The sequence below is a fragment of the Paenibacillus salivarius genome (assembly GCF_051307165.1).
Lineage (GTDB): Bacteria > Bacillota > Bacilli > Paenibacillales > Paenibacillaceae > Fontibacillus.
Window position 1 is genome coordinate 85,001 of record NZ_CP195592.1, and the last position, 57,671, is coordinate 142,671.

The 57,671-nt window shown below is 51.9% G+C and carries 52 protein-coding genes, 1 tRNA gene, 2 rRNA genes and 2 riboswitches (2 of these 57 running past the window's edge); of the genes, 39 read left to right on the plus strand and 16 right to left on the minus strand.

What is annotated here, in order from left to right:
- The 14 genes from ACSFXJ_RS00400 to ACSFXJ_RS00465 form a co-directional block, all read left to right on the plus strand.
- Positions 1 to 399 (plus strand): 23S ribosomal RNA (locus ACSFXJ_RS00400); it begins 2,532 nt to the left of the window's first position.
- A 60-nt stretch (positions 400 to 459) separates the two neighbouring features.
- A 5S ribosomal RNA gene (rrf, locus tag ACSFXJ_RS00405) occupies positions 460 to 576 on the plus strand.
- A gap of 259 nt (positions 577 to 835) precedes the next feature.
- The gene (locus ACSFXJ_RS00410) at positions 836 to 1,645 is read left to right on the plus strand and encodes an RNA polymerase sigma factor (protein ID WP_435923289.1); all 810 of its coding nucleotides are present in this window, start codon (positions 836 to 838) and stop codon (positions 1,643 to 1,645) included.
- A 19-nt stretch (positions 1,646 to 1,664) separates the two neighbouring features.
- Positions 1,665 to 2,264: an ATP-dependent Clp endopeptidase proteolytic subunit ClpP gene (gene clpP, locus ACSFXJ_RS00415; RefSeq protein ID WP_435923290.1), complete on the plus strand. Its 600-nt coding sequence runs from the start codon at positions 1,665 to 1,667 to the stop codon at positions 2,262 to 2,264.
- A gap of 245 nt (positions 2,265 to 2,509) precedes the next feature.
- Entirely contained in the window at positions 2,510 to 3,967 is a 1,458-nt protein-coding gene (gene guaB, locus ACSFXJ_RS00420; protein ID WP_435923291.1) for an IMP dehydrogenase, read from the plus strand.
- Positions 3,968 to 4,193: 226 nt separating this feature from the next.
- Positions 4,194 to 5,531 (plus strand): D-alanyl-D-alanine carboxypeptidase family protein, encoded by a 1,338-nt coding sequence (locus ACSFXJ_RS00425; protein WP_435925645.1) that lies wholly within the window; start codon positions 4,194 to 4,196, stop codon positions 5,529 to 5,531.
- 95 nt (positions 5,532 to 5,626) lie between these two features.
- On the plus strand, positions 5,627 to 6,508 hold the full coding sequence (pdxS, locus tag ACSFXJ_RS00430; RefSeq protein ID WP_435923292.1) for a pyridoxal 5'-phosphate synthase lyase subunit PdxS: 882 nt from the start codon (positions 5,627 to 5,629) through the stop codon (positions 6,506 to 6,508).
- 75 nt (positions 6,509 to 6,583) lie between these two features.
- Entirely contained in the window at positions 6,584 to 7,165 is a 582-nt protein-coding gene (gene pdxT, locus ACSFXJ_RS00435) for a pyridoxal 5'-phosphate synthase glutaminase subunit PdxT (protein ID WP_435923293.1), read from the plus strand.
- A gap of 18 nt (positions 7,166 to 7,183) precedes the next feature.
- The gene (serS, locus tag ACSFXJ_RS00440; RefSeq protein WP_435923294.1) at positions 7,184 to 8,467 is read left to right on the plus strand and encodes a serine--tRNA ligase; all 1,284 of its coding nucleotides are present in this window, start codon (positions 7,184 to 7,186) and stop codon (positions 8,465 to 8,467) included.
- A 59-nt stretch (positions 8,468 to 8,526) separates the two neighbouring features.
- Positions 8,527 to 8,615: transfer RNA gene (locus tag ACSFXJ_RS00445), tRNA-Ser, on the plus strand.
- 221 nt (positions 8,616 to 8,836) lie between these two features.
- Positions 8,837 to 9,238, plus strand: a complete 402-nt coding sequence (locus ACSFXJ_RS00450) for a tetratricopeptide repeat protein (RefSeq protein ID WP_435923295.1) — start codon at positions 8,837 to 8,839, stop codon at positions 9,236 to 9,238.
- Positions 9,235 to 9,741, plus strand: coding sequence for a hypothetical protein (locus ACSFXJ_RS00455; RefSeq protein ID WP_435923296.1), 507 nt, complete (start codon positions 9,235 to 9,237; stop codon positions 9,739 to 9,741). The genes ACSFXJ_RS00450 and ACSFXJ_RS00455 overlap by 4 nt, the downstream gene beginning before the upstream one ends.
- Positions 9,742 to 9,878: 137 nt before the next feature.
- Positions 9,879 to 10,016: a small acid-soluble spore protein P gene (locus tag ACSFXJ_RS00460; RefSeq protein WP_435925646.1), complete on the plus strand. Its 138-nt coding sequence runs from the start codon at positions 9,879 to 9,881 to the stop codon at positions 10,014 to 10,016.
- A gap of 208 nt (positions 10,017 to 10,224) precedes the next feature.
- Positions 10,225 to 11,136 carry a YitT family protein gene (locus tag ACSFXJ_RS00465; RefSeq protein WP_435925647.1) on the plus strand — a complete coding sequence of 304 codons (912 nt, stop codon included), beginning with the start codon at positions 10,225 to 10,227 and terminating at the stop codon, positions 11,134 to 11,136.
- Positions 11,137 to 11,223: 87 nt separating this feature from the next.
- Here the strand turns inward: ACSFXJ_RS00465 and tadA are convergent, their stop codons facing one another.
- Positions 11,224 to 11,718: a tRNA adenosine(34) deaminase TadA gene (tadA, locus tag ACSFXJ_RS00470; protein WP_435923297.1), complete on the minus strand. Its 495-nt coding sequence runs from the start codon at positions 11,716 to 11,718 to the stop codon at positions 11,224 to 11,226.
- A gap of 337 nt (positions 11,719 to 12,055) precedes the next feature.
- Here tadA and ACSFXJ_RS00475 point away from each other — a divergent pair, with 337 nt between their 5' ends.
- The gene (locus tag ACSFXJ_RS00475) at positions 12,056 to 13,951 is read left to right on the plus strand and encodes a PAS domain S-box protein (protein ID WP_435923298.1); all 1,896 of its coding nucleotides are present in this window, start codon (positions 12,056 to 12,058) and stop codon (positions 13,949 to 13,951) included.
- Between the two features lie 16 nt (positions 13,952 to 13,967).
- Positions 13,968 to 14,672 (plus strand): 23S rRNA pseudouridine(2604) synthase RluF, encoded by a 705-nt coding sequence (gene rluF / locus ACSFXJ_RS00480; RefSeq protein WP_435923299.1) that lies wholly within the window; start codon positions 13,968 to 13,970, stop codon positions 14,670 to 14,672.
- Between the two features lie 111 nt (positions 14,673 to 14,783).
- Here the strand turns inward: rluF and ACSFXJ_RS00485 are convergent, their stop codons facing one another.
- The 3 genes from ACSFXJ_RS00485 to motA form a co-directional block, all read right to left on the minus strand.
- On the minus strand, positions 14,784 to 16,343 hold the full coding sequence (locus ACSFXJ_RS00485) for an IS1182 family transposase (RefSeq protein WP_435922573.1): 1,560 nt from the start codon (positions 16,341 to 16,343) through the stop codon (positions 14,784 to 14,786).
- Positions 16,344 to 16,489: 146 nt separating this feature from the next.
- Positions 16,490 to 17,290 carry a flagellar motor protein MotB gene (gene motB, locus ACSFXJ_RS00490; protein WP_435923300.1) on the minus strand — a complete coding sequence of 267 codons (801 nt, stop codon included), beginning with the start codon at positions 17,288 to 17,290 and terminating at the stop codon, positions 16,490 to 16,492.
- Positions 17,274 to 18,077, minus strand: coding sequence for a flagellar motor stator protein MotA (motA, locus tag ACSFXJ_RS00495; protein ID WP_435923301.1), 804 nt, complete (start codon positions 18,075 to 18,077; stop codon positions 17,274 to 17,276). Before motA ends, motB begins: the two co-directional genes overlap by 17 nt.
- A gap of 187 nt (positions 18,078 to 18,264) precedes the next feature.
- Here motA and ACSFXJ_RS00500 point away from each other — a divergent pair, with 187 nt between their 5' ends.
- Positions 18,265 to 18,558, plus strand: coding sequence for a hypothetical protein (locus ACSFXJ_RS00500; protein WP_435923302.1), 294 nt, complete (start codon positions 18,265 to 18,267; stop codon positions 18,556 to 18,558).
- A gap of 189 nt (positions 18,559 to 18,747) precedes the next feature.
- On the plus strand, positions 18,748 to 19,047 hold the full coding sequence (locus ACSFXJ_RS00505) for a 4a-hydroxytetrahydrobiopterin dehydratase (RefSeq protein WP_435923303.1): 300 nt from the start codon (positions 18,748 to 18,750) through the stop codon (positions 19,045 to 19,047).
- A gap of 68 nt (positions 19,048 to 19,115) precedes the next feature.
- Here the strand turns inward: ACSFXJ_RS00505 and ACSFXJ_RS00510 are convergent, their stop codons facing one another.
- From ACSFXJ_RS00510 to ACSFXJ_RS00535, 6 genes are all read right to left on the minus strand, one after another.
- Entirely contained in the window at positions 19,116 to 19,478 is a 363-nt protein-coding gene (locus ACSFXJ_RS00510; protein WP_435923304.1) for a c-type cytochrome, read from the minus strand.
- A 152-nt stretch (positions 19,479 to 19,630) separates the two neighbouring features.
- Positions 19,631 to 20,131 (minus strand): GNAT family N-acetyltransferase, encoded by a 501-nt coding sequence (locus ACSFXJ_RS00515; protein ID WP_435923305.1) that lies wholly within the window; start codon positions 20,129 to 20,131, stop codon positions 19,631 to 19,633.
- 355 nt (positions 20,132 to 20,486) lie between these two features.
- Positions 20,487 to 20,933, minus strand: coding sequence for a C40 family peptidase (locus tag ACSFXJ_RS00520; RefSeq protein ID WP_435923306.1), 447 nt, complete (start codon positions 20,931 to 20,933; stop codon positions 20,487 to 20,489).
- Between the two features lie 4 nt (positions 20,934 to 20,937).
- Positions 20,938 to 21,096: riboswitch (cyclic di-AMP (ydaO/yuaA leader) on the minus strand.
- 156 nt (positions 21,097 to 21,252) lie between these two features.
- Positions 21,253 to 21,744 (minus strand): C40 family peptidase, encoded by a 492-nt coding sequence (locus tag ACSFXJ_RS00525; protein WP_435923307.1) that lies wholly within the window; start codon positions 21,742 to 21,744, stop codon positions 21,253 to 21,255.
- A 2-nt stretch (positions 21,745 to 21,746) separates the two neighbouring features.
- Positions 21,747 to 21,879, minus strand: a riboswitch (cyclic di-AMP (ydaO/yuaA leader).
- A gap of 186 nt (positions 21,880 to 22,065) precedes the next feature.
- Positions 22,066 to 22,896: a hypothetical protein gene (locus ACSFXJ_RS00530; protein WP_435923308.1), complete on the minus strand. Its 831-nt coding sequence runs from the start codon at positions 22,894 to 22,896 to the stop codon at positions 22,066 to 22,068.
- Positions 22,897 to 22,941: 45 nt separating this feature from the next.
- Positions 22,942 to 24,942, minus strand: coding sequence for a M1 family metallopeptidase (locus tag ACSFXJ_RS00535; protein ID WP_435923309.1), 2,001 nt, complete (start codon positions 24,940 to 24,942; stop codon positions 22,942 to 22,944).
- A 104-nt stretch (positions 24,943 to 25,046) separates the two neighbouring features.
- On the opposite strand from ACSFXJ_RS00535, the gene ACSFXJ_RS00540 reads away from it, so the two are divergent.
- Positions 25,047 to 25,577 (plus strand): YwhD family protein, encoded by a 531-nt coding sequence (locus ACSFXJ_RS00540; protein WP_435923310.1) that lies wholly within the window; start codon positions 25,047 to 25,049, stop codon positions 25,575 to 25,577.
- Between the two features lie 326 nt (positions 25,578 to 25,903).
- Here the strand turns inward: ACSFXJ_RS00540 and ACSFXJ_RS00545 are convergent, their stop codons facing one another.
- The 3 genes from ACSFXJ_RS00545 to ACSFXJ_RS00555 all read right to left on the minus strand — a co-directional run bounded on the left by ACSFXJ_RS00545 (position 25,904) and on the right by ACSFXJ_RS00555 (position 29,844).
- Positions 25,904 to 27,058, minus strand: a complete 1,155-nt coding sequence (locus ACSFXJ_RS00545) for a copper amine oxidase N-terminal domain-containing protein (RefSeq protein ID WP_435923311.1) — start codon at positions 27,056 to 27,058, stop codon at positions 25,904 to 25,906.
- Positions 27,059 to 27,122: 64 nt separating this feature from the next.
- Positions 27,123 to 29,423, minus strand: a complete 2,301-nt coding sequence (locus tag ACSFXJ_RS00550; protein ID WP_435923312.1) for a heavy metal translocating P-type ATPase — start codon at positions 29,421 to 29,423, stop codon at positions 27,123 to 27,125.
- On the minus strand, positions 29,416 to 29,844 hold the full coding sequence (locus ACSFXJ_RS00555) for an ArsR/SmtB family transcription factor (RefSeq protein ID WP_435923313.1): 429 nt from the start codon (positions 29,842 to 29,844) through the stop codon (positions 29,416 to 29,418). The genes ACSFXJ_RS00550 and ACSFXJ_RS00555 overlap by 8 nt, the downstream gene beginning before the upstream one ends.
- Before the next feature lie 186 nt (positions 29,845 to 30,030).
- Here ACSFXJ_RS00555 and ACSFXJ_RS00560 point away from each other — a divergent pair, with 186 nt between their 5' ends.
- The 10 genes from ACSFXJ_RS00560 (at position 30,031) to ACSFXJ_RS00605 (ending at position 40,620) form a co-directional block, all read left to right on the plus strand.
- Positions 30,031 to 32,835 (plus strand): PAS domain-containing sensor histidine kinase, encoded by a 2,805-nt coding sequence (locus tag ACSFXJ_RS00560; protein ID WP_435925648.1) that lies wholly within the window; start codon positions 30,031 to 30,033, stop codon positions 32,833 to 32,835.
- On the plus strand, positions 32,810 to 33,478 hold the full coding sequence (locus ACSFXJ_RS00565; RefSeq protein ID WP_435923314.1) for a response regulator transcription factor: 669 nt from the start codon (positions 32,810 to 32,812) through the stop codon (positions 33,476 to 33,478). The genes ACSFXJ_RS00560 and ACSFXJ_RS00565 overlap by 26 nt, the downstream gene beginning before the upstream one ends.
- A 199-nt stretch (positions 33,479 to 33,677) precedes the next feature.
- Positions 33,678 to 34,130 carry a chemotaxis protein CheX gene (locus ACSFXJ_RS00570; RefSeq protein WP_435923315.1) on the plus strand — a complete coding sequence of 151 codons (453 nt, stop codon included), beginning with the start codon at positions 33,678 to 33,680 and terminating at the stop codon, positions 34,128 to 34,130.
- An 11-nt stretch (positions 34,131 to 34,141) separates the two neighbouring features.
- Positions 34,142 to 34,504, plus strand: coding sequence for a response regulator (locus ACSFXJ_RS00575; protein WP_435923316.1), 363 nt, complete (start codon positions 34,142 to 34,144; stop codon positions 34,502 to 34,504).
- 21 nt (positions 34,505 to 34,525) lie between these two features.
- A complete protein-coding gene (locus tag ACSFXJ_RS00580; RefSeq protein WP_435923317.1) occupies positions 34,526 to 34,648 on the plus strand; it encodes a hypothetical protein in 123 nt (40 codons plus the stop codon).
- Between the two features lie 2 nt (positions 34,649 to 34,650).
- Positions 34,651 to 36,243, plus strand: a complete 1,593-nt coding sequence (locus ACSFXJ_RS00585) for a methyl-accepting chemotaxis protein (RefSeq protein WP_435923318.1) — start codon at positions 34,651 to 34,653, stop codon at positions 36,241 to 36,243.
- Between the two features lie 16 nt (positions 36,244 to 36,259).
- On the plus strand, positions 36,260 to 36,688 hold the full coding sequence (locus ACSFXJ_RS00590) for a chemotaxis protein CheW (protein ID WP_435923319.1): 429 nt from the start codon (positions 36,260 to 36,262) through the stop codon (positions 36,686 to 36,688).
- 14 nt (positions 36,689 to 36,702) lie between these two features.
- Positions 36,703 to 38,790, plus strand: a complete 2,088-nt coding sequence (locus tag ACSFXJ_RS00595) for a chemotaxis protein CheW (RefSeq protein WP_435923320.1) — start codon at positions 36,703 to 36,705, stop codon at positions 38,788 to 38,790.
- Between the two features lie 29 nt (positions 38,791 to 38,819).
- Positions 38,820 to 39,608, plus strand: coding sequence for a CheR family methyltransferase (locus tag ACSFXJ_RS00600; protein WP_435923321.1), 789 nt, complete (start codon positions 38,820 to 38,822; stop codon positions 39,606 to 39,608).
- Between the two features lie 16 nt (positions 39,609 to 39,624).
- Positions 39,625 to 40,620 (plus strand): protein-glutamate methylesterase/protein-glutamine glutaminase, encoded by a 996-nt coding sequence (locus ACSFXJ_RS00605; RefSeq protein ID WP_435923322.1) that lies wholly within the window; start codon positions 39,625 to 39,627, stop codon positions 40,618 to 40,620.
- Positions 40,621 to 40,708: 88 nt separating this feature from the next.
- On the opposite strand, the gene ACSFXJ_RS00610 is transcribed toward ACSFXJ_RS00605, so the two are convergent.
- Positions 40,709 to 41,431, minus strand: coding sequence for a DNA-3-methyladenine glycosylase (locus ACSFXJ_RS00610; protein WP_435923323.1), 723 nt, complete (start codon positions 41,429 to 41,431; stop codon positions 40,709 to 40,711).
- Positions 41,432 to 42,901: 1,470 nt separating this feature from the next.
- Positions 42,902 to 44,974 carry a transglycosylase domain-containing protein gene (locus tag ACSFXJ_RS00615; protein WP_435923324.1) on the minus strand — a complete coding sequence of 691 codons (2,073 nt, stop codon included), beginning with the start codon at positions 44,972 to 44,974 and terminating at the stop codon, positions 42,902 to 42,904.
- A 262-nt stretch (positions 44,975 to 45,236) separates the two neighbouring features.
- On the opposite strand from ACSFXJ_RS00615, the gene speE reads away from it, so the two are divergent.
- From speE to argS, 4 genes are all read left to right on the plus strand, one after another.
- Positions 45,237 to 46,064 carry a polyamine aminopropyltransferase gene (gene speE, locus ACSFXJ_RS00620; RefSeq protein ID WP_435923325.1) on the plus strand — a complete coding sequence of 276 codons (828 nt, stop codon included), beginning with the start codon at positions 45,237 to 45,239 and terminating at the stop codon, positions 46,062 to 46,064.
- Between the two features lie 62 nt (positions 46,065 to 46,126).
- Positions 46,127 to 46,996 carry an agmatinase gene (speB, locus tag ACSFXJ_RS00625; RefSeq protein ID WP_435923326.1) on the plus strand — a complete coding sequence of 290 codons (870 nt, stop codon included), beginning with the start codon at positions 46,127 to 46,129 and terminating at the stop codon, positions 46,994 to 46,996.
- 164 nt (positions 46,997 to 47,160) lie between these two features.
- Positions 47,161 to 47,586 carry a DUF1934 domain-containing protein gene (locus ACSFXJ_RS00630; RefSeq protein WP_435923327.1) on the plus strand — a complete coding sequence of 142 codons (426 nt, stop codon included), beginning with the start codon at positions 47,161 to 47,163 and terminating at the stop codon, positions 47,584 to 47,586.
- Between the two features lie 2 nt (positions 47,587 to 47,588).
- Positions 47,589 to 49,274 (plus strand): arginine--tRNA ligase, encoded by a 1,686-nt coding sequence (gene argS / locus ACSFXJ_RS00635; protein WP_435923328.1) that lies wholly within the window; start codon positions 47,589 to 47,591, stop codon positions 49,272 to 49,274.
- Positions 49,275 to 49,316: 42 nt separating this feature from the next.
- Here argS and ACSFXJ_RS00640 read toward each other — a convergent pair whose 3' ends face one another.
- Entirely contained in the window at positions 49,317 to 50,507 is a 1,191-nt protein-coding gene (locus tag ACSFXJ_RS00640; protein ID WP_435923329.1) for a S8 family peptidase, read from the minus strand.
- A 450-nt stretch (positions 50,508 to 50,957) separates the two neighbouring features.
- Between ACSFXJ_RS00640 and rpoE the strand changes: the two genes are divergently transcribed.
- The 6 genes from rpoE to rho form a co-directional block, all read left to right on the plus strand.
- Positions 50,958 to 51,521: a DNA-directed RNA polymerase subunit delta gene (gene rpoE / locus ACSFXJ_RS00645; RefSeq protein ID WP_435923330.1), complete on the plus strand. Its 564-nt coding sequence runs from the start codon at positions 50,958 to 50,960 to the stop codon at positions 51,519 to 51,521.
- Positions 51,522 to 51,781: 260 nt separating this feature from the next.
- Positions 51,782 to 53,383, plus strand: coding sequence for a CTP synthase (locus tag ACSFXJ_RS00650; RefSeq protein ID WP_435923331.1), 1,602 nt, complete (start codon positions 51,782 to 51,784; stop codon positions 53,381 to 53,383).
- Between the two features lie 158 nt (positions 53,384 to 53,541).
- Positions 53,542 to 53,919 carry a response regulator gene (locus ACSFXJ_RS00655; RefSeq protein WP_435923332.1) on the plus strand — a complete coding sequence of 126 codons (378 nt, stop codon included), beginning with the start codon at positions 53,542 to 53,544 and terminating at the stop codon, positions 53,917 to 53,919.
- A 221-nt stretch (positions 53,920 to 54,140) separates the two neighbouring features.
- On the plus strand, positions 54,141 to 54,995 hold the full coding sequence (fba, locus tag ACSFXJ_RS00660; protein ID WP_435923333.1) for a class II fructose-1,6-bisphosphate aldolase: 855 nt from the start codon (positions 54,141 to 54,143) through the stop codon (positions 54,993 to 54,995).
- Between the two features lie 184 nt (positions 54,996 to 55,179).
- Positions 55,180 to 56,433, plus strand: a complete 1,254-nt coding sequence (locus ACSFXJ_RS00665) for a UDP-N-acetylglucosamine 1-carboxyvinyltransferase (RefSeq protein WP_435923334.1) — start codon at positions 55,180 to 55,182, stop codon at positions 56,431 to 56,433.
- 128 nt (positions 56,434 to 56,561) lie between these two features.
- A protein-coding gene (rho, locus tag ACSFXJ_RS00670) for a transcription termination factor Rho (RefSeq protein ID WP_435923335.1) crosses the window boundary here: on the plus strand, positions 56,562 to 57,671 show its 5' portion. The gene runs 228 nt beyond the window's last position; the window shows 1,110 of its 1,338 coding nt (coding positions 1-1,110); it begins with the start codon at positions 56,562 to 56,564; the stop codon falls past the right edge of the window.

A 57,671-nucleotide genomic window follows, 5' to 3' on the forward strand; every position in this document is an offset into this window, starting at 1 on the left:
TGGCACCTCGATGTCGGCTCATCGCATCCTGGGGCTGAAGTAGGTCCCAAGGGTTGGGCTGTTCGCCCATTAAAGCGGTACGCGAGCTGGGTTCAGAACGTCGTGAGACAGTTCGGTCCCTATCTGTCGTGGGCGTAGGAAATTTGAGAGGAGCTGTCCTTAGTACGAGAGGACCGGGATGGACGCACCGCTGGTGCACCAGTTGTTCCGCCAGGAGCACAGCTGGGTAGCTAAGTGCGGACGGGATAAGCGCTGAAAGCATCTAAGCGTGAAGCCCCCCTCAAGATGAGATTTCCCAACTAGTAAGACCCCTTGAAGACGACGAGGTTGATAGGCTGGGGGTGGAAGCACAGCAATGTGTGGAGCTGACCAGTACTAATCGGTCGAGGGCTTATCCAAAAAGCTAAACACGCAAATGAAGTTTCGTATCCAGTTTTCAGGCGATCAACGCTTGAACCGTTTGGTGGCGATGGCGGAGGGGTTCCACGCGTACCCATCCCGAACACGACCGTTAAGCCCTCCAGCGCCGATGGTACTTGGACCGAAGGGTCCTGGGAGAGTAGGACGCCGCCAAGCAAAGATAAAGAGCACTACCGAGTTTTGTCGGTGGTGCTCTTTTTTGTATTTTAACTGTATATATACACAAGATGCTTTTACTTTCCGGTACCCATCGATTGAGGCGCGGTGGAAGAGGAGAGGGAGCAATCCGTAAATTGAACGGCAAAGCGAAGGCACCAAAATAATTTGCAAAAAAATAATGGGTATCGTACCGTATCTGCTAAGGAGATTTTTTCGTTTATAACAGTGAGATCGAAACCGAGGAAGGTTTGATCTTATGGAGGTGCAGAGCGTGCAGAATGAGCGGATGGGCAGCGGACAGAAGGAAGTGGAAGCGGAGAAGCCGGTTAGGATGACGGAATGGGTTGGGGAACATCATCAGGTGTTAAGAAAGTATTGCCGCGCGTTGGCCGGATCCATTTGGGAAGGCGATGATTTGGCGCAAGATACATGGCTTAAGGTCTGGTCGGCCATGCTCGGCAAATCGCATGAGGGTGGCGATGATCTTAATCGCACATACCTGTACCGCGTCGCACGAAATGCATGGATCGATCGTAGCCGGAAAAAGCGGGTACCTACCGTCCACGCTCAAATCCTGGAGGAGTTACGGCAGCCCGAGAGCAGCGCGATTGAAGTTTGGTCGGCCATGGAAACGCTGGTAAGCCAGTTATCTCCGGTGCAGCGCACATCGCTGCTGCTGGTTGATGTTTTGAAATATACGGCTGCAGAGGCGGCCCAACTCACCCGAACGACGGAAGGGGCTGTAAAGGCGGCGCTTCATAGAGCCCGGACGAAGCTTAAGGGAATCATGGCAGAGGCGGAGTCCCATGATAAGGATCATGCCGATCGACCGTCAAACGGAACTAGCGTAACGGATAAAACGGACGACTTGCTGCTCCACGCTTATATGGAAGCTTTTCGTAAGCAGAATACGGAAGCTATGGTTATGTTGATGAACGACGGAGTCGCCGAAGGAGCGATCGTTTCCATACTGAACGCGCAAGTGCGGAAACAAACGAAACTTCCCAAGTCCAAGGCGCAATTCATGCTTCATTCGCATAGCCCGCTTATGCAACTGGCCGCATAAAAACGATGGAGGTGTTGTGATGAGTACGGTAATTCCATATGTCATCGAGCAGACAGGACGAGGGGAACGCTCCTATGACATCTACTCCCGTCTTTTAAAGGACAGAATCGTATTTCTCGGATCCGCGATCGATGATCAGGTTGCGAATAGCATCATTGCTCAGATGCTGTTTTTGGCTGCTGAGGATCCGGAAAAGGATATTTATTTTTACATTAACAGTCCTGGAGGGTCCACGACGGCCGGCTTTGCAATTTACGATACGATGCAATATGTGAAGCCTGATGTCCAAACGATCTGCTCAGGGATGGCTGCCTCGTTTGCCGCCATATTGCTGATGTCGGGAGCCAAAGGCAAGCGGTTTGCGCTGCCGAACAGCGAGATCATGATCCATCAACCGCATGGCGGTGTCCAAGGGCAGGCCAGCGACATTGAAATCAGTGCCAGACGAATCATCCAGACACGGCAGCGGCTGAATGAAATTGCAGCGGAACGTACGGGGCAAAGTATCGAACGAATCGCCCGGGATATGGACCGGGATTATTTCATGACGGCGGAAGAGGCAAAGGCCTATGGGATTTTGGACCAAGTCATCCATAGCGACAAGGCCGGCAACCAATAAAATGCATATCTATAAACCGTTGCCTTAAAGCAGCGGTTTTTTTATATCTTTGCGGTATATTGTCCACAATAGGGAGACAGCCGTATGCCCTGAAAAGCCATGCAAACTTTCCAACGACAATTTCTTGACAGCCTATATGGCCTTTGCTAAGATGGCAATAATATATTTTCGTAAGTACGAATTCGGCCTTGATTTATAAGGAAAATCGACCGGACCCGATCAAAAAACAAGGAGGAAAACCTAACGTGTGGGAAAGTAAATTTGACAAGGAAGGCCTTACATTTGACGATGTATTGCTTGTTCCACGCAAATCCGAAGTATTGCCAAAAGAGGTGGACGTTTCCACGAAATTAAGCGACAAGGTGAAGCTGAATATTCCGTTGATCAGCGCGGGAATGGACACGGTGACGGAATCGGCGCTGGCGATCGCCATGGCACGTGAGGGCGGTATCGGGATTATCCACAAAAATATGCCGATCGAAAAGCAGGCGGAGGAAGTGGACCGCGTTAAACGTTCCGAAAGCGGCGTAATCACGAATCCGTTCTCGTTGACGGCAGATCATCTTGTATCCGACGCGGAATCGGTCATGGGCAAATTCCGGATTTCCGGCGTGCCGATCGTGGATGATGAGCATAAGCTGATCGGGATTTTGACCAACCGGGACTTGCGCTTCGTGCATGATTACAGCATTAAGATCAGCGAAGTCATGACCCGCGAAAATTTGGTGACGGCTCCGGTAGGTACGACACTGCAGGAAGCCGAAGTTATTTTGCAAAAACATAAGATCGAAAAGCTCCCGCTGGTGGATGAAAACAATGTGCTAAAAGGTCTTATTACCATTAAAGATATCGAAAAAGCGATCCAGTTCCCGAACGCGGCGAAGGATGCCCAAGGCAGACTGCTGGTCGGTGCGGCTGTCGGGATTTCGAAGGATACATTTGAACGGACGGATGCCTTGGTCAAAGCCGGTGTTGACGTCATTACCGTCGATTCGGCGCACGGTCATCACATCAACATCATTGAGGCCGTAGCCGAGCTGCGCAAGCGGTATCCGGAACTCACGATTATCGCGGGTAACGTGGCGACGGGAGAAGCGACGCGCGCGCTGATTGAGGCCGGCGCATCCGTAGTCAAAGTCGGCATCGGACCGGGTTCGATTTGTACGACCCGCGTTATTGCCGGTATCGGCGTGCCGCAAATCACCGCCGTGTATGATTGTGCGACGGTTGCCCGCGAGTACGGCGTGCCGATTATTGCGGACGGCGGCATCAAATATTCGGGCGAAATCACGAAGGCGATTTCGGCTGGCGCTCATGCGGTCATGCTTGGCAGCTTGTTTGCCGGCACCGAAGAAAGCCCTGGGGATTCGGAAATTTATCAAGGACGCCGATATAAAGTGTACAGAGGCATGGGCTCCATGGGAGCGATGAAGCAAGGCAGTAAGGACCGCTACTTCCAGGATGACGACAAGAAGCTTGTACCCGAAGGCATTGAAGGACGCGTCGCTTACAAAGGTCCATTGGCGGACACGATTCACCAACTGATCGGCGGTCTTCGTTCCGGTATGGGTTATTGCGGTACCAAAACATTGGACGAGCTTCGCAATGATACGCAGTTTGTACGGATTACGGGCGCGGGTCTCCGCGAAAGCCATCCGCATGATGTGCAAATTACGAAGGAAGCGCCGAACTATTCTCTGTAAAGAGAACAAGAAGAATATACCATTAGGCAAGCATGGCGATTTCCGCCTTGCTTGTCTTTTTTTGCATTAGGGGCTGTGATAGAATAGATAGAGCAATTGAACGAGAATTTGGAGAGGAGCTTTAAGAAAATTGACGCAGAAGAAAGAAAATGAAAATAAACTCGTAACTTCGAATTCCGGACGGAATGTTCTCCGCAAAAGCGTGGCTTCCGTTCTTTTATTGAATATGCTTTGTCTTTCAACGCTTCCGGCGCTTGCGCTGGCTGAAGGGGAGAATTCAACGGCAACCTCCACGACGACCACGAATGAAACCAATTCGACAAAGCCCGCGGCCTCGAAAAACGCAGTCACTGCCATTCCCAGTGTCGATTCCTTGGATTTAAAGGTTAAGTCGGCGATTCTCATCGAGCCGGTCTCCGGCCAAGTCCTGTTGAATATCAACGGTGACGAAGCGCTTCCGCCGGCGAGCATGACCAAGATGATGACGGAGTATATCGTCGCCGACCTGGTCAAGCAAGGCAAATACAGTTGGGACGACGTCGTGACGGTACAGGACAATGCATCGAAAACGGTCGGGTCCCGGATTTTTCTTGCAAAAGGAGATCAGCATACGATCCGAGAATTGTATATCGCCATGGCGGTTGGTTCCGCAAATGATGCAACCGTTGCATTGGCCGAGTATGTCGCAGGATCGGAGCAGGCCTTCGTCAAAATGATGAATGATGAAGCGAAGCGGATGGGGATGACTAACACGTACTTTGCCAACTCTACAGGTTTGGATATCGCGGATATGCCGGAAGGATTCCGTCCGCAGGACGACAGGGAAACGGTGATGTCGGCGATGGATGCTGCAATCTTGGCGAAATACATCGTTACCGATCACCCGGATTTTGCCGAATTTACGTCTCTGCAAACCTATCAATTCCGCGAGCGCGATGCAAAGCCGATCGTTAACTATAACTGGATGCTGGAAGCGAACAAGAATGTAACGAACTTTAAACAGTACGCGTACGAAGGTCTCGACGGCCTGAAAACGGGTCATACGACCAATGCGGGCAACTGTTTCACCGGAACCGCGGAGCGTAACGGCATGCGGCTGATCAGCGTCGTGATGGGGACTTCGTCGGAAAAGGCACGCTTCACCGAAACGCGTAAAGTGCTTGACTTCGGCTTCAATAATTTCGAAACGAAGCAAGTGATCCCTCCGAAATCGACGGTAGCCGGCACGGAAACGGTGACCGTGAAGAAGGCGAAAAACACTTCGATCCCTGTCGTCAGCGATCAAGGGGTTAGCTTTGTGATTCCTAAGGGCGCGGATATCAGCACGGTACAAGCCAAAGTGACAATGAACAATGAAACGTTGACGGCACCTCTGAAGCAAGGAACCGCAGTAGGCAAGGTAACTTATTCTTTCAAGCCTGCCGGAATGGATCAGACGCTGGAAAAGACGGTAAATCTGATCACGGCCCAGGACGCGGAGAAAGCCGGCTGGTTCAAGCTGTTGATGCGTGCTATCGGCGACTTCTTCAAGGATCTTTTCAACGGGATCAAAAACTTGTTCTAACAGCTATTAGCGAGTATATTCCCGAGTAAGCGGGTTGTATATTTAAGGCGATTATTGTAAAATATCAAGTTAGATTATTAACGGGGGGCGTGGACATGGAAACAGGAACATCGCGGGTAAAAAGAGGTATGGCAGAGATGCAAAAAGGCGGCGTCATTATGGACGTCATGAACGCCGAGCAAGCTAAAATCGCCGAAGCGGCAGGGGCAACCGCCGTAATGGCATTGGAGCGGGTCCCTTCGGATATCCGCGCTGCCGGCGGCGTAGCCCGCATGGCGGACCCTACCATTATCGAAGAAGTCATGAAAGTCGTATCTATTCCGGTCATGGCCAAAGCGCGGATCGGGCATTATGTCGAAGCGAAAGTTCTGGAATCGCTCGGGGTAGACTACTTGGATGAAAGCGAAGTATTGACACCTGCCGATGAAGTGTTCCATATCGATAAGCGTGATTTTACCGTGCCTTTTGTATGCGGAGCGAAAGACCTTGGCGAAGCGTTGCGCCGGATCAGTGAAGGCGCGTCCATGATCCGTACCAAGGGAGAACCCGGAACGGGCAATATCGTTGAAGCGGTTCGCCACATGCGTCTGATCAACAGCCAGATTCGCAAAGTACAGAACATGTCGAAAGATGAGCTGTATGCGGAAGCCAAAAATCTTGGCGTTGCCTACGATTTGCTGTTCGAAGTGCATGAGAACGGCAAGTTGCCGGTTGTTAACTTTGCGGCCGGCGGCGTAGCGACTCCTGCGGATGCCGCACTGATGATGCATTTGGGAGCGGACGGGGTGTTTGTCGGATCCGGCATTTTCAAGTCGGACAGTCCGGAGAAGTTTGCCCGCGCCATTGTGGAAGCGACAACTCATTATACCGATTATAAATTGATCGCCGAAGTGTCCAAGAACTTGGGCACCCCGATGAAAGGGATCGAAATCTCGAAGCTGAGTGCGGCAGAACGGATGTCCGATCGCGGCTGGTAAGAGGATAGCCCCTCGTTTTACCCGATACGTAAGCGGGGGGACAGCAAGGCTAGGCATGGGAAAGAAGGGTAAGCCATGAAGGTAGGCGTATTAGCGCTGCAGGGGGCAGTTGCAGAGCATATTCGAAGTATAGAATTGGCGGGCGCGGAAGGTGTCCCTGTGAAGCATCCCGAGCAGCTGGATGAGCTAGGAGGCTTAATTATCCCCGGAGGAGAAAGTACGACCATCGGCAAGCTGATGCGGAAATACGGCTTTATGGATGCGATTCGTTCTTTTGCGGAGCAAGGCAAGCCTGTGTTCGGAACCTGTGCCGGTTTGATCGTTATGGCTAAGGAGATCGAAGGCGGGGAAGAAGCCCATCTTGGTTTAATGAACATCAAGGTTTCGCGGAACGCTTTTGGCCGTCAACGGGAAAGCTTTGAAACGGACTTGGAAGTCAAGGGATTGAGCGAGCCGCTGCGGGCGGTATTCATTCGTGCGCCGCTCATCACGGAAGTGGGCACAGGCGTAGAGATCCTTTCGACGTATAAGGAGGAAATCGTCACCGCAAGGCAGGACAATCTGCTCGTCTCCTCCTTCCACCCGGAACTGACCGATGATTTCTCGCTGCACGCGTACTTTTTGGAGATGATCAAGATGAATGAGGCGGCCGGATGATTTTAGGAGGGACAATCGATGTTAGATGTTAAAATATTGCGAAACGACTACGCGCGCGTGGAAGAGGCGCTCAAAAACCGCGGAAAATCGCAGGATTTGATCGCGGATTTCCCAAAGCTCGACGAGAAGCGCCGCGAATTGCTGCAAGAGACCGAAGCGCTTAAAAATCGCCGTAACACCGTATCGGCTGAAGTGGCCCAACGCAAGAAAAACAAGGAAGATGCCGAAGAGCTGATCGTCGAAATGCGCGAGGTGGGCGACCGCATCAAGCAGCTTGACGAGGAAATCCGCGAGCTCGAAGGCAAAATCGACGAATTGACGATGAATATTCCGAATATTCCTCACAGCAGCGTGCCTATCGGCGTTTCGGAGGAAGAAAATGTGGAAGTTCGCCGTTGGAACGAACCGAGAAGCTTTGACTTTACGCCTAAAGCGCATTGGGATATCGCTACCGAGCTTGGAATCCTTGATTTTGAAGCGGGCGCCAAGGTAACCGGCTCCCGGTTCACCTTTTATAAAGGCCTGGGTGCACGATTGGAGCGCGCGCTGATCAGCTTTATGATGGATCTTCACAGCAATGAACACGGATACGAGGAAATGCTGCCTCCGTACATCGTCAATCGCGACAGCCTCTACGGAACCGGTCAATTGCCTAAGTTTGAAGAAGACCTCTTCAAGCTGACCGAGAGCGAATATTACCTGATTCCGACGGCGGAAGTGCCGGTGACGAACTATCATCGCGACGAAATCCTGAACGCGGAGGATCTGCCCCGGAATTATGTGGCATACAGCTCCTGCTTCCGTTCCGAAGCCGGTGCGGCGGGTCGCGATACGCGCGGACTCATTCGCCAGCATCAATTCAACAAGGTGGAAATGATCAAAATCGTCCATCCGGATACCTCGTATGATGAGCTTGAGAAAATGACCGCCAACGCGGAAAAGGTGCTACAGCTTCTTAACCTCCCTTATCGGGTATTGGCGCTGTGTACCGGAGATATGAGCTTTACGTCGGCCAAAACGTACGACCTGGAGGTTTGGTTGCCGGAAAGCGGGATGTATCGTGAGATCTCTTCCTGCTCGAACGTAGAAGATTTTCAAGCCCGCCGGGCGAATATTCGTTTCCGTCCGGAGCCGAAATCCAAACCGGAATTTGTTCACACGTTGAACGGTTCGGGACTGGCTGTAGGACGTACGGTAGCCGCGATTCTGGAGAATTATCAGCAGGAAGACGGCAGCGTCATCATTCCGGAAGTACTGCGTCCGTATATGGGCAATCTGGAGGCAATTACTAAGCGGAAATAGCTTGATCATGAGCCTTTTCTGTGTTAGAATCTGATTTGTTACGCGAATCAGATTCATTTGGAGAGGTACCGAAGCGGTCATAACGGGGCGGTCTTGAAAACCGTTAGGGTGCAAGCCCACATGGGTTCGAATCCCATCCTCTCCGCCAGTTACATACAAATTAACGCCGCATACATAAGGCATTGCGGTGATTATGACGTAAACGCACTTGACTGTTGAACAGCGGTCGGGTGCGTTTTTTTGTGTTCGTGACAGAGTATATTTTTTACCGACGATAGTCCTACATGTGGCTTGATGGTATAATTTTCTTAGTCCATTTTTACTAAAACGGGCTTTCATCAGGATTATACTTAGGGGGATTAGCAGTTTATGGTTGAAAAAAGTACTCGGAAAAACAAACTCTATATTTTTATCATCTCGGCAATAGTCTTAACTGGTCTAATTGTGCTTTATGTAGTTACACTCCCATACCAGCAATATAGCCATGCGAAGTCGTTAATGAAAAGTAAGCAATATGAATTGGCAATTTCCGCATTTACTGATCTTGCTGATTACAAAGATGCGATTGAACTTTTAATTGAAACTCGTTATTTGTATGCAAAGCAGTTGTTGGAGAAAAAAGAATATGTGAAAGCAAAAGAAGCATTTGTTGAAATCGTTTCTTATAAAGATAGTAAATCAATGATTCCAGAAATTGATTATCAATCAGGGCTTCAACATCTCAGCAACAAAGACAAGGCGACTATTTCTTATCAAGAGAGTACTTCATGAGTATAGGAAAGGTATATAAAGATTCGAAATCGTATCTAAGCATCCTTCCGCAGTTGGCGGAATTACAAGGAACATGGGAAGCTGAAGACGGCTTACAACAAATTATCTTTTCTGGAAACAAAGTGACTAATGTGTATTTTCCCGACTCACATAAAACCAAAGTTTATACATGGGATTTAACCCTTAATAACAACACTATTATGAATGAAACCGGTGATATTTACTCTATAAAAAATAACAAACTTCATGTGAAAACTACTTATTCCGTTGGTGGAAGTGATGTGAGCATTTACTCAAAAACCAGTATTTCAACAAGCATTCCCGAAGAAAAGCCCTCACCAAGCATAGGGATGACCGCTGATGAAGTAAAAGCATCGAATTGGGGAAGTCCATCTGACATAAATAAGACTACATCTGCATATGGCGTGAGCGAACAATGGGTTTATGATGATTACAAGTATATTTACTTAGAAGATGGTATCGTAACATCAATTCAGGAATAAAGGTAAACAGTTTCGGAACCGGATATGCATAAAGCCGACTTTCCCGAAGCAAGATAAGGAAGGGCATCATCAATGCCATGCAAAGACCAGTCTTGCGCCTGAAAGGAGAGAGCTTCGTGACCAAACCGCAAACGTACATGACTTCCGGAACCCATCCGGAGCAGCAGCGTCTCAATGAACGCAGAGAACGCGGACATCAGGGACAGGAACCGCTATCCGGTTCCAAAAAGGTAAAAAACCGCAATCATGTGAGTCATAACAACCCTGAAGGATGATCCGAAATCGATACAGCAATGAGCCCGGCCCGGCATGCGTGCCGGGTATTTTTGTTATCCTCAATTTTTGAATAAAGCGGGACACGAAGCTCATAAAATGTCATAATAAAGATAGGGGCATAGAATATGAACCGATGTATAGATGGAATGGAGAGATGGGGAAAAAGAAACGATACTTTATTTTGAAAGGATAGTGATGCGTTTGAACATGGTAGATAACAACATTACCTCTTTGGAATCAAGAATCAAATCTGCACCTCAGCAGCACAAGCAGAGAAGCCTGGGGAGTTTGGTGCTCAGGTTCGCCTTTATCATCATCGGAGCGATTTTGGTTTCCGTAGCTTTGGAGTTGTTTCTTGTTCCGAACAAGATCACGGATGGTGGAATCACCGGTATTTCAGTCATGTCCTCTTATTTGTCCCATTGGCCGCTCGGTATTTTCCTGTTTCTCTTCAACCTACCTTTTTTGATCATCGGTTATAAACAAATCGGCAAAACGTTTGCCATATCCACATTGGTCGGCATCACAGTGATGTCGGTCGGGACCGCCCTTCTCCATCCTGTAGACCCTTTTGTGACCGACACGCTGCTTGCTTTCGTTTTCGGCGGTGTTCTGCTCGGCGTGGGCACAGGCATCGTCATCCGCTTTGGAGGTTCCCTTGATGGTACCGAAATCGTGGCTATCCTTATTTCGCGCAAGTCCCCTTTTTCCGTCGGTGAAGTCATTATGTTCTTTAACTTCTTTATTTTGTTAAGTGCCGGTTTTGTGTTCGGCTGGGAACGTGCGTTGTTCTCCCTTTTGGCCTACTATATCGCCTACAAGACCATTGATATTGTCGTTGACGGTTTGAATGAATCGAAGTCGGTATGGATTATCAGCGATCAGATTGATGAGATCGGATCAGCTATCGTAAATCGATTAGGCCGCAGCGTCACTTATTTATCGGGCGAAGGTGGATTTTCCGGAGATCCGAAGAAGGTTATCTTTTGTGTCGTTACCCGCTTGGAAGAGGCCAAGCTCAAGGAAATTGTAAATCATTTTGATGAAAGTGCATTTATGGCTGTAGGAAATATTCATGACGTGAAAGGCGGACGTTTCAAGAAAAATGCGATTCACTAGCTTGTCTTGAAATCGTAATGCTATCAAGTCATGGTTCATAAAAAAGAAAAAAACCGTGCGACTAAGCACGGTTTTTGCTGTTTTTTGCTAGATTTTTTGGCGCAGTTTGCGGAAAAATGCCGTAAGCATCGCGGCGCATTCTTCTTGAAGCACGCCGGGAAACACCTCCGTCCGGTGATTGAACCTCGGCTCCTGCAAAAGATTCATCAGCGTCCCTGCGCAACCGGCCTTTGGATCCGACGCTCCATAGATAACTTGCGGCACACGGCATTGGACGATAGCTCCGGCGCACATCGGACATGGCTCAAGGGTAACGTACAACCGGCAGTGCAACAAACGCCAGGCCCCGATCGTTTCACTGGCGTTACGGATGGCGATCATTTCGGCATGGGCCGTGCCGTCTTTTGCAATCTCTCTTAAATTATGGCCCCGGCCGACGATTTCATCTCCCCGAACGACGATCGCGCCGATCGGCACTTCGCCAAGGGCTTCCGCTTTCCGGGCTTCCCGGATAGCTTCTTCCATCCAGAATTCGTCGGATTTTGTGGATGGGGGAGGCTCCGGTATAAATGGTAATGGCATAAGCTGCTCTTCAGCTCCTCTTGGTGATTTCGGCAGGGTTTGTCCAACGAACAAATATTCGTTCTTAACATGTTGGGGATAAATCTGTTGATAACCCCACACTTATCCCCAGTCTTATACACATATTCAACTTTCGTGTTGTTAATATGTTATTAGATTGTGAATATCTTTTTGCGCACACTGACTTAGGTGGCAATAAATTAGGTATATTTTCTTATTGTAGGGAATGGAACTGGGAATTTCAACGTCTTTGCAAAACTTGTCGTTGCGGGTATGATGAGGTTAGTGTCGAATCGTCCCATATATCCCCAAAAACATGACAAGGGGGGAGTGCCATTTGTCGATAAAAGCCAAGTTATCCGTCATTATGACTGCATTTGCGGTTATGCTTCTTACTATAAATTTGTTGCTGAGCTACTTTACAACCCGGGACAATTTACGCAAGGACAACGAAGCGAATGTGTTGATGACCGCCAAGCAAATCGCTTTGGCCGTCGAACAGAGCCGTTCGGTGTATGAATATATAAAAAACGGGAACGACCCGGCAAAAAACCAAACTTTCATGGAGGATATCCTCCAGATGACGAGCCCGGAACAAATTGCAAAGGAAACCATGCAGGCCAACAGCGGACTGCTCGAAATAACGGGATTTAATCCGGAAACGTTTGAATCGGGAGAACATCTTATATTCGGTACATACGAGTATCAAAATGACCGGATGGTCGCCGATTCCGCGAGAAAGGCGCTCCAAGGCAATGTAACGCTATTGTTCGAGACGAAAATCAACGGAAAAAAAATATTAGACAGTTATATCCCGATTCGGCCCCAATATCAAGAGCCGTATGTGATTCGAATCATATCCAGTTATGAGCCGATATCTGCAGCCATTTCCAAGCATATGCTAAGCCAGCTATCCATTTCGATCGTCATGCTGCAAATTGTTATTTTCGTCAGTTACATTTTGGCGGGAGAACTGGTACGGCCGATTCAGGATATTTTGACCAAGGTCAGCCGCCTCTCTTTAGGGGACTTCGATGCCCGCGCGCATGTCGGCCGTAAAGATGAATTGGGACGGTTGGCGGGGCAAATCAATGAAATGGCGGATAGCATAAGTCATTATATGGATAGGCTGAACCGGCAAAGCGAAGAAAACCGGCTGATGAAGGAGCATCTGGAATCCATCATCAACCAGACGGCGGATGCGATTCATGTTACCGACCTGGACGGCACGATTTTGAGAGTGAATTCGGCCTTTGAGAAGTTGTTCGGCTGGACCAGCGAAGAAATTGTCGGCTCCAAGCTGAATTTTGTTCCTTCATCCCTAGAGGGCCAACATGAGAAGTGTGCCGAGAAAATTGCGAAGGGCCGGGCGCTTGTGCTGACGGAAACCGTACGCCTGCGCAAAGACGGCAGCGAGGTTCATGTCAGTATCAGCGAATCCCCGGTGTACGATGAGGACGGCCTGATCGTCGCTTTTATCAGCATTGCTCGGGATATGACCGAGCATAATAAGATGGAGGAACTGCTGCGGCGTTCGGAGAAATTGACGACCGTCGGGCAATTGGCTGCCGGAGTCGCCCATGAGATCCGTAATCCGCTAACCACGCTTCGGGGCTTTCTGCAAATGCAGCAGCGGACCAAATCGGTGAATCAGCAGCATACGGACCTCATGCTATCCGAACTGGACCGGATTAATTTGATCGTAAGCGAATTTCTGATTTTGGCCAAGCCGCAAGCCGTTCATTTTGAGGTAAAAGATGTTCGGTTTACGCTTGGGGATGTGATTTCGTTGCTGGATAGCGAGGCGCATTTACATAACATTGAATTCGAGACCCATTTCTCGCCGGTCCCGATTCTGGTACACTGTGAAGAGAATCAATTGAAGCAAGTGTTCATCAATATTTTGAAAAATGCCATGGAGGCCATGCCCCGCGGCGGTACGATCACGCTGGACCTCGGCGAGGGGGAGGATCGGAACGTGATCATCCGGGTCATCGATCAGGGCGAGGGCATTCCCAGGGAACGGCTGGAGAAGCTCGGGGAACCTTTTTATACGAACAAGGAAAAGGGGACGGGCCTCGGTCTCATGGTCACACAGCGTATTATCGAAAGCCACAGGGGCATGATTTGGTTTGACAGCGAGATCGGCGTCGGCACGGTAGTTACAATTTCATTGCCGAGAGCGGCGGCTGAGACTCCTGAGAATACGAACGAAAAGAAGAGCTTAGCATGAAGGGTGACATCAATCGGTGAGAATTAATAAATTTATTAGCGAAACAGGGTTTTGCTCCAGACGCGAGGCGGACAAACTGATTGAGTCCGGCAAAGTAACGATTAACGGCGTTACTGCCGTTCTGGGCAGTCAGGCGGAAGATGGGGACGATGTCCGGATCAACGGACAGCCGCTCAAGGCGAAGCTGGAACGGCATGTATACATTGCGTTAAACAAGCCTGTAGGGATTACGAGCACGACCGAACACCATGTCCGGGGCAACATCGTTGACTTCGTAGGCCATGACAAACGGATTTTCCCGATCGGCCGGTTGGATAAAGATTCGGAAGGCTTGATTTTGCTGACGAGCGACGGGGATATCGTGAACAAGATTTTACGCTCGGAAGGCAAGCATGAAAAGGAATATATCGTCACCGTGGACAAGCCGATCACGCCTTCTTTTCTTAAGGCGATGAGCGAGGGCGTAAAAATTTTGGGTGAAATGACACTGCCTTGCCGGGTAACAAGGATGACGGACCGGATGTTCCGAATCATTCTCACCGAGGGGAAGAACCGGCAAATCCGCAGAATGTGCAGTGCCCTGGGGTACGAGGTCAGGAAGCTGCAGCGGATCCGGATTATGAATATCCATCTGGGTCATCAAAAAGTCGGAACCTGGCGCGAGCTTACCGAGCAAGAAAAACAGGAGCTGGGAGAGGCGCTGAATTACAAATTATCATAAATAAAATAAGATGAGAAAAGGGGCTGTCCCAAAAGGTAGTTAATTAAACTACTCGAAAGATGAGTCCTCGTAAAAAACTCTTTTCTCGAAAAAATAGTCGATCAGGACGGTTTATACCTGGTCGACTATTTTTCTTTGTTGGCTTAGTTGCCCGACTTTCAGTAGATTGTGCGCAAGGGAAAGCCACCCGATTTCAAGGCTTACTTTTCGTAGGCCTCGAAGCAGGAAGCGACGGAATCCTCGGTTATTCTTTACTTGCCCAAACACACTTTCTGTTTCATGCATGCGCTGAACCGACAGAGCGTAGCCCTCTTCGCTGGTCAGCCGATCCCGAGCCTGCTTTTTATAGTGCAAATATTTCATACTTACTTGGATTTCCCGGTTTCCGCTGGCTTTGGTACATGTTGCTTTGAGCGGGCACTCCTCACATGAGTTACTTCTGTAGTGCCGCTTTCGGATCTCATATCCGCTTTCGGTTTTCTCAGTGCTCTCCCGGATGAAAGTCAGTTTCTGTCCCGCTGAACAGGTCCATGTATCCTCGGCTTGGTCATACTGCCAGTTGTCGAGTTTGCTTATATCCTTTTTCCAAGCTTTTGTTTTCTCTTTGTGGTAGGTGTTATATTTGACGATTGCTTTCACGTCTTCGTCTTCCAGGTAGGCGTAGTTTTCCTCACTTCCATATCCAGCATCGGCAATAACGGTGCCAGGCAATCGGCCCAGTTGTGCCTTTACCTTCTCTAGATGTGGCTTTAGCGTTCGCGTATCGGTTGGTCGTTGATGTAGGCTGTAGCCAACGATGAATTGGTTCTCTGTTCCAATTTGTACATTGTAACCGGGCTTGAGCTGCCCGTTCTGCATATGGTCTTCTTTCATACGCATGAATGTGGCATCCGGATCGGTTTTGCTGTAGCTGTTGCGCTCGCCGAGGATTTCTTGTTGCTGTTCGTATTTTTGCAAACGAGGGAGCAGATCTTTACGTAGAGCGCGTACGGTCTTCTTGAGCGGTTTATCCTTAGGTGTCTCCTGCAGTTTGGCTTCCAGTTGCCGAGTGATCTGCTCCAGCTTTTGACTGGTCAGGCTACTGACCTCTCCCAACTCTGGCAGGTCTCTACCTTGCTGCTCTTGTTCTTCCTGCTGCTCAGCCCGTTCGATGGTCTCAAATAGCGTATGTACTTTTACTTGCAGCTTCGCCTTGTGCTTGACGACTGCCTTGCCCCAAACGAAGGTATACCGATTGGCATTCGCCTCGATCTTGGTCCCGTCCATGAAGTAATGATCCAGTTGCACATACTTGGCATCTACAAGCATCTGAAGCACTTCAGTGAACACCAGTTCCAATACGTCTTTCATGCGTTCTGAGCGAAAACGGTTGATGGTGCGGAAGTCCGGACGTTGACGACCAGAGAGCCACATGAACATGATATTTTCTCTGACGGCTTTGGCGATTTGCCGGGAGGAGTAAATGCGCTGAGTGTATGCGTAGATAAGGACTTTGGTGAGCATCTTAGGGTGATAGCTGTTACGGCCGCCGCCGGGGTAAGCTGTTGCAAAGATTTTGTCGTCCAAGTGATTAACAGCTGCATTGACGACTCGAACGAGGTGATTTTCTGGAATATCTTCTTCCAAGTCCATTGGCAAGCAAAGTTGGTCCATGGTATATTGAATGTACAAAAGAAACCTCTCCTTTTGGTTTGTGGTGGTGTGGTACTTCCATTTTACCAAAGAGTGGTTTCTTTTTGTTTAACAAAATGGAAAGGGGGTGTCCCTCAGTCATCTACGATGACTTTTGGGACAGCCTCTTTTCGTCATGCTAAATGCTAATGCGTTGCCGGCATTCCGATTTGTTGATCCCCATCCTGGTACTTACGGATGATGGATACTTCAACGCGGCGGTTTTTGGCCCGCCCTACGTTGTTGTCGTTCGTATCGACCGGATGATACTCGCCGTAGCCGATGGCACTGAACTTTTTGGGATCCAGCTTGTCGTTCAGCAGCAGGATTTTCATAAAGTTAAGCGCCCGTACGGAGCTGAGGTCCCAGTTGGACGCAAATTCGTGGTTCGAAATCGGCACATTATCGGTATGTCCGGAGACGATGATCTCATAATCCGGGAACTCCTGGAGCATATTCGAAATGGCCTTGGCGAGAATTCTCGCGTCCGGTTTCACTTCAGCCTCACCGGAAGGGAATAAGGCATTGTCGCTAATGGTGATCATCAGTTGGGATTGATTCAGCTTCGTTTCCAACTGATCGGTCAGACCGTTGTTTTTGATGTAATTATCGAGCTGTTTCTTGAGTGCTTCGAGGTTTTGTTGCTCCTGACGCTTCAGCTCGTTCTTCTTACTCATGCCGTCGGAAGACGGTTTGGGAAGTTCGCTCTCGCTCATGGAGTTTTTGGTGTTGCTGGTCATCGCGTTCTGATCAAGAACGCCAACGCCGCCTGTCAGCACACTGCTGAATGCCTCGCTCATTTCCTGGAATTTCTGCGCGTCTATAGTACTCATGCCGAACAGAACTATAAACAGGGCCAGAAGAAGGGTCATCAAGTCGGAATAGGGAAGCAGCCAGCTCTCGTCCGCGTGCTCCTCATGTTCCTGGTGCTTATGCTTTTTGCTCACCTTCATTCGCCCCCTTTTCTAAAAATTCTTTTCGTTCGGCAGGGGTTAAAAATACGGCCAGTTTTTGCTGAATGGCAATCGTGGAAACGCCGGATTGGATCGAAAGCAAGCCCTCCACCATCATCAGGCGGATTTCCATCTCTTTCTTGGAAAGACGCTTCAATTTATTTGCGATCGGGTGCCACATCACATAACCGGTAAAAATACCGAACACCGTTGCGATGAAGGCGCCGGAAATAGCGTGGGACAATTTTTCGATATCACTCATGTCGGACAGTGCGGCAATCAAACCGACGACGGCGCCGAGTACCCCGAGGGTAGGAGCATACATCCCCGCCTGGGAGAAAATTTGCGCGCCCGCCTTGTGGCGTTCTTCGGTAGCGGCGATATCTTCGGTCAGTACGTCTTGTACAAACTCTTGATCGTTACCGTCGATAATCATCCGCATGCCGCCGCGCAGGAAGTCGTCCTCGATCTCTTCGACTTTGGCCTCCAGGGCAAGCAAGCCTTCGCGGCGCGTTATGGTGGCCCATTCCATAAACATGGAAATCAGTTCGCCCTTAGTAATCATTTTAGGCTTGACTACCGTCATTTTGATCAGCTTAGGGAACTTCTTAATTTCGGAAAGCGGAAAGCCTACGAAGAGCGTTGCCGCCGTCCCCACGAAAATAATAACAAAGGCAGCGGGGTTGGATACCAGGCTTTCTATAGGTGCCCCTTTCAGAACCATCCCTACAATAAGTGCCACAAACCCGAGAATTAGACCGATAATTGTTGAAATTTCCATTGCACACCTCGTCCTTGAGATAATTGATTCCATTTTTCTGTCGCCCGCATCCTTGCTGGGACAATGAATCTGCCCGAAAAACGGTTTATCTCTTTTATCGACAGAATCCCCTTTTTTTTTAAGGTGTTTTTTCCGGTATAATAAGAATACATGCCGTCAAGGCAATGATGAAGGGAGCTGTTCTCAGGTGGGAGTAAAGCACGGCAGGGATTATGAATTTATTTTGGCAGATTTAACGGCGGCGGTAGGCCGTATTCCCGATAGCTACATATTTTTTGAAATGGAAACTTCCGAATGGGAGAATCTTTCTTCCGAAGAACGGGGCGAGGTGCTTGAAGCGCTGGCGGAGGACTTGTTCTTTGCCCTCGGCACAGAACCGGTGATCGAGGTGGGAAGCGCCGTGGTCGTTTATGACCGGGAAGCGCACAGGATCAACGTATTGATTGGAGAAGAAGAACTGACGAGCGTCAAACTGGTCTAGTCATTTGGATTCTGAAGATAAAGCGTGGTAAAATTTATTTTTGGAATAAGAATGCATTGATTCACCCGAATATTGTAGTTTGTATCCCCCTAGCCGAATAATTGTCCGCGACAGGAATACAATATAGGGACGCGGGGTTAGAAGGTAATACGTGAGACCTGGAAGTTTTGAAGAACGGGAGGAAGAAAGATGCCGTTTACACCGCAAGAAGTAGAGGCGCATTTGGAAAAGCTGGAGGGTTGGGAACTTGAGGAGGGCAGGTGGATCACCCGCAAATATACCTTCTCCAACTTTATGAAAGGGATTGCTTTTGTCGATGAAGTGGCTGCCATATCGGAGGCATTTAACCATCACCCTTTTATTACCATTGACCATAAAACCGTGACGCTTCGCTTGACATCTTGGGATGATGGCGGGATAACGGCCGTCGATATAAAGGAAGCCCAGCAGTATAATGAAGCGTTCGAAAAAGCGCGCTCTGCCGGCTAATCATACGTCTGCGGAAAAACGCCCGCCAGGATGCACATGCATCCAGGCGGGCGTTTTGTGTTGAATTTTTATTTCTTTTCTGAAAGCCACATGGCGACGTTGGCGATTTCGTCTTCCTTCAATTTATCCTTGAAAGAAGGCATCATGCCGCCGCCTTTCCCTTTGGTGATAATGCCGTACAACTGATCCGCCGATAGTTCGGAGCCGACTTTATTCAGAGCCGGACCGGCGCCGCCTTGCAATTGATCCCCGTGACAAGTAATGCAATTTGCTTTGACCGTAGCCTCGGCCTGTTCGGCATTTAATGTGATTTCAGGCATTTGCGGTTTCTCTTCCTGGGCCACCTGCTCCCTGCCGGGCAATGTAAACATTAACACAGCTGCGAAGGCGCACGCCACGACCAAAAGTCCGCTCATGATCCACTTCTGCATTTCCATCGTCCCTCCTATGTAAGCTACCCCTTCCATTATAGCGGAACATGCCTGACGATCATAGCTTTTGTGTCAAAAAAAGTAACGATTTACCGTTAGTATATGAAGAAAACATAAAGTTCATGTGCTGTACATCACAGACAAGTGTTTTATTACTCTGTCGGAGCTCCTTTGAACACCATGCAGTAATAAGGTTTGGATATGCCGCCGGGCGTCATTTTTTCGTAAAGATCGGTAATGACAAAGCCCGATTTTTGATATGCCCGGATGGCCCGGGTGTTCCAGGTCAATACCTCCAGGTCGATCACGTCGCGCGGTTTGCGTCTGGCCGCTTCCTCCACAATGGTAAGCACAAAACTTTTACCCAGCCCCCGGCCGCATAAATCAGGCCTCATCCCGATCCCCAGACGGGTTACGCCTTCCATCGGAAAGTACTGGGCGAAGCCGGCCAACTCGCCTTGCTGATCGAGTAAAGAGACGTACTGCTGGGCTCTCAGGGCGGGGTTGCCGAATTCCACGTCAAGCGCCTTCATTTGTTCCCAAGGGAGCCAGCTGTAAATATCGTAGGGAGAATCGTAACGCCACGTGCAAATATCCGCGCCATGGCTTTCTTCCATAGGTACGATTCGGAATGGTGTAATCGAATTTTCCATTATTAGCGCCTCCTTCAACGATAGGGATGCAATCGCGATTGCAGGGTTCATGTTCTTTTTACACTCACTCTAACGGGATTTTTTCGGGTTGTAAAGGTTTTCGCGCGGAAGATTGAATTTTCCTGTTTAGCCTTTCGCGAAAAGGGTAAATCTTGGATATAACGGGGATTGGAGACGGGAGTGAAGAGGACGGAACGGAAACAAAAAAAATTGCCTGACAGGCTTTAAAGAAGAAACCTTTTACTCTGGTCCTTCGTTATATGAGTAGCAACCAAGAAAAAGACCGCGGACGATTCCGGCAAGAATCGCTCGCGGTTACGCAATGCATTTATATTTCGGAAGCATATTTGGAAAATCAGGTTGTGCTGAGAATGCGCTTTGCGCCGACGTACCGGGTTTTATAGTAACTGTTGCTTAACTTGTCTGTCCGAATGCCTTTTGACGACGAGGCATGGGCAAACGTTCCGTCACCAAGGTAAATACCGACGTGGGATACTTTCCCGTTACCCAAGGTATTGAAGAAGACCAGGTCTCCGGCCTTTAATTGGCTTTTGGCCACGGAAATTCCTTTCTTGTATTGATCGGAGGATACGCGAGGCAAAGTAACGCCTAATTTTTTGTATACGTATCTTGTAAAGCCCGAGCAATCAAAACCGTTGATTGTGGTCCCGCCGTATTTATAAGGGGTACCGTATACGGATTTGACGACGTTGTTCAAAGTGGACTCTGCATGTACGTTTCCCGTCCCCATGGTGAACAGGATGGCTAAACTCGTAGCTGCTGCGGCGATAGTCTTTCTCAAGATGTCATACTCCTTCCAAGGCCTGCGAGGTTAGCTTGCGGATTCGGTTGAAGGTTCCCTATGATCCTTAAAAGAGGAAGTTTAAAAAGTCGACTTTCGGATCAATTCACCCCAAAATGGTTCCCCCGTTTCCCGGATGCAGGGAATTCGGCTGTTCTTAGTTGTGTGCATCCAAAACAACGACGACGATCATTACAATACAAATTACAAAATTGTTACCATTTACGCAGACTATTTTAGCAAAACTCGCCTCAAATGGCAAGTTGATGAAAAGACCCGCAGGATTCATCCTAGAATCTCTGCGGGCCAGACGGAACAATTATTCTACTGCATCGTGATCCTGGATGTCGCTCGTAACTTCCTCGTACTTATCGGAACTCATAATGCGTTTAGCGCCAACGTAACGCTCGACGTAATATTTTTCACTCATTTTGCTAATGACGACGCCTTTAGAGGAAGAAGCATGAGCAAATTTTCCGTTACCGACGTAAACGCCGACGTGAGAAACGCCTTTTCCTGAAGTGTTGTAGAACACCAGGTCTCCGGCAATCAATTCATCCTGGGATACTTTCGTGCCCATTTTGTATTGGGCGGCGGATTGGTGCGGCAATTTAATGCCGAGCTTTCCGAACACGTACATCGTGAAGCCGGAGCAGTCAAAGCCGGACGTTGTCGTTCCGCCAGAGACATATTCCGTTCCCAGAGCATTGTCCACGACGGAATCCAGTTTGGAATCCGCGAAAGCGCTGCCAGCTCCGAGGCTAAATAGTAATGCAACACTTACAGCTGTTACGGCTAGTTGTTTCTTCAAGAAAAAGCTCCTTCCAATGCCTACGAGGTTAGCTTAAGGATTCGGTTGAAGGTCCCCTATGACCCCTCTGTTGCGAGATCAATTCACCCAAAGTGGTTCCCCCGTTCCCCAAAAGGGATTCGGCTAGTAGTTTGAGTCTGTAAATGGTAACAAAAATAATTACAAAACTGTTACTTAAATTGTGCTGTTGTTATTGTAACAAAGGTAAGTATATTTTGGCAATGGTTAATTAGCAAGTTTAAGAGGAAAAACGAGCAAAAAGGCCCCCGAAAAACACCCGGAGGCCTTGCTGCGCAAGGGATCGGAAAAAGTGAAGAAAATTTAACTTTTTTGCGTTTTGGTATGCCAAAGCTGGTATTGAGAGGATAAATTCCAAACTTGCAAAAGGCTCCGAATAAAAGGATAGGATTGTTGTAACAAAAGTGCGATCAACCCGGTCCAAATCCAAGAGACGGTGCCGAACAAAAGGAACAAGATGGCCCCGGAAGCGCCGAGAATAAAGGCAATGGCGATACCGGGCAGCAAATGCCTCATACATAAAATCAGGGAAGCCCATATGCCGGTCTTGAACAGGTATCCGAATTTGGCGAACAACAAGACCTGACGGACGATCCAACCATAGGCCGCCCAAGCGAGAACGTAACCCATCAGCGTCAGCATGGGTGCGAGCCTGTCGCCGGAGGGGATCAGGCGCGGAAGCAGGGCAACAAGCTCGGGAACGATCCAAACCGCCGGCAGAGCCAGAAGAGCAAGCTCCAGCAGAAAAAAGAGCGAGACGGGCTTCCAAAATTCCTTCATCCCCCGGAATAAGGTCAACCCGGTTCCCCGGGCGTCCGGAGGAGTGAATCCATACAGGATTCCGGCCTCGAGCAAGGGCGTCAACAGCAAGCGAAGGACGACCATCCCCAGCAACAGCCAGGCATATCGATGGACCGCCGGATTATGAGATAATTCGAATTGGCCTTCGATCAGATAAAGCAGCCGGCTCATTTCCGTGGGGGGCGGGTCCGGGTACCTGGACAGAACGGCAATCACTGCCGAGTGAATCAGCCGGTACAGAAACAGCCCCCAGAGCAGCTGATAAAGAAACAGGATGATGATAGAGGGAAATTGGCTCCTGACAAGCCCCCATCCATTCCGTACATAGGTCATACTTTTCCCTCCTAGAAATGTTATGAGCATGATTTTTCGTGACATCTACCAAATCAAGGTCCCCAGCAGCGCCTCCAGGAGTTTGACGACGCCCAGCGTCGTGCGGGTACCGGTCGTTTCGTCAATTTCGGCCTTGATATAGTTGTTGATATGCTTGTTTTCCAAGACCAGCGTATAATCGGGATCGATCTGAACCCAGTCAAGCGGTTCCTTGTACTGCAGGGTCATCTGGATCCGCTCCCCGTTTCCGTTCCAGTTTTTTTGAATCGTATTCCCATCCTTGAAATGGAACAGGATCGGCACTTTCGCTGCCGTTCCGCCTTGGCGGCTTAGCTGAACGGTGGATTCATAGAGGGGATCGGCACCGTTTTTGCTTTCTATCTGAGCAACGCTGACTCGGTCTACCGAGTAATCGGTCATTTTGCCGCCATATACGTACTGATTGAAGTAAGACTTCCAGCTTCGGCCCGACACCTGCTCCACGACCCGCTGGAAATCGGCAGTAGTCGGATGCCTGAAGCGGTATTTTTGGCTATAGGTATATAGAATTCGTTTCATGGTCTTGGAGCCGACCTGGCGTTCGATATCCATCAGGACAAGCTTGCCGCGATAATAGGCGTTTTTCGCATACGTGTCGCCGGAGCCGTATTTCCAGGCCGGTTGGGTCAAGGAAGCCGGCGAAGAGATGAGCGCGGCCTGAACGGGAAGATTCGAGGCGATGCCGAATTCCTGTTCCATTAACTTGTCTTCGGCATAGGACGTAAAGGCTTCATCCAGCCAGGCTTCTTCGAATTCATTGCTGGCGATCATTCCGTAAAAGAACTGATGCCCGATCTCATGTATAACCGTCCGTTCCAGCTCGTCGTATCCCGGGGCTTCGCTGGTGGCCCCGAACGATGTGACCAGGGTTGGATATTCCATGCCTCCGGCGCCGTTCCCGTTTCCCGGCGGGACGACGACGGAAAGCGTCGAGTATGGATATTTGCCGTACCATTTGCTGAAATTGGCAAGGGCCACCTTGGCGGCATAAAAATAACGCTCTTTCAAATCTTTATGGGCAGGGTCCAGATAAAGCTTGATTCGGACGCCCGGCACTTCGGTCGAGGAGAAGGGCTCCTCCGCATAAATGAAATCGGGCGAGGCCGACCATGCAAAGTCATGAACGTCGTCGGCATAGAACTGGACCGTTTTCCGCCCGTCTTTGCGGGCCGCCGGTTTCGTCTGGAATCCGGTAGCGGCAACGGTATAGGATTCGGGAACATCGATATTGACGCTATAAATGCCGAAATCGGAATAAAATTCGGAGTTCCCGTGATATTGGTGCAAGTTCCAGCCTTCCGTTTTCCGGCCCCGCGTCCCGACGGGTTCATATACGCTCACTTTCGGGAACCATTGTCCGGCCATCACAAAGTCTCCGGCAGTACCCATGCGGGCGAATATTTTCGGCAGTTTTACCGTAAACTTGATCTTCAGCGTGACGCTTTCTCCGCCGCCGACGGTGACCGGCAAGCGGACCTTGGCCAAAGTCCGGTCATGGGAGTTCCCGTCATCCGGTTGGACGTACTGCAGGCGGTGAAGCAAGGATATACCGTCCGTTGTCCGGATCTCCGTCAATTCCATGGACCCCCATCCGTCCTTTGGCATCGCGTCGTTTCTAAGCTTGCCGCCGGATTCTTTCATGAACGTCGTGTTCGCCGAAGCGAAGGCGTTGGGGTATAGATGCAGATATAACTCATTGACGGCCTTTTTTCCGGGATGAGTCCAGGTCAGGGTTTCCGTGGCGGTCAGCGTCCCCTCGTTCTCATTTAACTTGACCTGGATGTGATACTCGCTGACCCGGTTGCTGAGAATTTCCGCTGTCGGCTGCTGGATGCTTTCGGCCTGGGGAAGAGCCGGTTCGTTCAGGGCGACTTCCTTGGGCTTGACCTTATTCGGAGCAAAGGAGGCCTGGCTTGAAGGATTCGTGCTCAGGGTGTAAAATACGGTGCCGGCGATGAGGCACAGGGCAAGAAGGGCAATGCCGAAAAAGTAAATACGTCGGGTCATACAATGGATACCTCCCGTTGACAAGCATCTACAGCATGTATATGTTTGCTTTTGGGAGATTATTAGCTAAAATTGAATAAAGAAACTTCCGGCGGGAGGGAACCATGGAGAACAACAATAATCAGTCCAATTCACAAGCCACGGGTAAAAAGATTTTTGCCCTCAATATTATCAGCAACGACGACAAGAGCAAGCACAAAGGCTTCGGGGCCGGTTCGATCGACCTGAACAGCATGTCACCGGTCATTATCGACGGAGATGAAGCTTATATCGATATCGGCGCCATGCATGCAAAAAGCAAGGTAGAGAAGGGCATCAAATTTTCCGTGAACCGGGAAGACGTCCCTAACGGACGCCAGGTATGGATCGTTTGGGTGGCGGTGGACCGCTCTCCGGAGGGGCAATTTTACGGCGGAATGACCGCATGCGAAATGTGGATCGATACCGAAGCACGGCGGGGATGGAAAATTCTTGCCGACCACGTCAACAAAATGGACTACGCATTGAAGCGGCGGATCATTTTGGAGGGCCTGTCGGCGGAACAAAAGAATGCGCTGAAAAAGCTGCTCATCGACACGAATCAGGAATGGTGGGACCGTTCTTCGGATGAATTGAAGGCGGCGCTTGAATCTTAAATCTTAATGTGGCACAAAGCGAAAACGGTACAGTCGCGTAAGCGAATGTACCGTTTTTTTTAATGGCTCGGGACCTGCCCGGCCGTGCAAGATGACCTGTCTGCTGATTGCAGCAGGTTAATGATGCACTTTTTACAACAATTGGGCGTGGAAGGTAAGGGTGAGTGTGAAAATGCTGTACATTCTGCAACAATTTTTCGGCATGGTCCCCCAACTTACCTCGTTCTGTCCAAAATGCTGTAAATTGTGCAGCTTTGAGCACGTTATACCATTTTTCGGAGGCTAAATGTTGTATAAAATAACAGGATTGTTCGACTCATCGACAATCATTTGGTTAGATCGTACGTTTTCGTTACCGGCTTTGCGCCGGAACCGGCCAACTGCCAGGTAAACTTCAATTGGTTCCCCGAACGGCCGGCATATTTCAACCCGTCATTAATTCCGAGTTCATCGTTCTCGATCCGGTCGATACCGGCCTGATCCAACAAGCTGAGATAGAGCGGGGTCGTTTTACCCGAGCCGCGGTTAACCAGCAGCAGGGTGCCGGCCGCATAGGAACGAATGAGCAGGAAATCGGAATCCAGCGCCTCCAGGCTGTATACATCGTCCGGGCCGCCGTACTTTTCAAGATCCAGCGTTTCAACGACGGTTCCGTCCGGTTTTACAAGTTCCGCGGTTGCGCCGTTGTTCAAGACGATGCTGCCGTCAAACTGGAGGACGTCTCTTTCGAGCGTGACGCTGGAGGGTCCGCCAAAGGACATGCCGGATTGACGAACGACGGCTCCGCCATGCACAAGGGCCCGGTATCGTCCGTTAAAAATATGCGGCTCGCCGTAAACGTTGCTAATGTCGGCTACATAAGAGGAGTCGTCGATTTTTGAAGCGGTCATACCGAGCAGATCGGGATATTTGATTTCCACGGTACCGGTTTTGGAAGGAAGCCGGCCGCTAGGGCCCATATAAAGGACTCCTTGGCTGCGGTTTAGCCAGAACAGCATCCCTTCCGTCTGGGCCAAGGCATACTTGGAGGAGTACACATAACTGATTTCGTGCTTGCTCGTTAAGGAAATCGGAATGCCGAACAATTTGCCGAACAGCGAAGCGGGGACATACGTTACTCCCTGCTTGAGCTGGACCGGAGCCCCAAGGGAAACGGAGGCGCCGTTCGATCCGGTGGCAGTTGAACTGCCGGCCTTCAATTTGGCCGTTTGGGTGACGCCGGTGAGCTCGAGGATTTTCGAGGAATCGTGATAGACGAGATGAAGATCGAACAATGAGGCTGCTTCCCTTAAAGGAACATAGAGCTGACCCGCCTGCTTAAATGCCGGATGTTCGAGATAGGAAGTTACCTTTTGGTTCACGGCTGCCGCCGCGGCTGTCGGCTGCGGGGCAGGAATCAGCATTCCGGCGGTTCCTGCCGTCAATGCGACCGTAAGGCCAATGACTGCGGACTTGATGGTGTTTTTCGGAACGTTCATCATTTGATATCCTCCTTTTCCAAATGTATGAACGCTCCGAGTTCCATGAAAGTTGCGCCGGGGAAAATCAGGCTCCCGCGTTCCGCTCCCCGTCCTTGCCCAGCAGCACGGTCAGCCCCAGCAACGTGACGACGATCGTGGCGCCCATGTCGGACATGACGGCGATCCACAGCGTAAGCCAGCCTGGGATCGTCAGCAGCAGGGCGATCAGCTTGAGCGCCAGGGAGATGCCGATATTCCAGCGGATAATCCGGCTGGCCTGCCGGGCCACGCGAATGGCGCCGGGCAGCTTGCCGAGGTGATCCTGCATGAGGACGATATCGGCGGTTTCCACCGCGGTGTCCGTGCCTTTGCCCATGGCGATGCCGAGCCTGGACGCCGCGAGAGCCGGCGCGTCGTTGATGCCGTCGCCGACCATCGCCACCTTCCAGCGGCGGGACAGCTCGCGGATGCGCCCGGCCTTCTGCTCCGGGAGCAGGCCGGCGTACCAGTCCGTGACGCCGGTCTTGCCGGCGATCGACCGGGCGGCCTCGGCATGATCCCCCGTCAGCATGACGGTGTGGGCAATGCCGCTGCGGTGCAGCCGCGCGATCACGTCCGGGCTCTCCGGACGGATCTCGTCGGCGAGGCCGAACAGGCCGAGCACCCGGTTTTCGGCGGCGGCCAGCACGACCGTGAGGCCGTCCGCCTTCATGCGGGCGAGGTCCTCGCGGACCCGGCCGCGGGCGGCCTGCGGCAGCGAGAGGTGCTCCAGCACCTCTTCGCTGCCGACCCAATACCGCGACCCGCCGAAGGTCGCGGAAAGGCCGACGCCGGGCAGCGTCGTCAGCCCGGCGGGCCGGGGCAAGCCGGCTTTGGCGAGGCCGCCGGCTTCTACGTGCCGCACGATCGCCTCGGCGAGCGGATGCAGGGAACCTGCCTCCATCGCGGCGGCGATGCGGTGAAATTGCTCCGGCGCGTAAACCGCCTCGCGGATGACCGCGGGCCTGCCCAGCGTCAGCGTACCGGTCTTGTCAAAGGCGATCGCATCGATCTTGCCCAGCTGCTCCAGGTGCACGCCGCCTTTGACGAGCACGCCGCTGCGGGCACAGCGGGTCATTCCGCTGACGAGCGCGATCGGCGAGGACAACACGAGCGCGCAAGGGCAGCCGACGATCAGTATCGCCAGCCCTTCATAGAGCCATTTCATCCAAGGCTGTCCGAGCAGCAGCGGCGGAACGAGCACGACGAGGGCGGCGACCCCCATAATGGCGGGAGTATAATACTTGGCGAATTTATCGATAAAAAGCTCCGTCGGCGTTTTGGTATCCTGGGCTTCCTGAACGAGGTGCATAATTTTGGCGAGCGATGAATCTTCATAGGCTTTGTCGATGGTCACTTTCAGCGGCCCTTCGGTATTGACGCTTCCTCCGAATACGGCCGCTCCGGGCTTTTTAGGCACGGGAATCGATTCGCCGGTAATCGCCGCTTCGTTGACGGCGCTATACCCTTCAAGAACGATTCCGTCCGAAGGAATTTTTTCGCCGGGCCGCACGAGTACGATATCCCCTTCCTTTAGCCGCGAAATCGGCACCGTGAATTCCCGGCCTTCCTGGATGAGGATGGCTTGTTTCGGAGCGGCATCCAGCAGCGCCTCCATCGAGCGGCGGGCGCGGTTCATGCCGTATCCCTCCAGCAGCTCGTTCAGGCCGAAGAGGATCGCGACAAGCGTAGCTTCCCTCCATTCGCCGATCAGGGCGGCGCCGACCAGTGCGACGGTCATCAGCGTGTCCATATTAAATTTGAGGCGGAGCAGGTTACGGAGTCCCCGCGTAAAGGTGGAGTATCCGCTTAATACAATAGAAGAAACATGCATCAGAACGATGACTTGGCCCGGCAGGCGGCTTTCCGCAACAAAGGTTGCGGCGTATAACAAGGCGGCCAGCGTCAGCGGCCACTGACCGGGCTGTCCGTCCGCGTGTTCGTGTCCATGCCCATGCCCGTGGCTATCGCTATGACTCTGCTCATGGCTGTGTCCGTGAGGATGATCATGATCGTGGTCGTGCGCGTGATTATGCCCATGATGGTGATCGCGGGGATGCCCCGAGCCTTGTCCGCCACGCCGTTCCCCTTTCCCACGACCCGGTCCATCCGTAAGCGAAGCCCCGTCCCGGTTCAAAATCCGTTGAACCCGCTCCAAATCAATCTCGGGACGGGCCAGCAACCGGCCGGAATTGTACATTAACGCGGCATCTTGACCATGATCCAGCCTCCGGATCTCCTCCTGCAGCTCGCGGGCGCAGTTGGCGCAGGACAGTCCTTGAACGCGATATTCCAGGCGGGGATCCGTTCGTTCGGCGGGTTTGATGGCAGGATCGGATTTATTCATAAGCGTGTCTCTCCTTTTGATGCTCCAGCGTCATGGAAATCAAGGTGACGATATGATGATCCTTCAAGGAATAAAATACGTTTTTGCCTTCCTTTCGGGATTTGGCGATTTCCATCAACTTCAGCTGTCGCAAATGATGGGATGCGTTGGCGACCGAGCTGTTCAGCACGGCAGCAATATCGCATACGCAGCATTCCTTCGCTTGAAGCAGCAAGCAGGCGATTTTCATCCGGTTAGGATCCGCCAGCGCTTTGAACATCTGCACCATACCGGCGATTTCGCCTTCAGGCAGGCTTTGGCGCCATTGTTCCGCTTGCTCCGCATTTTCGCAGCATGTCGTGCATACCTCTTGATCGGATATCGCATTCGAACACATATCGATCGGCATCCTTTCTCTGCGTCCTTCCTTCTTATTATTCAAACCCTCATTTGAATGTATTTAAGTGTATGACTTGTTTTCAAACATAATACTCAAATGGAGGTTTGAATGTTACCCAGGAAAAAATTACCTCGCCGAATTTTTTAACAAATATTAGCCATTTTGGATGAAATGCCGATATGTAAAGAATAAGTATGTTGCGTGAAAGGGGTAACTGGCTTGAACAGCATGACGGTCTTAATCATTACGCTGGTGTTCCTGATGTTGTCGTTGATTGCGCTTGCCGCGTCCATTTATTCGTTGGCTCAAAAAAACGGGCGCCTAAAGAAGGAACTGGAGGCATCCGAGCATTATAGCGCTTTGCTGAAAAATACGCTGCAAAATATAGATGTTGCAACCTGGTCTTATGATCATCGGTTGGGCAGGGTGGTTTTTGCTTCCAGGGCATTTCTGAGTGTTACCGGCTATCCTCCGGAGGCGTTCACCGGAAAGGACTCATGGGCAAAGATCATTCACCCGGACGATGCGGAACAATTTAAGGATACCCCGGGAAAATTGAGATGCGGAGTACCGGATAGCGGGGAATACCGGATCGTCCATGCGAACGGGGAGACCCGCTGGGTGGATGTCCGTATCGCTCCCACTATGAACGAATTCGGGCAGATGATCGGTTTGGACGGTAGCGTCCTGGATATTACCGAAAAGAAGAATGCCCAGCAGGAAGTCATAGAAACGGAAAAGCGGTTTACCCGGTTGTTCGAATTGACGCCGAACCCGGTGGTCGTACTGCAGGATGAAACATTCATCTATGCCAATCCTGCGAGTCTGCGCCTGTTCGGGGCGATGTCGGACGAAGAGATGATAGGAAAGAACGTTTATTCCGTCTTCGATCCGGGCGAACGGGAGCATGTGGAGCAATGGGTTCCGACGATTAAGCAGAACAAGTACAGCAATGCGACGGAGTTTCGGATCGTTTGCCTTGACGGAAGGCAGGTTTTTACGGAAGCTACCGGGATGTACGACGATTATAGCGGCGTTACCGTTCTTTCATTCTATGATATTTCCATCCGAAAAAGGATAGAAATTGCGCTGCAAGAAAGTATGGAACGATATCGCAAACTGGTGGAGCTCTCACCGGTGCCGATTACCGTCCTGCAGCAAGGTCAAATTATATATATCAATCCCGCGGGATTAAATATTTTGGGAGTATCGAGGCTATGTGAGGTCGTCGGAACATCGGCATGGGACTGGGTTCCCGAAGAAGAAGTTGAATGGTGCAAGGAACTGTTGGAAAGACTGGTGCGATTCGGTTCCTTGTCTCCCGAGGAGATTACGATTCAAAGGAAGGACAAGGGGAGGGTCGAGGCGTTTGCCGTCGGCATTTTTGACGAATCGACCTCGAATGTGGAACTGGTTCTTCAGGACATCACCGCACGAAAAAGGGCGGAACGCGCACTCATCGCGAGCGAGAAGCTGAATCGCCAGCTTATTGAGGTTTCCCCTGTCGCCATCGTTCTCCATAAGGATTATAGACTCGCCTACGTTAATCCGGCGGGAGTCTCCTTATATGGAGCGGAAAATGCCGATAACCTGATCGGCATTGATATTCGGAACGTTCTCAGCGAGGAAGACCGCGAATTTGTCCTGGACCATGTGGAGCGGGTGTACGATCAGAATGGCCACGTTCCGCTAATTCAGCATAAAGCGGTGATGCAGGACGGGCGGGTCATCGATGTGGAAACGGTCAGTACCGCTATGCCGTATTTGGGGGCAAATGCCGCGCTCACTTTCGCCTGGGATATTACTTCGCTGAAGGAAGCGGAAAGGGAGCGGATATCGGCCGAGCAGCTTGTTCGCGAAAGCGAAGACCGGTATTTCCGTCTGCAAATGAGCCTGGACCAGTTTTCTTCCGACTTGTTCGGCGTGGTGAAGGTGGAGGACATGAACTCAAGGCTGCTCCGGGAAATCCGCCATGTGCTCGGTACGGATAAAGTCAGCGTCATTCGGGTGTCTCCGGAGGGAGAAACGATCGTCAAAACAGGCTGTCCGGACATCCCCGAAGGCGTCGAGGCGAGCATTCGCGAGCAGGGCGTCGATTTGCTGCCGCTATGCCGGCTGGTCGACACCTTGGACGGCCACTATGTCAAAGTCGCGGAGATCGGCAGCGACAGTTGCGTTCTGTGCGTCGGCGAACTTTCGCCGCTATTGTTGATTCAGGTCCATAAAGTATGGCTTGAGACCCTATCCCGGTATGTGAGCGTTTTATTCGATAATTTCCGGGTGATCGAGGATTTGAGGCAGCATGTCGATGAGCTGATTACGGGCCAGGTTACGCCGCAATGGCTGCTCAGATTTATGTTTCATTTGTCCGAAAACGAACGCAAGCGCCTGTCGCAGGACCTTCATGATGCGGCGCTTCAGGAGCAGGTCATCTGGTACCGCCGGTTGAACCAAATTTCGTCCAATCCGGCCCTTCCGTCGGAGCATCGCAGACAGCTCGAAGAAATAGAGCAAGGCCTGCTCGATGTCATTTATCAGATCCGGATCACGTGCAATGAGCTTCGGCCCCCGCTTTTACAGGAGGAAGGGCTCGGTCGTTCGTTGGAAACGCTGTTTGAATTCACGCAGCTTCGGACCGACTTCGCGATTCACTTTGATTACTCCGATCTCAGATATACCGTCAGCGACGAGCTGTTGATCGGACTTTACCGGATCGTCCAGGAGCTGTTGGCCAATGCGGCCAAACATTCCAAAGCTTCCGTCGTAAGCATCAGGCTGTATTCCCGCGACCATAACATTCATTTGCGGTACGAGGATAACGGGATCGGGATGGATGTGGGAAAGACGGTTAATACGTTCCAGAGCATGGGCATTTACGGGATGAAGGAGAGAATCCGCAGCATGGACGGGAGCATCGAGTTTGATTCTCCGGCGGGGGCCGGGTTGAAAGTGCGAATTTCCGTACCGGTTCAGCAGGAAAGAAGACAGGGACAGGAGCGATATAGCGATGATTCAAATCTTACTCGTGGATGACCATCCTTCCGTGATGGCCGGGACGAAGGTTCTGCTGGAACAAGAAGAAGATATGAAAGTGACGCTGGCCGATTCGCCGGAAAAAGCGAAGGAATTGATCAAGAAGCACGACTTTGACGTGATGCTGATTGACCTGCATATGCCGGCGCTGAACGGAATCGATCTGTCCAAGCAGATTTTGGCGGACGACCCGGACGCCCTCATTTTAATTTATACGGGCTTTGATTTTGCCAATCACTTTAACCTGATGGTGGAGGCGGGAATTACGGGCTTCGTGCTGAAGACGGCCAACAAGGAGCAACTGGTGACCGCCGTTCGGTGCGCTTTGCGCGGAGAGACGGTGCTTCCGGTTTCGCTGGTTAGGCAAATGAGGAGAGCCGCGGGACAAGAAAACGAGGTTGTGGCTGGAGCCGAGATCGGCGTGACCGTAAACAACAAGGAGTATGATATTTTGAAACAGATCGCGAGAGGCCGAAGCAACAAGGAAATCGCGGAAAATATGCTTGTCAGCCAGCGTTCGCTCGAATATACGTTGACCAACTTGTTTCATAAGCTGGGAGTAAAATCCCGGATTGAGGCGGCAATGAAGGCAAAAACGCTGGGTTTACTCACCGATTCCGACTTTTCCATAAATTCAAGATAAAATAGTCCACTAGCACTATTGGACCGTCCAAGAAAACTTGGACGGTTTTTCTGTATTTTCCGACAAAAAACTGCATAATTCCGCATTTTTTTTGCGGGGGCGCGCAATTTATTTTCGGTTACCTCAAATTTGAGGGAGTGTATGATAAGGGTACTAAGAAAATAGGCCATAATTCACAAGGAAAAGGACTGAGATTATAGTGCAAAAGTATGACGGAGCGTCCGACTTATTAAACTGCGCCCTAGAGTCGCTGAAGCATGTTTGTTCCTGTCCCATTCAGGTCGGGGTTCCGGAATTGTTCCAGCATTCGCTTGTCCAAAGCGATGTGGGAGTACTGGTCGGAATCGTCGGAGATCTGGAGGGGCGGCTCGTCATTGAGGGCGAGAGCCAGACGTTCAGCTTGCTGAGCCAGAGCATGTACGGTATGGCTTTGGAAGGAGAAATGCTCCAAAGCTTTATCGGCGAGATTGCGAACATGATCGCGGGGAATACCTCGACCATGTTGTCGGGCAAAGGGAGAAAAATAGACATTACGCCGCCTACGGTCATGGTCGGACAAATGCAATTGTTCGGATTCGAAAGAGGGATTCGGGTGAAGAGCCATGTGGAAAACATCGGTTCGGTCAGCACGATTTTATTGCTTCAAGGTTAAGGGGGATTTTTATGAAAAAGATCATGGTTGTCGATGATGCCGCGTTCATGCGGCTGATGTTGAAAAATATATTGTCGAAAAACGGTTATGAAGTGGTGGGAGAGGCCGAAAACGGTCAAGAAGCCATCGATAAATACAAATCGCTTGCGCCGGATATCGTCACGATGGATATTACGATGCCCGTCATGGAAGGGGTCGAGGCGGTGAAACGCATCAGAAGCATCGACCCTAACGCCAAAATCGTGATGTGTTCCGCCATGGGCCAACAAGCGATGGTTGTTCAATCGATTCAGGCCGGGGCCAAGGACTTTATCGTCAAGCCCTTTCAGGAAGACCGGGTTCTTGAAGCCATTCAGAAGATAGCGGCAATGTGAGAAAGTAGAGGCGGGAACATCGTGAAATCGGACGAACAAAAAAGTTTACACCATCAACGCTTGACCGAAGAGGAACTTGAGCAGATTCTTGAACATCTTGAACATGAGTTGGAACAAGTCAAAGACAGGAATGGTGAGGAGTAATTATGAACTGGTACCGGAATATGAAAATATCGCTCAAACTGAATGCCGGCTTTTTATTAATCGCATGTTTGCTCATATTTGTGGGTTATTCGGGATTAAAGAGCCTGGACAAAATGCAGAGCAGCATGTCCGATATGTATGACAACAATCTGGTACCTGTCCGGGATTTGTCGGCGGTAGCCAGATTGTATGAGCGAATCAGAGTCAATGTCCGCGATTTGCAATATGCCAATGAGGATGCGGCCAAGAAACAGGAATATGTAGAGAAACTCCAAGGCTTTGTCGATGAGGTCGACGGCAGAATCGCGCAGTACCGTTCGACGCACATGACCGACAGAGAGAAGACACTGCTGGATTCCTTTGCACCGGCGTGGGCGTCCTATAAACAATTGATCAACAAGGAACTTGAACTCGCTAACGATGGCCAAATGGATGCTTATCTCGAATTGATGTTAGGGGATTTGAAAACAACGGGCGATGATGTGATCGATGTGGTAAACCAGCTGGTTGATTTGAATGTGGAACTGGCCAAGGAGAGGGACCAAGAGGGAGATGAATTGTTTGCGAGCAGCCAAAGATCAACCTTTTTTGTCATGGCTATTTCCGTGCTGCTCAGCTTCCTTTTGGGATTCTTGATTTCCCGCAGCATTTCGCGCCCTCTCCGTCAGGTTGCCGAGGTGGCCGGAGAAGTGGCCAAGGGCGACTTGACCAGCCCGACTTTGCGTACGTCCAAGGATGAAATCGGCCAAATGGCCAATTCGATGAACGAAATGGTTAACAATTTGAGGGGGATCGTTGCCGGGGTGGTTTCTACCTCGGAAGGCGTATCGGCGGCAGCGCAGCAAATCTCCGCAAGCACGCAGGAAATCGCCGGAGGCAGCACGAGCCAGGCTCATGCGGCGCAAACGATCAATGAATTGTTCAAGGAATTGACCGCTGCGACACACGCCGTGGCACAAATCGCCGAGCAGGCGTCCGATATTTCCGAGGATACGATGGGGATTGCCGAACGGGGCGGCAAGGCGGTTCGCTCCAGCGTGGAAGGCATGAACCAAATCAGTCTGCAGGTAGAGAAGCTTGAAGAGGATTCCAACAAAATCGGCGAAATTATCGAGGTGATCGACGATATCGCCGAACAGACGAATCTGCTTGCCCTGAACGCTGCCATCGAAGCGGCTCGTGCGGGAGATCAAGGGCGCGGCTTCGCCGTCGTGGCCGATGAAGTCCGCAAACTGGCGGAACGAAGCGGGGAAGCGACGAAACGCATTACGGACATTATCAAGGCGATGCAGGAAAATACGCGTCAAAGCGTCCAGGCAACCCGGGAGGGCGTACAGTTGTCCCAGCAGACGGGAGAAGCTTTTGATCTCATTATCAACAAAGTGAACGAATCCGCGGACAAGGTTACCGAAATCGCCGCGGCGAGTGAAGAGCAGGCGGCACAATCGGCAGAAGTGCTGTCCGCCGTGGAAAATATATCGGCCGTGACGGAGGAATCCGCAGCAAGCTGTGAGGAAACGGCTTCGGCGGCGCACTCCCTGGCGAGCCTGGCCGAAGAGCTGCAGCATACGGTCTCCGTGTTTAAGGTGAAATAAGAAGGTGGGGGAAACGATGCAGATCAGCGGCCAGGAGCAATATATCGAATTCGGAATTGAAGACGAGCGGTATGCCATCCGAATTCAGGACATCCACGAGATTATCAAGATTCAGGACATCACCTCCATTCCGAATGTAAGGGATTATGTAAAGGGCGTAATCAACTTGCGGGGAAGGATCGTCCCGGTTCTAAGCCTGCGCTGTCTGTTCGGCAGCGACGAGGCGCCATACACGAAAAGCAGCCGAATCGTCGTCATTCATCATCAGGATGAAGCGGTGGGGGTAATCGTCGACCGCGTGAACAAGGTAACGACTTTTTCGGACATTCAACCCCCTCCCGAGCGGGTGGGGGGCGTGCAGGGGAGTTTTTTCACGGGCATCGGACTGGCGGAAAGCGGGCTCGTCGGGATCCTGAAGCTGGATGAAGTTCTGCTGCATGAATAAGGGGGATAACCGGCGTGCTGTCTGAATATAGAGAGGTATTCTTGGAAGAGCTGGAGGAACAGCTGCAGCTCATGGACGAGGAGATTTTAAAGCTGGAGAACGAGGGCGAATCCGCCCAGGTTATTCAAAGCCTGTTTCGTGCGGCGCACACGTTGAAAGGCTCGTCCGCAGCCATGGGCCTGGATTTCATGAAGCAACTGACGCATGAGATGGAACAGCTGTTGGATCTGGTCCGGAGCGGAAAGCGGAGAGTCACCGAGCTGCTCATCGACCGGTTGTTCCATGCCTTAGATCATTTGAAACTCCTCAAGCTTGATTTTATGGATGGGGGCAGCGGTTCGGGGATCGACATCACGGCATGCATCGAGCAGTTAAAAAGCTTTGTCGACGCCGGCGACGAGCAGGAGGAGATTCCGGGGGCTCCACGACCGCAACAGTCCCAGCCGCGGGAGAGCGAGAGTCCGGAGGCGTTCGATCGGAAGCCGGAGCTGCCTTTTCATGTACGTCTTAAAGCGGGCGAATGCCTGGATCAAGGGCGACAAGTGAACTGGGTGCGTGTGGAGATAGCCAAAGATTGTCCGATCAAAGGAGCCCGCGCTTTTGTCATCCAGTCGGGCTTGGCCGAAATGGGAGAAGTCCTTTTCTCGCAACCCGAGCTGGAGGAACTGGAGAAGCTGGACGAGGGTGACCCGAAGCCGGTGGAGATTGCCTTCTTGCTGGCGGGAGAATCGGACGCGAGAACGGTTGAGGAACAAGTGGCGCAATTTATGGATGTGTCCGCCGTTAATGCAGCGTCTGTAGTCGCGGAGGATATCGAGCTGGTGAACCTTGAAGCCGCCCTTCCGGCATCCCGGCGAGAAAAAGATGAAGCCGTTTCTAGTACGGGTCCTTCGCCAGGCAAGGCCAAATCTCAGTCGACGATCCGCGTTAGCGTGGAGCGGCTGGAACATTTAATGAACCTGGTCGGGGAACTGGTCATTGACCAGACCCGGATCGAACAGGTGGAACGGGTCCAAAGAAGAAGGTTCACGGATGATTCGATCGACGAGCTTGAGCATATTTCCGATCATCTTTCGAGAATTATCGGCGATTTGCAGGAGACCGTCATGAAAACCCGGATGCTGCCGATCGAGCAGCTCTTTAACCGCTTTCCGCGGATGGTGCGGGACTTGGCCCGAGACCTTCAAAAGGATATCGAGTTCGTGATGGAAGGCAAGGATACGGAGCTGGACCGCACCTTGATCGAGGAAATTGCCGATCCGCTCATCCATCTGATTCGGAATGCGATCGATCACGGGATTGAGAAGCCCGAGGCGCGCAGGGCGAACGGCAAATCCGGCAAGGGCGTTTTGACCATCCGGGCAGCCCATGAAGATAATCAGGTGGCCATTTATGTGGAAGATGACGGAGCGGGTATTGATGCGGCAAAAATTCGCGCCTCCGCCGTCGCGAAAGCCGTAATTACCGAGGAAGAGGCTTCATTCTTATCGGACCGGGAATCGTACGAATTGATCTTCCGGCCCGGATTCTCCACGGCGGCGGTGGTCAGCGACGTATCGGGGCGCGGCGTCGGAATGGATATCGTGAAAAGCCATATCGAGAAATTGAACGGCTTGATCGAGATCTCCACCGAACCGGGCCAAGGAACGAGCTTTAAAATCAAGCTTCCGCTTACGCTGGCTATTATCGAAGGATTGCTGGTACGGTTGTCGGGACAAACGTTCATCATTCCGATGAGCAATATTACGGAGATCGTAAGAGTGACCCGGGAAGAACTCTCGACGGTCCGGGGCCAATCGGTGATTTTGCTGCGCAACCAGGTGATTCCCGTCGCTTGGGTGCATGATTTTTTCCGGATGAAAAGAACGGCGACCAACAAAGAGCATATATCGCTGGTCATCGTCGGATCGGCCGAAAAGCGGCTTGCCCTGGTCGTGGACGAGCTTCTAGGGAACCAGGAAATCGTCATCAAGTCCCTGGGCTCCTATATCGGCAAGGTCCCCGGCATTGCCGGCGGGACGATTCTCGGTGACGGCAGCGTTGCGCTGATTATGGAAATTGCGGGGCTGATCGGCCAATTGGGCGGCAAAAGCCTGCCTTAAAGATCGGTTCCAAGGGGGCTTAAGGGAACATGCTATTAGAGAAATCGGATCAGGACTTTGCCCGGTTTGTCCAGCTCTTCAAGACAAAATCCGGGATCGATTTGACATTATATAAGGAACCTCAAATGAAACGCAGGCTTAAAAGCCTGATGCAACGAAAAGGGTTTACGAATTTCGTGGATTATTTTCATGCTTTTCCGGGTCGCCCCGAGCTATATGCGGAGCTTCTTGACCAAATGACGATCAATGTATCCGAATTTTTTCGAAATCCGCAGCGTTGGGAAGTACTATCGGGGAAAGTCATTCCCGAGCTTCTCAGCCGAAGTCCCAAACTGAAGTGCTGGAGCGCGGCCTGCTCGACGGGAGAAGAGCCTTACTCTTTGACGATGGTGTTGTCCGAGTACTTGGCTTTGAGGGACATACAGGTGCTGGCCACCGATCTTGACGAAAATGCGATTGCTAAAGCGAAGCTGGGCTCGTACCAGCCGATGTCGGTGAAAGACGTGCCCAAGGCTCATTTAAGCAAGTATTTTACGGTGCAGGGCGACAGGTATTTTGTTTCGCAGGACGTAAAGAAGTGCGTCCAGTTCAAACGCCATAATTTGCTCTCGGATCCGTATGAAACCCAGTTTGACCTGATCGTATGCCGCAATGTGCTGATCTATTTTACCGAAGAGGCGAAGCAGGAAGTTTTCGCCAAGTTCAGCCGGTCGCTAAAGCCGGGCGGATACCTGTTTATCGGAGGAACGGAGCAGATTTTTCAACCGCAGCAGTACGGGTTAATGTCGACGGATACATTTTTCTACAGAAAAGAATGAAGGAAGTATCGATATTATGGGGAAAATCAAACTGCTCGTTGTGGACGACTCGCTGTTTATGCGCAAAATGATCGTCCGGCTCGTGGAAGAGGACGCGGACATTGAGGTCGTAGGTACGGCCAGAGACGGTGCCGAGGGCATCCGTATGATCAGGGAGCTTCGTCCCGATGTCGTAACGATGGATATTGAAATGCCGGAGATGAACGGGCTTGAGGCGCTTGCGACGATTATGGAAGAATTGCCGACCCGCGTCATCATGATCAGCTCCTTGACCCGGGAGGGAGCGGAGGAAACCATCACCGCCCTGCAGAGGGGCGCGGTGGATTTTATTCCGAAGCCGCAGGGCACCGCCGGATTAGGGATTACTTCGGCCAAAGAGGAAATTGTGGCGAAGATCAAGGCGGCGGCCCGGACGCCGCTGTCGGTGCTGATTTCGGCCCGCAGAGGCGGAACCCGGCAGCTTGTAAGGGAACCGAAGCGGATCGCGTTTGAAGGGGAGCGGGAGTTTCGCCAGGTCGTGGCGATCGGCACGTCCACCGGGGGGCCGAAGGCGCTGGAATCGGTGCTGACCGGACTTCCCGCGGATTTTCCTTACCCTGTGCTCATTGTTCAGCATATGCCGCCGAAATTTACGTTATCGCTCGCGCAACGGCTGAACAACTTGTGCCAGATTCGGGTCGTGGAGGCCGAAGACGGGCAGGTAGTCCAAGGCGGAACCGCGTACATCGCGCCGGGCGGCTACCACATGACCCTGCTGAAGCATCGGGAAGGTTACCGGATCGCGCTGCACCAGGAGCCTCCGCAGAATGGTCACCGGCCTTCGGTCGATGTCATGTTCGACTCGGTTGCGGCCATCTCCAACGTGAAGAAGCACTTTGTGCTTCTGACCGGCATGGGCAGCGACGGCGCCAAAGCGATGGCGCAGGCAAAGAGAAAAGGGGCCGACTCGACGATCGCCGAGGCCCAGGAGACTTGCGTGGTGTTCGGCATGCCGCGGGCCGCGATCAATTGAATTGCGTCGATCACGTCGTGCCGGTGACGGTCATCGCCGCGAAGCTCCGCCAGTTGACGGGGAGCTGATAGTTATGGGCGTTCCTTCCTTAAAGGTTAAAGGGAACGCCCTTTTTGTCGTCGATGACCGAAACATACGGGTTATCGCGGTAATAGAAGCGCCACGGCATATCCGCGTACTCCGCCGCATAGGCGATGTTGATGCGCGGCGCCGCTATGATGGCGGGCGGGTAGGGAGCGCCGGGCACGGTGACCCCTCCGGGGGAGGTGCCCGCCTCCAGGCGAAGCCCGCTGCCTGCGCGGTGCAGCGGCGCGCCGTTCAGGGACTTGTCGATGTGAAGGGCCCGGCACAGCTTTCCGGGTCCCCCCGACAAGTCGACGGGCTTTGGCGCGCGTGCGCCGCGCCGAGCGCGCATGAGGGCTTCGTCGGCCGGCGTCAGCGGCTCGACGACCCGGATCAGGACCGCCTGCGGATCGTTTGGCGGGCCGGTCACCACGTTCAGGCAGTGGTACATGCCGTAAATTAAATAGATGTAAGCGACGCCTCCGGCGGCATACATAATTTCGGTTCGGGCCGTGCGGCGCCCGCCATACGCATGGCTTCCTTTATCCTCGATGCCGCCGTAGCTCTCCGTCTCCACGATGCGGCAGCGGATTTCGCCGTCCTCGGTTTCCCGGACGAGGATTTGCCCCAGCAGCCGGGGGGCGGCCTCCAGCGCCGATCCGGCATAAAAAGACAGCGGAAGCAGTTCTCCTGTCCCGGTTTGAGGGGCGGGTTCACCCCCGATGTGTACAGGCTTCTCGGATTCCATGGGTTATATGGGCCTCCTTGCAACGGATTCTCCACATTATTCTATCATTAAATCTAAAGTGGGGGTCACGGCTACACCATTCGAATGCGTCGAGGCTCCTTAAGCTGTATTTTATACAACAATTCCCCTATGGAAGGCTGCCCTTCGTGTACAAAGTTGTAGAATTTACAGCATTTTAAGTGGTTTGAAGCGGATGTATGGGAAAATGGCCAATATTACTGCATAAAGTACAGCATTTTCACTCAAATCCCCGGATTTTGCTCCATTTGTTGTATAAAGTACAACATGGGGGGGACTCAGTGATAGGGATTCGCACAATTCCTTCGGTGAAATAAAAATAACGGGAAAAACTCCGGCTAATTTTGCGTAACTGTCTATTTTCCGCAATTTAGCCGGAAAACCTCCCGCTATTTCATCGCAAAGAAACTACTTTCGGTCAAAACCGTAAAAATAGCACCACTTTTTCCCGCTATTTCTTCTGAGCGTCTGTACTTTATCAAAACAACGGGAGTTTTTCCTGTTAATTCGGGGCAAGCTCTGCCACTTCCGCCGGTTCAGGTAATTTTATCGCGTCATCTACATTAACCACATCACCACAACGGCATAGCAGTTACATAAATTACATCACCTACACACGATGCCTGCCAAATCAGGCACAACAGCGACATCAGCACAACGGCCATAGCAGTAACATCAGTTACATCAACTACATTACTATATCAGCCAAATCCGTCACAACAGCGACATCACCACAACGGCCATAGCAGTAACATCAATCACATCAACTACATCACTATATCAGCCAAATCCGTCACAACAGCGACATCCCCACAACGGCCATAGCAGTAACATCAATCACATCAAACTACACACCATACCAGCCGAATCCGTCACAACAGCGACATCCCCACAACGGCCATAGCAGTAACATCAATCACATCAACTACATCACTATATCAGCCAAATCCGTCACAACAGCGACATCCCCACAACGGCCATAGCAGTAACATCAATCACATCAAACTACACACCATACCAGCCGAATCCGTCACAACAGCGACATCCCCACAACGGCCATAGCAGTAACATCAATCACATCAACTACATCACCATATCAGCCAAATCCGTCACAACAGCGACATCCCCACAACTACCATAGCAGTAACATCAATCACATCAACTACATCACTATACCAGCCAAATCCGTCACAACAGCGACGTCACCACAACGGCATAGCAGTAACAACAGTCACATCAACTACATCACCACAACAGCCATAAAAGCCCATCATCCACATCACTCACACCAGGCAATACAGCCACATCAGCTACATCAATGACAACAGTTTCTTCTTCCATTCCAACCACATCCGCACTTCAGTCCGTCAGTTCCATCAGTCAGCTCAGTCTCCTAAGCCACAGCCATCCTGTCCCGGCATAATTAAGCGGGAGGAAATCCCGTTGGATTACTCAGTCCATCCACCACCGCTTCAAATCGTTCCACCAGGACCGGTGTTCCGGCTTTTCCTGCACCGGGAGCGGTTTCTCAGGCTGCTGGCCATCGCCATGCGCCGAGCAAAACTCCGTCGGTTCCGTCCCTTGGACGAACACCTCCAGCTTCTTGTCCGGGCAGTCGCCCGTCGCCAGCTTGCCCGTGGCGGGATCGATGTAGACGCTCACCACGCCGTCCGGCATCGGAAAAATTTTCGGCGGCACCTTTTCGAGCGCCTTCTCCGTAAACTTGGCGAAGATCGGCGCCGCTTTGCGCGATTCGGCCGTGCCGAGGGTCTTGCCCTTGTCGTAACCGACCCAAACCGCCGTCGACAGCTCCGGCGTGAAGCCGACCAGCCATGCATCCGTGCTCGTCGTTCCGGTTTTGCCGGCGACCGGCCGCTTGATCTGCGCCGACACCCGGTTGCCGGTGCCGCCGGTCTCGAACACGCTCTCCATCAGCTGGGTCAGCACATAGGCGGCGGCCGGCTCCACCACTTTCTCCGATCCCGCGGAAGGAGCCTCGTAGAGCGTATGCCCCTCCGCATCCGTGATCTTCAGAACGGCAATCGGCTTGACGCTCCGCCCCTGATTGCTGATCACGGCAAACGCCGTCGCCATTTCGAACGGGCTCACCGGCGAGGTGCCCAGAGCGAGCGAAGGCACGGCCTGAAGCGGGCTGGTAATCCCCATTTTCCGGCCGAGCTCGATGACCTGCTCCGCCCCCACCGTCAAAATCGTATTGACCGCATAGATATTGTCCGAAGCGGCGATGGCCTGACGCATATCGATGTCGCCCAAATATTTGTCCCCGAAATTTTTCGGGCTGTACGTTTTGCGGTTCTCGTCGTAATGAAACAGCGTCGGCTCGCTGCTGAACTTGCTGGTGCTGGTCAACTTGCCGGTAGCCAAAGCCGACAAGTACATAATCGGCTTGAAGCTTGAACCCGGCTGGCGGGTCGTGGCGAAGACGTGATTATATTGGCTTTGCGTGTAATTGCGCCCGCCCACCAGCGCTTTAATCTCGCCGTTGCGGGGATCGATCGAAACCAGCGCAGCCTCCAGTTCGGGCGTACCGCCGAGCTCCGAGGCCACCGCGGCCTCGGCGGCCTGCTGGGCCTCCGTATCGAGCGTCGAATAAATGCGCAGCCCGCCGTGTTCGAGCAGCGCCTCGTCGATGCCAAGCTCGCCGACCACGACATTCCGGACGTAATCGCGGAAATAGGGGGCTTTGCTTACCGTCGTCCGCTGCTCTTGCGACTGGAAGGCCAGCAATTGGTCATAGGCCTCGTCGGCTTCCTGGCGCGTAATTTCGCCCGTTTCCACGAGTGCGGAAAGTACGGTTTTTTGCCGGTCCTTCGCGTTCTTCATATGGTTAAAAGGCGAGTAATAGGTCGGTCCCTTCGGCACCCCGGCAAGCAGAGAGCTCTCCGCCAGATTCAGGTCTTTCGCCGGTTTCCCGAAATACAGCCGCGATGCGGCTTCAATACCGTACGCCCCGTGCCCGTAGTAGATCTCGTTCAGGTACATGCCCAAAATTTCGTCCTTGCTGTACTTCATTTCGAGCTGGGCGGTATACATCGCTTCTTTCATTTTTCTCGACCAGGTCCGTTCGTGGGTCAAATACAGGTTGCGGGCGAGCTGCTGGGTGAGCGTGCTGGCCCCCTGGACCTTATCCATGTTCTTGAGGTTGACCAGCATCGCCCGGGCCATTCCTTTCAGGTCGAAGCCGAAGTGGTCGTAGAACTGCCGGTCTTCCGTCGCCAGCGTCGCCTTGATCAGCCAGGGGGAAATCTCCTTCAGCGGAACGCTCTGCCGGTTTCGTTCCCCGTCGGAAAAAACCGCGATCGTCTGACCCTGCCTGTCCAACAGCACCGAATTGCGGTCGGAGTTCGCGAGGGGAAGCTGGGCCTGGAATAAATACAGCAGCAACACCCCGGCAGCACACAGACACAGCAAGCCGGCGGATAATATGATTTTGAGCCAGAGTCCGATGCGTCGGCGTTTGGGTTTGCTCTTGTTTTTACTGCCGCTGCGGATTAATCGATCCATGATGACAGGCCTCCTTCCTCTTTCACTAGCAGTAGTATGGGAAAGTTTGGAACGGAACATTCATGGGAACCCGTCGGGAATCGAGTCTTTGCTTGCGTAATCCGGAAATAGTTGCTTTTTTACCCTGTTTATTTATAATACTTTTTGTTTGGTACAATATAGAAAGAGAAGCTTTGCAAGAAGTGAATCTGACAAGCCCCCGGTGCTCGGTTTGGGTAATATGACGGCTAAACACTATTCTGGCGGAAAGAAGGGTTGTACGATGGAATTGTGGTTTACGGAAAAACAAACGCCGGTCTTTGGCATCACGGCAAAAGTTCGCGAAACGCTTGTAACGGAAAAGACGGATTTTCAGGACCTTGCGATGATCGATACCGAAGAGTTCGGACGCATGCTCGTCCTCGACGGCATGGTCATGACGACGATCAAAGACGAGTTTGTTTATCATGAGATGGTAGCCCATCCGGCGCTGGTTACGCATCCGAATCCGAAGCACGTGCTTGTCGTCGGCGGCGGGGACGGCGGGGTGATCCGCGAAGTCATTAAGCACCCGGGAGTAGAAAAGGCGGTCCTGGTCGAGATCGACGGGAAGGTCATCGAATATTCCAAAAAATATTTGCCCGAAATCGCCGGCGAACTGGACAACCCTCGCGTTGAGGTTCAGGTGAATGACGGTTATATGCATATTATCCAAAGCAAGAACAAGTATGATGTCATCATGGTCGATTCGACCGAGCCCGTGGGCCCGGCGGCCCCGCTGTTTGAGCGCGGTTTTTATCAAGGTATTTACGAGGCGCTGAAGGAAGACGGCATTTTTGTGGCGCAAACGGACAACCCATGGTTCAAGGCGGATTTGATTCAAAAAGTCAACAAGGACGTCAAGGAAATCTTCCCGATCGTCCGGGTGTACGGAGCGAACATTCCGACGTATCCAAGCGGTCTGTGGACATTTACGATGGGCAGCAAAACCCATGATCCGCTCGAGGTGGACGAAACGAAGATTCCCGAGTTGAATACGAAATACTACACGCCTCGTTTGCATAAGGCCGCCTTTGCGCTGCCGAAGTTCGTGGAAGATCTGGTGAAATAACCGGTAAAATAACCGTTTGAGGTAGCCGGCGAAACAGGTGAAAAATTAGGGGGAAACGAAAAATGAAACTTGATCAAGCATATTCCGGTAACGTATTTATTTGCAGTTCGGAGGATTACGCGTCGGCGAAGGCGGTCATTTACGGCATGCCGATGGACTTTACCGTCAGTTTCCGCCCGGGGTCCCGGTTCGGCCCGTCCCGGATCCGCCAGGCATCGGTCGGACTCGAGGAATACAGCCCGTATCTGGACAAGAGCATTCTGGATGCGGCATATTTTGACGCGGGCGATCTGCTACTGCCGTTCGGCAACGCGGGACGCAGCCTTGAAGTGATCGGCGAATACGTGCGCGGCTTGTTGGCGGACGGCAAATTCCCGATCGGACTCGGCGGCGAGCACCTGGTGACCTGGCCGATCATTGAGGCGATGTACGAAAAGTACCCGGATCTCGCGCTCATCCATATCGATGCCCACGCGGATCTTCGCGAGCATTACGAAGGAGAGCCGCTGTCGCACTCGACCCCGGTCCGCAAAGCGGCCGAACTGATGGGCGGTAAAAATATCTACCAATTCGGCATTCGTTCGGGCTCCAAGGAAGAATTCGTTTACGGACGGCAAAATATCAACTTCTACCCGTTCGAAGTGGCCGCTCCGCTGAAGAGCGCTCTGCCGAAGCTGGGGAACCGCCCGGTATACGTGACGATCGATATCGACGTGCTCGATCCGTCCTGCGCTCCGGGCACGGGAACGGCCGAAGCCGGCGGAATTACCTCGAAGGAGCTGCTTGAGGCGGTTCACCTGATCGCCGGATCCGACGTGAACGTCGTCGGCTGCGATCTTGTGGAAGTGGCGCCGATTTACGATCCGACCGAACAGACGCAAATCGTCGCGGCGAAGCTGATCCGCGAAATGCTGCTCGGATTCGTGAAATAATGCCAAGAGAATGATGAAAATGCACCTGGATTCCTTGATGAGCCGCGTACTCATGCAAGTCCGGGTGCTTTTTTTAGGAATGCCCCGCTTATTGAATTGCGTTCCCGATCTGGATATAGTAGTACAATAGGATACGATGTTATGATATAGAATGGAGTTCGGACATGCGTGATCGGAACGGAAGTAAGGTTAAAATTACGCTGACAAGCCGCCAGGACGGAGAAGAAACGGTTCAGGCCCTGAGCGGAGAAAGCTTCGTCAAAGGCGATATGGTGTATATCCGATATGAGGAGCCTGAATCGGGACCGGGAGGCGGTACAGCCCGGACGATGGTCAAAATCACGGGAGGCGAACTGAAAATCATGCGGCATGGCGCCGTGGAATCGGAGCAAACGTTCCAGGTCGGCCGAAAGCTGCCGGGATTTTACCGTTCTCCCTACATGAGCTTCAATTTGTCCACGGACACCCGGATGCTAGAAACCGGGCTCGAAGGGACTTACGGCCATATCGTTTGTGAGTATGATCTGTATGTTTATGAGGAATTGTCGGGGCGTTTCGCCATAAGTCTACATATTCAGGAGGAAGTTTAAGGATGACTCAAACCCAAAATCCATTGGAACAAATCAACCAGGCCTTAAAGGAGGCCGTCATTGAAGCCATCGCCGCAGCGGGGCTTGCACAGCGGGACGAAATTCCGGCAATCGTGCTGGAAGTGCCGAAGGATAAAGCGCACGGGGATCTTGCCACGAATGCGGCCATGCAGCTGTCCCGGATCGCGAAGAAGAATCCGCGCCAAATCGCCGAGGAGATCGTAAGCAACCTCGATTATGCCAAAGCGGGCATTGAAAAAGCCGAAATCGCGGGCCCGGGCTTTATCAACTTTACGTTGGGCAAAAGCTATCTATATCCGGTTATCGCGGAAGTTCATCGTCAAGGCGAAAATTACGGACGGATCGGTGCCGGCAACGGACAGAAGATTCAGGTGGAGTTCGTCAGCGCCAACCCGACGGGCAGCCTGCATCTCGGACATGCCCGGGGCGCCGCAGTAGGCGACGCTTTGTGTAACGTGCTTGATTTTGCCGGGTACGAGGTGACTCGCGAATACTATATTAATGATGCCGGCAACCAGGTCGTCAATTTGAGCAAATCGATCGAGGCCCGCTACCTGCAAGAGCTCGGCCAGGATGCGGAAATGCCGGAAGACGGCTATCATGGCGAAGACATCAAAGGTTTTGCCAAGGAGCTTGTGGCGGAAAAAGGCGATTCCCTGCTGTCGATGACCCCCGAAGAGCGCGCGGCTTTCCTGCGGACCTACGGACTCGAGAAGGAGCTCGCCAAGATCAAGCGGGATCTGGGCCGGTTCCGCGTAGGCTTCGACGTTTGGTTCAGCGAAACCTCGCTGTATGAGGACGGGCAAGTGGAAGACTCGCTGAAAGAGCTTGGCGCCAAAGGCCGGACCTACGAACAGGAGGGCGCGACCTGGCTGCGGACGACGGAGTACGGGGACGACAAGGATCGGGTTCTGGTCAAGAACGACGGTACGTATACGTATTTGACGCCGGATATTGCGTACCACCGGAACAAGTACGACCGCGGTTTCGACCGGTTGATCAACATCTGGGGCGCCGACCATCACGGGTATATCCCGCGGGTGAAAGCGGCGATGCAGGCGCTCGGCTACGATCCGGAGAAATTGACCGTTCTGATCGCGCAAATGGTCAGCCTGTTCCAAGACGGCGAAAAGGTGAAAATGTCCAAGCGTACCGGCAAGGCCGTGACGATGGTCGATCTGATGGACGAAGTCGGCGTCGACGCGATTCGATACTTCTTCACGATGCGCAGCATGGACTCGCATCTGGATTTCGATATGGACCTTGCGATTTCGACATCGAACGAAAATCCGGTTTATTACGTGCAATATGCCCATGCCCGGATTTGCAGCATTTTCCGCCAGGCCGAGGAGCAAGGGATTGCGATCCCTTCGCCGGACGGTGCGAATCTGCATAAATTGACCGCAGAGCACGAATATGACCTGCTGCGGAAAATGGGCGAGCTTCCGGAAGAGATCCGGGTAGCGGCGGACAATTACGCTCCGCACCGCCTCGTCCGCTACGTATATGAGCTGTCGGCGATGCTCCACAGCTATTACAGAGCGGAACGCGTCATTACGGAGGACGCGGAACAAACCGCGGCGCGGCTCGTGCTGCTCGGCGCCGTTCGCACCGTCATCGCGAACGTGCTGAAGCTCATCGGCGTCTCCGCGCCGGAGCGGATGTAGCCCCGGCCCGAACCTTCGGGGCTAATGAAAAACCGTCAGGGACTAAGAAGTCTTCCCTGACGGTTTTTTGCTGGCGGCGGTGGCTGTGGCCACCGCCTTGCCCCGCAGCAGGCGGGCGGCGCTCACCTCGCCCGCCCCGGCCCTGGCGGTGCCCCGCGCCTTCGCCGCCGAAGGCAACGGGCGCGCGGTGCGGCGCAGCCGCCGCTTGATTTCCGCCGGCGACAGCCCGGGGCGGGCCGCCAGCAGCAGCGCGACGGCTCCCGTCACATGCGAAGTCGCCATCGACGTGCCATTCATCTCGCGATAGCCCCCACCCAGCCAGCTGGATTTGATCTTTTCGCCTGGCGCGTAAATATCGATGTGGGGGCCGTGGTTGCTGAATGGCGCGACTTTTCCGTCCCGTCCGGTAGCCCCGACGGAGATGGTTTGGGGATACCGGGCGGGATAATCAACTCCCCGGCTCCTTTTGTCGTTGCCCGACGAGGCAACGACGACGATGCCGGCGTTATACGCCCGGCGGATCGTATTTTGCAGGGACTGGCTTTTGGTCCTCATCCCAAAGCTCATATTGATGATGTCCATGCGGTTCTGGACGCACCAGTCAATACCTAGAATTATGTCCGACACATAGGCGGATCCGTTGTGGTCGAAGGCTTTGACCGGATAAATCAACGAGCGGGGAGCCACGCCCATCATCCCTTTGGAGCCGCCTGCGGCGGCGATCGTCCCGGCGATATGGGTTCCGTGGCCGTTATCATCGTACGGCATGCTCATTTGGTTAAGCAGGTTAACGCCTCTTGCCAGAGAGTTCCGCAGATCGGAATGGCTGAAATCGGCCCCGGTATCGATCACGCCAATCTTGACCTGGTTGCCGGTGGAAACCGACCACGCCTCGGGCGCGCCGATTCGCCGAACGCCCCAAGGAGCTCCCGAAGGTTGTGGTTCCCTGGCCGGGATCGAGGCGGAGTGCACCTTGATGCGGGCGTCGGCTTCGATTTGAAGGCCGAATCTGGCCCAGGTCCCGCCGGCGTCGGATAATGGACAAAATAAAGCCTGAAGTAAAGAAGAAGTACGAATGCGCGACAAAGCCGGGTATTCTTTCTTCTTTCTTCTCCATTGTCTAACGAATTCAGAAAACAGCGCCGGGTGCGCAAAGCGGATAATGTGACGGCCGCCCTTTCCGGAGGAGTCGAGGTGCTCATTCAAATACCGCAGCAAGCTGGAGTAGTTCATTCAGAGAAGCCCTCCTGACGAAGCGTGTTGCAGTATTGTATGACATTGCCCCAACACCGGTATGGGGAAGGGGCCCTGCCCCCGCCAAAATGGGCATCCCCGTAGAGCTGGTTCAAAAAGTCGGCTAGACCAAAAGCCTTTTTCCGATCGCGCGTATTTTTGGGCACGTTGGGCCGTGTCAAAGCAACGGCCCCGACATAGGATAAAGCGAAGGCCGTTTGGGCTTTCAACATCCTTCGAGGGCAGCGGCGCGGCTACCTTCCGAAGCGGATACAGTCATGAGGCGGGAAGCGAGAGTTCCCGCCTCTATCCATTTTTTGCTTCACCGTTTGGGCACAACTTAAAACTTGCTTTTTAATGGCAAATAAGGTTTACTATTTTGTGATATGGATATGTTAGTGATGGAATGTACATTGATATGAAGATTGTGTGAGAGGAAGTGTCGGTTACGTGAGTACCCCGCTCAATTTGAAAATTGACCCGGAAAAAGTGCACGAGATTCCGATGGTCGACCTGGCCTTTATGATTTTGAAAGCGGCGAATACGCCGTATTATTATCGTGATCTGATGAACGAAGTGGCGAAGCTTCGCGGGATGTCCGAAGAAGAGATCAACGAGGCGATCGCTCAGCTGTATACCGAAATCAATATCGACGGACGCTTTGCCTGCGTAGGCACCAATCTGTGGGGCTTGAAACGCTGGTATCCGATCGAACGCTCCGAAGATCCGGTAGCCAATGCCAAACGTCCGCGCATTATTAACGATGACGACGACGATCTCGAAGACGACGATTTCGTGGAAGAAGAAGATACGTATAGTTCGGATGACGACGATGAAGATTACGATGCCATCGACGAAGATTCGGACGACGAGCTGTTCCCGGACGACGACGATGAGGATGTCGAAGAAGTGGAAGACGATTCCCTCCTTGAAGACGAAGAGCTGGAAGAAGAGGATGAACTTTCCGAAGACGAAGGCGACGATGAATTTGCCGATGAGGATAACGATAATTAATATATAAGAATCGTACGTTTCCTCGTTATGCTTTACTTGACAGAGGGTAAGGTAACGAGTAAACTATTGCATGGGCTTATGATTCAAACCTATAAATTGTTATTAAATCAAAAAGTGCCCCGACCTGTTCGGGTGTCACTTTTTTGTTTTTTTATGCCCTTTTCGCTATGTTTTTACGGCGGATGGGTTACGCTATATGGATAGTTGAGTTAGAGATGTTTCTTTATGGGACCCGTACTAATTTAGGAGGTTTTTGAACTGTGGCAAAATATATTTTCGTGACAGGCGGGGTCGTATCCTCATTGGGAAAAGGGATTACGGCCGCATCGCTCGGCAGACTGCTTAAAAACAGAGGTCTAAAGGTAACCATTCAAAAATTCGACCCTTACATCAATGTGGACCCGGGGACGATGAGTCCTTATCAGCATGGGGAAGTATTCGTTACGGACGACGGGGCGGAGACGGACCTTGACCTTGGCCATTATGAGCGGTTTATCGATATTAACCTGTCCAAGAACAGCAATGTGACGACCGGTAAAATTTATTCCTCCGTCATTGGGAAAGAGCGGCGCGGCGAATATTTGGGCGGAACGGTACAAGTTATTCCGCATATTACAAACGAGATTAAAGAGCGGGTGTTCCGTGCCGGCCGCGAAGCGGGTTCCGACGTTGTCATTACCGAGATCGGGGGGACCGTCGGCGATATTGAAAGCTTGCCGTTCCTGGAAGCGATCCGCCAAATCAAAAGCGACATCGGCCGCGACAATGTCATGTACATTCACGTGACGCTGATTCCTTATATCAAAGCGGCGGGCGAAGTGAAAACGAAGCCTACCCAGCACAGCGTTAAAGAGCTGCGCAGCATCGGCATCCAGCCGAACGTGATCGTTTGCCGTACGGAGCACGAGCTTTCGGATGACTTGAAAGCAAAGCTTGCCCTATTTTGCGACATCGATCCGAACGCGGTCGTCGAGTGCCGCGATGCGGACACGTTGTATGAAGTGCCTCTGAATCTGCGTGATGAGGGACTTGACGAAATCGTCGTGAACCACCTGAAGCTGACGACACCTGCCCCTGATATGGGCGAGTGGGAAGGTCTGGTCGACCGGATCAGCAAGCTCGAAAAAACCGTGGAAATCGCGATCGTCGGCAAATACGTAGCCTTGCACGATGCGTACTTAAGCGTTGTCGAATCGCTTTCCCATGCAGGATTTGACGCCAATGCCGACGTGAAAATCCGTTGGGTCAACGCGGAAGAAGTGACGGACGAAAACGTTCATGAGACGCTGAAAGGTATCGGGGGTATTCTGGTGCCGGGCGGTTTCGGAGATCGCGGGATCGAAGGCAAAATTGCGACGATCAAATATGCGCGCGAAAACAACATTCCGTTCTTCGGCATATGCCTTGGCATGCAGGTTTCCGTGATCGAGTATGCCCGTTACGTGGTAGGGCTTGAAGGAGCCAACAGTTCGGAGATCAATCCTTCCACGGAATATCCGGTCATCGACCTGTTGCCGGAACAAAAAGATATCGAGGACTTGGGCGGAACGATGCGTCTGGGCTTGTATCCGTGCAAACTCGTGCCGGGATCCCTGGCTATGCAATGCTATGACGATGAGCTGGTTTATGAAAGACACCGCCATCGTTATGAATTCAACAACACCTATCGTGAAACGATTGAAGCGGCGGGTCTGCGCATTTCCGGAACGTCGCCGGACGGACGCCTCGTGGAAATTGTCGAGCTTCCGGGCCATCCGTGGTTCCTTGCGGTGCAATTCCATCCGGAGTTTACGTCCCGGCCGAACCGTCCGCAGCCGTTGTTCCGTGAATTCGTCAAAGCTTCGATCGCTCATTTGAACTAATGACGGGACCATTTTCTTTTTCGTAAGCCTGGACGTCCTCATTTTCATAAAAGAGTTCGACATTTTTTAGTCTCTTTTTTCCATTTTAGAAGGGATTTCCAAAATGGAGGCGAATAATTACATTATGAGAATGAGGCGGACGTCTAGGAGGTAGTTTTGTGGAAGAGAAAAAGGTGTTAATTGTCGACGATCAAAACGGTATCCGAATATTGTTAATGGAAGTTTTCAGTAGCGAAGGGTATAAGACCTACCAGGCGGCTAACGGTAAATTGGCTTTGGATATCGTTCGCAGCGATGCGCCGGATCTCGTCCTGCTGGACATGAAGATACCCGGTATGGACGGGCTTGAAATCCTCAAGCATATCAAGGATGTGAACCCTGCCATCAAGGTGATCATGATGACGGCTTACGGGGAGCTCGATATGATTAAAGAAGCGACCGAGCTCGGGGCATTGATGCACTTTACCAAACCTTTTGATATCGATGAAATGCGCCAGGCCGTAAACATGCAACTGAAGGGCAGCTCCGTTTTATAAATGTGACTAAAGGGCCCCGCAAGGGGTAAATGCGGAGCGAATGTTATCCGAATAAATAATGAACCCCGGTACCGAATGTGGATGCCGGGGTTTTTTGTCATGATCAAAACTTGATTTTTGAACAACCTCTAATAGTATTTTTGCTGAGGTGTGGTATAATAAAAGGCGTGTGAATGTCGGCTAATAAAGATAATCCAACATCCTTAGGAGGATTGAAACCCATGCCATTAGTATCTATGACAGACATGTTGAACAAAGCGCTTCAAGGGAAGTACGCAGTAGGTCAGTACAACATTAACAACCTGGAGTGGACGCAAGCGATTCTTGCCGCTGCAGAAGAGGAAAAATCGCCGGTAATTCTTGGCGTATCCGAAGGTGCTGCACGCCATATGGGCGGTTTCACCACTGTAGTGAAAATGGTTGAAGGTCTTTTGATTGACATGAAAATTACCGTTCCTGTCGCAATTCACCTTGACCATGGTTCCAGTTTCGAAAAATGTAAAGAAGCTATCGACGCAGGCTTTACTTCCGTTATGATCGACGGTTCCCATCATCCTATCGACGAGAACATCGAAATGACGAAGAAAGTTGTCGAATACGCTCATTCCAAAGGCGTTTCCGTAGAAGCCGAAGTAGGTACTGTAGGCGGACAGGAAGACGACGTCATCGGCGGCATTCAATATGCGGACCTGCAAGAGTGCATTCGCATCGTGAATGAAACCGGAATCGACACTTTGGCGCCTGCTTTGGGTTCCGTTCACGGACCATACAAAGGCGAGCCAAACCTCGGTTTCAAAGAAATGGAAGAAATCCGCGACGCGGTTAAGCTTCCGCTGGTTCTTCACGGCGGTACGGGCATTCCGTTGAAAGACATTCAAAAATCCATTTCCCTCGGTACTTCGAAGATCAACGTAAATACCGAGAACCAAATCGCATTTACTAAAGCGGTTCGTGAAGTTTTGGCTGCTAAGCCGGACGCTTATGACCCTCGTAAATACATCGTACCGGGCCGCGACGCGATCAAGGCGACAGTTGTCGGCAAAATCCGCGAATTCGGTTCCAACAATAAAGCTTAATTTACTGCCTTTTAAAGCCGCAGTTGAATAGGTGATTATGGAAAGCACACCGCTTAGACGGTGTCTTTCCATTTTCACAGCTAAAAAATTCGCAATTCTATCCGATTTAATATATTCTTTTTAGGAAGAAGCTTCACTTGCCGTGGTATACGGCTGCATTATACGTAGGGGGACCCTTGAGCTTATGGAAAAACTTATGATCAGCGGCGGACGTCCGCTGCGAGGTACAGTATCGATCAGCGGAGCCAAGAACAGCGCAATTGCTCTGATCCCTGCCGCGATTTTGGCGGAATCCGAAGTTGTGCTTGATAATTTGCCGCATCTAAGCGATGTCGCAGTATATTCGGAAATTTTGGAAGAGCTGGGTGCCCGCGTATCATGGGAGGGCAGTCAGATGCGCATCGACCCTTCCAAGGTGAACTCGATTCCTATGCCTAACGGACCCGTCAAGAAATTGCGGGCTTCCTACTATATGATGGGGGCGCTGCTAGGACGGTTTAATGAAGCGACGATCGGGCTTCCGGGCGGATGCAATTTCGAACCGCGACCGATCGACCAGCATATCAAAGGTTTTGAAGCTTTGGGTGCTACCGTAACGAACGAACATGGATCCATTCATTTGCATGCGAAGGAACTTCGGGGAGCCAAGATTTATCTGGATGTGAGCAGTGTCGGGGCAACCATTAATATCATGCTGGCGGCCACGCGGGCCAAAGGCTTAACAATTATCGAAAATGCGGCCAAAGAGCCTGAGATTATAGATGTAGCTACACTTTTGAACTCGATGGGCGCCAGCATCAAGGGCGCAGGTACCGAAACGATCCGGATCGAGGGCGTAAGCTCGCTGAAGGGCTGCCGCCATTCCATCATTCCGGACCGGATCCAGGCGGGGACATATATGATTGCTGCTGCGGCCACCCGCGGCGATGTGACGATCGACGGCGTGATTCCGAAGCATTTGGAAGCACTCACCGCTAAATTGCTGGAAATGGGCGTCGGCGTCGAAGAATTGGACGAGTCGATTCGGGTAATCGGTGCTGCAAAATACGAACACGTGGATGTGAAGGCATTGGTCTATCCGGGTTTTCCGACAGATCTCCAATCTCCGATGACCAGTCTGTTAACCCAAGCCGAGGGCGTTAGCGTGCTCAGCGATTTTGTCTACAGCAACCGGTTCAAGCACGTACCGGAACTGGTCAGAATGGGAGCCAAGATTCGCGTGGAAGGACGCTCGGCGATTATAGAGGGCGGACCGCTTAATGCAGCCAAGGTGAAGGCAGCCGATCTCCGGGCCGGAGCGGCACTGGTTATTGCCGGACTGACCGTGGAAGGCGGAGTTACCGAGATATCCGGCGTGGAACTGATCGACCGGGGCTATGACAACCTGGTTACGAACCTTCGAGCACTTGGGGCCGACGTGTGGCGGCAGGTGGAATAACGCCGGCCGAATCGGCATAAGCTGCCAGGGAACAGGTAATAATAAAACTATGACTTCATAGATTCATATTCTGTTTTAATAGGGTATTTTATGATTTGAAACGATAAAATTGAATAGGTGGTTTTTACATGGATCTGCAAATCGCCGATTTGGAAGGGATGAAGCTAACCGAGCTGTACAAGCTTGCCAAGCAGCATCAAATCCCTTACTACGGCCAGTTAAAAAAGAAAGAACTTATTTTTGCCATTCTGCGGGCTCAGGCAGAACAAAGCGGTCTGATGTTCATGGAAGGCGTGCTGGAGATTTTGCCGGAAGGCTACGGCTTCCTCAGACCGATCAACTACTTACCGAGTACGGAGGACATTTACATTTCCGCCTCGCAAATCCGGAAATTTGATCTGCGTACCGGAGATCTTGTCTCCGGTAAATGCCGGACGCCGAAGGAAAATGAACGCTATTTCGGATTGCTGCAGGTCAATGCGGTGAACGGCGAGAATCCGGCGATTGCCGCCGAACGACTGCATTTCCCGGCGCTTACTCCTCTATATCCGCAGGAAAAGCTTGTGCTCGAAGCATCCCCAACCCATCTATCCACTCGTATTATGGATGTTCTCGCCCCCGTCGGCTTGGGACAGCGCGGTTTGATCGTAGCGCCGCCCAAAGCAGGGAAAACGCTGCTGCTCAAAGAGATTGCCAACAGTATTTCTACCAATTATCCCGATATCGAGTTATTCGTACTGCTGATTGACGAACGTCCCGAGGAAGTAACCGATATGCAGCGTTCCGTCAAAGGGGAAGTCATCGCTTCCACGTTTGACGAGCTGCCGGAGAATCATATTAAGGTAGCGGAGCTTGTTTTGCAGCGCGCTCTTCGGCTGGTGGAGCATAAGAAAGACGTCGTTATTTTGCTGGATAGCATTACGCGGCTTGCCCGTGCCTATAACCTGGTGGTACCGCCGTCCGGGCGTACGCTCAGCGGGGGGATCGACCCGGCCGCATTCCATCGTCCGAAACGGTTTTTCGGTTCGGCCCGGAACGTGGAGGAAGGCGGCAGCTTGACGATTTTGGCGACCGCGCTTGTCGATACGGGCTCGCGTATGGATGATATTATTTATGAGGAATTTAAAGGCACCGGAAACATGGAATTGCATCTGGACCGGAAGCTGGCGGAACGCCGCATTTTCCCGGCCATCGATATCCGCAGATCCGGTACGCGTCGCGAAGAGGTGCTTCTGAAC

What these genes read in the sequence shown, in the direction of transcription:
- clpP (WP_435923290.1), top strand. Translation starts at nt 1,665, where the DNA reads ATGAGTACGGTAATTCCATATGTCATCGAGCAGACAGGACGAGGGGAA.
- ACSFXJ_RS00540 (WP_435923310.1), top strand. Translation starts at nt 25,047, where the DNA reads ATGGAGAACAACAATAATCAGTCCAATTCACAAGCCACGGGTAAAAAG.
- speB (WP_435923326.1), top strand. Translation starts at nt 46,127, where the DNA reads ATGAAACTTGATCAAGCATATTCCGGTAACGTATTTATTTGCAGTTCG.
- ACSFXJ_RS00560 (WP_435925648.1), top strand. Translation starts at nt 30,031, where the DNA reads ATGACGGTCTTAATCATTACGCTGGTGTTCCTGATGTTGTCGTTGATT.
- ACSFXJ_RS00605 (WP_435923322.1), top strand. Translation starts at nt 39,625, where the DNA reads ATGGGGAAAATCAAACTGCTCGTTGTGGACGACTCGCTGTTTATGCGC.
- ACSFXJ_RS00465 (WP_435925647.1), top strand. Translation starts at nt 10,225, where the DNA reads ATGGTAGATAACAACATTACCTCTTTGGAATCAAGAATCAAATCTGCA.
- ACSFXJ_RS00510 (WP_435923304.1), bottom strand. Translation starts at nt 19,478, where the DNA reads ATGCAGAAGTGGATCATGAGCGGACTTTTGGTCGTGGCGTGCGCCTTC.
- ACSFXJ_RS00565 (WP_435923314.1), top strand. Translation starts at nt 32,810, where the DNA reads ATGATTCAAATCTTACTCGTGGATGACCATCCTTCCGTGATGGCCGGG.
- ACSFXJ_RS00505 (WP_435923303.1), top strand. Translation starts at nt 18,748, where the DNA reads ATGCCGTTTACACCGCAAGAAGTAGAGGCGCATTTGGAAAAGCTGGAG.
- ACSFXJ_RS00450 (WP_435923295.1), top strand. Translation starts at nt 8,837, where the DNA reads ATGGTTGAAAAAAGTACTCGGAAAAACAAACTCTATATTTTTATCATC.
- ACSFXJ_RS00530 (WP_435923308.1), bottom strand. Translation starts at nt 22,896, where the DNA reads ATGACCTATGTACGGAATGGATGGGGGCTTGTCAGGAGCCAATTTCCC.
- ACSFXJ_RS00460 (WP_435925646.1), top strand. Translation starts at nt 9,879, where the DNA reads ATGACTTCCGGAACCCATCCGGAGCAGCAGCGTCTCAATGAACGCAGA.
- fba (WP_435923333.1), top strand. Translation starts at nt 54,141, where the DNA reads ATGCCATTAGTATCTATGACAGACATGTTGAACAAAGCGCTTCAAGGG.
- ACSFXJ_RS00545 (WP_435923311.1), bottom strand. Translation starts at nt 27,058, where the DNA reads ATGATGAACGTTCCGAAAAACACCATCAAGTCCGCAGTCATTGGCCTT.
- ACSFXJ_RS00575 (WP_435923316.1), top strand. Translation starts at nt 34,142, where the DNA reads ATGAAAAAGATCATGGTTGTCGATGATGCCGCGTTCATGCGGCTGATG.
- ACSFXJ_RS00455 (WP_435923296.1), top strand. Translation starts at nt 9,235, where the DNA reads ATGAGTATAGGAAAGGTATATAAAGATTCGAAATCGTATCTAAGCATC.
- motA (WP_435923301.1), bottom strand. Translation starts at nt 18,077, where the DNA reads ATGGAAATTTCAACAATTATCGGTCTAATTCTCGGGTTTGTGGCACTT.
- ACSFXJ_RS00600 (WP_435923321.1), top strand. Translation starts at nt 38,820, where the DNA reads ATGCTATTAGAGAAATCGGATCAGGACTTTGCCCGGTTTGTCCAGCTC.
- ACSFXJ_RS00610 (WP_435923323.1), bottom strand. Translation starts at nt 41,431, where the DNA reads ATGGAATCCGAGAAGCCTGTACACATCGGGGGTGAACCCGCCCCTCAA.
- speE (WP_435923325.1), top strand. Translation starts at nt 45,237, where the DNA reads ATGGAATTGTGGTTTACGGAAAAACAAACGCCGGTCTTTGGCATCACG.
- argS (WP_435923328.1), top strand. Translation starts at nt 47,589, where the DNA reads ATGACTCAAACCCAAAATCCATTGGAACAAATCAACCAGGCCTTAAAG.
- ACSFXJ_RS00425 (WP_435925645.1), top strand. Translation starts at nt 4,194, where the DNA reads ATGCTTTGTCTTTCAACGCTTCCGGCGCTTGCGCTGGCTGAAGGGGAG.
- ACSFXJ_RS00630 (WP_435923327.1), top strand. Translation starts at nt 47,161, where the DNA reads ATGCGTGATCGGAACGGAAGTAAGGTTAAAATTACGCTGACAAGCCGC.
- ACSFXJ_RS00535 (WP_435923309.1), bottom strand. Translation starts at nt 24,942, where the DNA reads ATGACCCGACGTATTTACTTTTTCGGCATTGCCCTTCTTGCCCTGTGC.
- pdxT (WP_435923293.1), top strand. Translation starts at nt 6,584, where the DNA reads ATGAAGGTAGGCGTATTAGCGCTGCAGGGGGCAGTTGCAGAGCATATT.
- ACSFXJ_RS00515 (WP_435923305.1), bottom strand. Translation starts at nt 20,131, where the DNA reads ATGGAAAATTCGATTACACCATTCCGAATCGTACCTATGGAAGAAAGC.
- ACSFXJ_RS00590 (WP_435923319.1), top strand. Translation starts at nt 36,260, where the DNA reads ATGCAGATCAGCGGCCAGGAGCAATATATCGAATTCGGAATTGAAGAC.
- ACSFXJ_RS00665 (WP_435923334.1), top strand. Translation starts at nt 55,180, where the DNA reads ATGGAAAAACTTATGATCAGCGGCGGACGTCCGCTGCGAGGTACAGTA.
- ACSFXJ_RS00410 (WP_435923289.1), top strand. Translation starts at nt 836, where the DNA reads ATGGAGGTGCAGAGCGTGCAGAATGAGCGGATGGGCAGCGGACAGAAG.
- ACSFXJ_RS00615 (WP_435923324.1), bottom strand. Translation starts at nt 44,974, where the DNA reads ATGGATCGATTAATCCGCAGCGGCAGTAAAAACAAGAGCAAACCCAAA.
- pdxS (WP_435923292.1), top strand. Translation starts at nt 5,627, where the DNA reads ATGGAAACAGGAACATCGCGGGTAAAAAGAGGTATGGCAGAGATGCAA.
- ACSFXJ_RS00550 (WP_435923312.1), bottom strand. Translation starts at nt 29,423, where the DNA reads ATGAATAAATCCGATCCTGCCATCAAACCCGCCGAACGAACGGATCCC.
- tadA (WP_435923297.1), bottom strand. Translation starts at nt 11,718, where the DNA reads ATGCCATTACCATTTATACCGGAGCCTCCCCCATCCACAAAATCCGAC.
- serS (WP_435923294.1), top strand. Translation starts at nt 7,184, where the DNA reads ATGTTAGATGTTAAAATATTGCGAAACGACTACGCGCGCGTGGAAGAG.
- ACSFXJ_RS00585 (WP_435923318.1), top strand. Translation starts at nt 34,651, where the DNA reads ATGAACTGGTACCGGAATATGAAAATATCGCTCAAACTGAATGCCGGC.
- ACSFXJ_RS00640 (WP_435923329.1), bottom strand. Translation starts at nt 50,507, where the DNA reads ATGAACTACTCCAGCTTGCTGCGGTATTTGAATGAGCACCTCGACTCC.